The sequence below is a fragment of the Demequina sp. genome, from assembly GCF_047975725.1.
Taxonomy (GTDB): Bacteria; Actinomycetota; Actinomycetes; order Actinomycetales; family Demequinaceae; genus Demequina.
In genome coordinates this window covers 1-55,952 of sequence record NZ_JBKEED010000028.1, presented here as the reverse complement: position 1 = coordinate 55,952, position 55,952 = coordinate 1, and the positions used below count along the sequence as shown (strand labels likewise).

General features: G+C 67.9%; 52 protein-coding genes and 1 pseudogene. 30 read left to right on the top strand and 23 right to left on the bottom strand.

What is annotated here, in order from left to right:
- Positions 1–2: 2 nt before the first annotated feature.
- Positions 3–1,331: a nicotinate phosphoribosyltransferase gene (locus tag ACK5NO_RS10335; RefSeq protein ID WP_416812595.1), complete on the bottom strand. Its 1,329-nt coding sequence runs from the start codon at positions 1,329–1,331 to the stop codon at positions 3–5.
- A 100-nt stretch (positions 1,332–1,431) separates the two neighbouring features.
- Between ACK5NO_RS10335 and ACK5NO_RS10330 the strand changes: the two genes are divergently transcribed.
- Positions 1,432–2,943 carry a DUF222 domain-containing protein gene (locus ACK5NO_RS10330; RefSeq protein WP_416812594.1) on the top strand — a complete coding sequence of 504 codons (1,512 nt, stop codon included), beginning with the start codon at positions 1,432–1,434 and terminating at the stop codon, positions 2,941–2,943.
- A gap of 309 nt (positions 2,944–3,252) precedes the next feature.
- Here ACK5NO_RS10330 and ACK5NO_RS10325 read toward each other — a convergent pair whose 3' ends face one another.
- Together ACK5NO_RS10325 and ACK5NO_RS10320 are read right to left on the bottom strand one after the other, a co-directional pair.
- Positions 3,253–5,793: a glycoside hydrolase family 3 C-terminal domain-containing protein gene (locus ACK5NO_RS10325; RefSeq protein WP_416812593.1), complete on the bottom strand. Its 2,541-nt coding sequence runs from the start codon at positions 5,791–5,793 to the stop codon at positions 3,253–3,255.
- A complete protein-coding gene (locus ACK5NO_RS10320) occupies positions 5,790–7,937 on the bottom strand; it encodes a beta-galactosidase (RefSeq protein WP_416812592.1) in 2,148 nt (715 codons plus the stop codon). The genes ACK5NO_RS10325 and ACK5NO_RS10320 overlap by 4 nt, the downstream gene beginning before the upstream one ends.
- Before the next feature lie 66 nt (positions 7,938–8,003).
- Here ACK5NO_RS10320 and ACK5NO_RS10315 point away from each other — a divergent pair, with 66 nt between their 5' ends.
- Positions 8,004–10,481 carry a glycosyl hydrolase family 95 catalytic domain-containing protein gene (locus ACK5NO_RS10315; protein ID WP_416812591.1) on the top strand — a complete coding sequence of 826 codons (2,478 nt, stop codon included), beginning with the start codon at positions 8,004–8,006 and terminating at the stop codon, positions 10,479–10,481.
- 44 nt (positions 10,482–10,525) lie between these two features.
- A complete protein-coding gene (locus ACK5NO_RS10310; RefSeq protein ID WP_416812590.1) occupies positions 10,526–11,128 on the top strand; it encodes a YesL family protein in 603 nt (200 codons plus the stop codon).
- Positions 11,129–11,582: 454 nt separating this feature from the next.
- On the opposite strand, the gene ACK5NO_RS10305 is transcribed toward ACK5NO_RS10310, so the two are convergent.
- From ACK5NO_RS10305 to ACK5NO_RS10295, 3 genes are read right to left on the bottom strand one after another with little or no spacing between them, the layout of a single operon-like run.
- Entirely contained in the window at positions 11,583–13,361 is a 1,779-nt protein-coding gene (locus ACK5NO_RS10305; RefSeq protein ID WP_416812589.1) for an ABC transporter substrate-binding protein, read from the bottom strand.
- Positions 13,362–13,394: 33 nt separating this feature from the next.
- Positions 13,395–14,354, bottom strand: a complete 960-nt coding sequence (locus tag ACK5NO_RS10300) for a carbohydrate ABC transporter permease (protein WP_416812588.1) — start codon at positions 14,352–14,354, stop codon at positions 13,395–13,397.
- An 11-nt stretch (positions 14,355–14,365) separates the two neighbouring features.
- Positions 14,366–15,352 carry an ABC transporter permease gene (locus ACK5NO_RS10295; protein WP_416812587.1) on the bottom strand — a complete coding sequence of 329 codons (987 nt, stop codon included), beginning with the start codon at positions 15,350–15,352 and terminating at the stop codon, positions 14,366–14,368.
- 538 nt (positions 15,353–15,890) lie between these two features.
- On the opposite strand from ACK5NO_RS10295, the gene ACK5NO_RS10290 reads away from it, so the two are divergent.
- The 5 genes from ACK5NO_RS10290 (at position 15,891) to ACK5NO_RS10270 (ending at position 20,554) form a co-directional block, all read left to right on the top strand.
- The gene (locus ACK5NO_RS10290) at positions 15,891–17,531 is read left to right on the top strand and encodes a sodium-dependent transporter (protein ID WP_416812586.1); all 1,641 of its coding nucleotides are present in this window, start codon (positions 15,891–15,893) and stop codon (positions 17,529–17,531) included.
- Positions 17,528–17,665 (top strand): methionine/alanine import family NSS transporter small subunit, encoded by a 138-nt coding sequence (locus ACK5NO_RS10285; protein ID WP_416812585.1) that lies wholly within the window; start codon positions 17,528–17,530, stop codon positions 17,663–17,665. The genes ACK5NO_RS10290 and ACK5NO_RS10285 overlap by 4 nt, the downstream gene beginning before the upstream one ends.
- Before the next feature lie 142 nt (positions 17,666–17,807).
- Positions 17,808–18,719 carry an ABC transporter substrate-binding protein gene (locus ACK5NO_RS10280; protein ID WP_416812584.1) on the top strand — a complete coding sequence of 304 codons (912 nt, stop codon included), beginning with the start codon at positions 17,808–17,810 and terminating at the stop codon, positions 18,717–18,719.
- A gap of 81 nt (positions 18,720–18,800) precedes the next feature.
- On the top strand, positions 18,801–19,775 hold the full coding sequence (locus ACK5NO_RS10275) for an amino acid ABC transporter permease (RefSeq protein ID WP_416812583.1): 975 nt from the start codon (positions 18,801–18,803) through the stop codon (positions 19,773–19,775).
- Entirely contained in the window at positions 19,772–20,554 is a 783-nt protein-coding gene (locus ACK5NO_RS10270) for an amino acid ABC transporter ATP-binding protein (RefSeq protein WP_416812582.1), read from the top strand. Before ACK5NO_RS10275 ends, ACK5NO_RS10270 begins: the two co-directional genes overlap by 4 nt.
- A gap of 69 nt (positions 20,555–20,623) precedes the next feature.
- Here the strand turns inward: ACK5NO_RS10270 and ACK5NO_RS10265 are convergent, their stop codons facing one another.
- The 4 genes from ACK5NO_RS10265 to ACK5NO_RS10250 form a co-directional block, all read right to left on the bottom strand.
- Positions 20,624–21,679 carry a hemolysin family protein gene (locus ACK5NO_RS10265; protein ID WP_416812581.1) on the bottom strand — a complete coding sequence of 352 codons (1,056 nt, stop codon included), beginning with the start codon at positions 21,677–21,679 and terminating at the stop codon, positions 20,624–20,626.
- Entirely contained in the window at positions 21,672–23,072 is a 1,401-nt protein-coding gene (locus ACK5NO_RS10260; protein ID WP_416812580.1) for a hemolysin family protein, read from the bottom strand. Before ACK5NO_RS10260 ends, ACK5NO_RS10265 begins: the two co-directional genes overlap by 8 nt.
- Positions 23,069–23,194, bottom strand: a complete 126-nt coding sequence (locus ACK5NO_RS10255; protein ID WP_416812579.1) for a hypothetical protein — start codon at positions 23,192–23,194, stop codon at positions 23,069–23,071. The genes ACK5NO_RS10260 and ACK5NO_RS10255 overlap by 4 nt, the downstream gene beginning before the upstream one ends.
- A gap of 64 nt (positions 23,195–23,258) precedes the next feature.
- On the bottom strand, positions 23,259–23,870 hold the full coding sequence (locus ACK5NO_RS10250) for a sugar O-acetyltransferase (RefSeq protein ID WP_416812578.1): 612 nt from the start codon (positions 23,868–23,870) through the stop codon (positions 23,259–23,261).
- 155 nt (positions 23,871–24,025) lie between these two features.
- On the opposite strand from ACK5NO_RS10250, the gene ACK5NO_RS10245 reads away from it, so the two are divergent.
- Positions 24,026–25,006 (top strand): GDP-mannose 4,6-dehydratase, encoded by a 981-nt coding sequence (locus ACK5NO_RS10245; protein WP_416812577.1) that lies wholly within the window; start codon positions 24,026–24,028, stop codon positions 25,004–25,006.
- 8 nt (positions 25,007–25,014) lie between these two features.
- The gene (locus ACK5NO_RS10240; RefSeq protein ID WP_416812576.1) at positions 25,015–25,959 is read left to right on the top strand and encodes a GDP-mannose 4,6-dehydratase; all 945 of its coding nucleotides are present in this window, start codon (positions 25,015–25,017) and stop codon (positions 25,957–25,959) included.
- Positions 25,960–25,995: 36 nt separating this feature from the next.
- Here ACK5NO_RS10240 and ACK5NO_RS10235 read toward each other — a convergent pair whose 3' ends face one another.
- Complete coding sequence (locus ACK5NO_RS10235) at positions 25,996–26,328, bottom strand: ribonuclease E inhibitor RraB (RefSeq protein ID WP_416812575.1); 333 nt, start codon at positions 26,326–26,328, stop codon at positions 25,996–25,998.
- A 101-nt stretch (positions 26,329–26,429) separates the two neighbouring features.
- Here ACK5NO_RS10235 and ACK5NO_RS10230 point away from each other — a divergent pair.
- Positions 26,430–26,942: pseudogene (locus ACK5NO_RS10230) on the top strand (radical SAM protein); the annotation flags it as partial.
- A gap of 173 nt (positions 26,943–27,115) precedes the next feature.
- On the opposite strand, the gene ACK5NO_RS10225 reads toward ACK5NO_RS10230, so the two are convergent.
- Both ACK5NO_RS10225 and ACK5NO_RS10220 read right to left on the bottom strand, forming a co-directional pair.
- The gene (locus tag ACK5NO_RS10225) at positions 27,116–27,409 is read right to left on the bottom strand and encodes a hypothetical protein (protein WP_416812574.1); all 294 of its coding nucleotides are present in this window, start codon (positions 27,407–27,409) and stop codon (positions 27,116–27,118) included.
- 89 nt (positions 27,410–27,498) lie between these two features.
- Positions 27,499–28,455, bottom strand: coding sequence for a hypothetical protein (locus ACK5NO_RS10220; protein WP_416812573.1), 957 nt, complete (start codon positions 28,453–28,455; stop codon positions 27,499–27,501).
- Positions 28,456–28,527: 72 nt separating this feature from the next.
- On the opposite strand from ACK5NO_RS10220, the gene ACK5NO_RS10215 reads away from it, so the two are divergent.
- From ACK5NO_RS10215 to ACK5NO_RS10190, 6 genes are all read left to right on the top strand, one after another.
- On the top strand, positions 28,528–30,156 hold the full coding sequence (locus ACK5NO_RS10215; RefSeq protein ID WP_416812572.1) for a cation:proton antiporter: 1,629 nt from the start codon (positions 28,528–28,530) through the stop codon (positions 30,154–30,156).
- Positions 30,153–31,025, top strand: a complete 873-nt coding sequence (locus ACK5NO_RS10210) for a phosphodiester glycosidase family protein (protein ID WP_416812571.1) — start codon at positions 30,153–30,155, stop codon at positions 31,023–31,025. Before ACK5NO_RS10215 ends, ACK5NO_RS10210 begins: the two co-directional genes overlap by 4 nt.
- A 36-nt stretch (positions 31,026–31,061) precedes the next feature.
- Complete coding sequence (locus ACK5NO_RS10205; protein ID WP_416812570.1) at positions 31,062–31,568, top strand: O-acetyl-ADP-ribose deacetylase; 507 nt, start codon at positions 31,062–31,064, stop codon at positions 31,566–31,568.
- Between the two features lie 21 nt (positions 31,569–31,589).
- Positions 31,590–31,919 (top strand): YnfA family protein, encoded by a 330-nt coding sequence (locus tag ACK5NO_RS10200; RefSeq protein WP_416812569.1) that lies wholly within the window; start codon positions 31,590–31,592, stop codon positions 31,917–31,919.
- A gap of 126 nt (positions 31,920–32,045) precedes the next feature.
- A complete protein-coding gene (locus tag ACK5NO_RS10195) occupies positions 32,046–32,171 on the top strand; it encodes a hypothetical protein (protein ID WP_416812568.1) in 126 nt (41 codons plus the stop codon).
- Positions 32,172–32,469: 298 nt separating this feature from the next.
- On the top strand, positions 32,470–32,685 hold the full coding sequence (locus ACK5NO_RS10190) for a hypothetical protein (protein WP_416812567.1): 216 nt from the start codon (positions 32,470–32,472) through the stop codon (positions 32,683–32,685).
- A 22-nt stretch (positions 32,686–32,707) separates the two neighbouring features.
- Here ACK5NO_RS10190 and gnd read toward each other — a convergent pair whose 3' ends face one another.
- Together gnd and zwf are read right to left on the bottom strand one after the other, a co-directional pair.
- Positions 32,708–33,745, bottom strand: coding sequence for a phosphogluconate dehydrogenase (NAD(+)-dependent, decarboxylating) (gene gnd, locus ACK5NO_RS10185; protein ID WP_416812566.1), 1,038 nt, complete (start codon positions 33,743–33,745; stop codon positions 32,708–32,710).
- Entirely contained in the window at positions 33,742–35,205 is a 1,464-nt protein-coding gene (gene zwf, locus ACK5NO_RS10180; RefSeq protein WP_416812565.1) for a glucose-6-phosphate dehydrogenase, read from the bottom strand. The genes gnd and zwf overlap by 4 nt, the downstream gene beginning before the upstream one ends.
- Before the next feature lie 218 nt (positions 35,206–35,423).
- Here zwf and tal point away from each other — a divergent pair, with 218 nt between their 5' ends.
- Complete coding sequence (gene tal / locus ACK5NO_RS10175) at positions 35,424–36,548, top strand: transaldolase (protein ID WP_416812564.1); 1,125 nt, start codon at positions 35,424–35,426, stop codon at positions 36,546–36,548.
- 5 nt (positions 36,549–36,553) lie between these two features.
- Here tal and ACK5NO_RS10170 read toward each other — a convergent pair whose 3' ends face one another.
- The 4 genes from ACK5NO_RS10170 to ACK5NO_RS10155 form a co-directional block, all read right to left on the bottom strand.
- On the bottom strand, positions 36,554–37,555 hold the full coding sequence (locus ACK5NO_RS10170) for a zinc-binding alcohol dehydrogenase family protein (RefSeq protein ID WP_416812563.1): 1,002 nt from the start codon (positions 37,553–37,555) through the stop codon (positions 36,554–36,556).
- 49 nt (positions 37,556–37,604) lie between these two features.
- Positions 37,605–38,228: a TetR/AcrR family transcriptional regulator gene (locus ACK5NO_RS10165; protein WP_416812562.1), complete on the bottom strand. Its 624-nt coding sequence runs from the start codon at positions 38,226–38,228 to the stop codon at positions 37,605–37,607.
- Between the two features lie 78 nt (positions 38,229–38,306).
- Positions 38,307–39,047: a hypothetical protein gene (locus ACK5NO_RS10160; protein WP_416812561.1), complete on the bottom strand. Its 741-nt coding sequence runs from the start codon at positions 39,045–39,047 to the stop codon at positions 38,307–38,309.
- A gap of 102 nt (positions 39,048–39,149) precedes the next feature.
- Complete coding sequence (locus ACK5NO_RS10155) at positions 39,150–40,211, bottom strand: NAD-dependent epimerase/dehydratase family protein (protein WP_416812560.1); 1,062 nt, start codon at positions 40,209–40,211, stop codon at positions 39,150–39,152.
- 125 nt (positions 40,212–40,336) lie between these two features.
- Here ACK5NO_RS10155 and ACK5NO_RS10150 point away from each other — a divergent pair, with 125 nt between their 5' ends.
- Entirely contained in the window at positions 40,337–40,945 is a 609-nt protein-coding gene (locus ACK5NO_RS10150; protein WP_416812559.1) for a PadR family transcriptional regulator, read from the top strand.
- Complete coding sequence (locus ACK5NO_RS10145; protein WP_416812558.1) at positions 40,942–42,441, top strand: DHA2 family efflux MFS transporter permease subunit; 1,500 nt, start codon at positions 40,942–40,944, stop codon at positions 42,439–42,441. Before ACK5NO_RS10150 ends, ACK5NO_RS10145 begins: the two co-directional genes overlap by 4 nt.
- 35 nt (positions 42,442–42,476) lie before the next feature.
- On the opposite strand, the gene ACK5NO_RS10140 is transcribed toward ACK5NO_RS10145, so the two are convergent.
- Together ACK5NO_RS10140 and ACK5NO_RS10135 are read right to left on the bottom strand one after the other, a co-directional pair.
- Positions 42,477–42,980, bottom strand: a complete 504-nt coding sequence (locus ACK5NO_RS10140; RefSeq protein ID WP_416812557.1) for a GNAT family N-acetyltransferase — start codon at positions 42,978–42,980, stop codon at positions 42,477–42,479.
- A gap of 88 nt (positions 42,981–43,068) precedes the next feature.
- Complete coding sequence (locus tag ACK5NO_RS10135; protein WP_416812556.1) at positions 43,069–44,052, bottom strand: quinone oxidoreductase family protein; 984 nt, start codon at positions 44,050–44,052, stop codon at positions 43,069–43,071.
- A 65-nt stretch (positions 44,053–44,117) separates the two neighbouring features.
- Here ACK5NO_RS10135 and argC point away from each other — a divergent pair, with 65 nt between their 5' ends.
- Genes argC through argH form a run of 8 tightly spaced genes read left to right on the top strand, consistent with a single transcriptional unit; the run spans position 44,118 to position 52,598 of the window.
- Positions 44,118–45,167, top strand: a complete 1,050-nt coding sequence (argC, locus tag ACK5NO_RS10130) for an N-acetyl-gamma-glutamyl-phosphate reductase (RefSeq protein ID WP_416812555.1) — start codon at positions 44,118–44,120, stop codon at positions 45,165–45,167.
- The gene (argJ, locus tag ACK5NO_RS10125; RefSeq protein WP_416812554.1) at positions 45,164–46,339 is read left to right on the top strand and encodes a bifunctional glutamate N-acetyltransferase/amino-acid acetyltransferase ArgJ; all 1,176 of its coding nucleotides are present in this window, start codon (positions 45,164–45,166) and stop codon (positions 46,337–46,339) included. The genes argC and argJ overlap by 4 nt, the downstream gene beginning before the upstream one ends.
- Complete coding sequence (gene argB / locus ACK5NO_RS10120) at positions 46,336–47,253, top strand: acetylglutamate kinase (RefSeq protein ID WP_416812553.1); 918 nt, start codon at positions 46,336–46,338, stop codon at positions 47,251–47,253. Before argJ ends, argB begins: the two co-directional genes overlap by 4 nt.
- Positions 47,250–48,494 carry an acetylornithine transaminase gene (locus tag ACK5NO_RS10115; protein ID WP_416812552.1) on the top strand — a complete coding sequence of 415 codons (1,245 nt, stop codon included), beginning with the start codon at positions 47,250–47,252 and terminating at the stop codon, positions 48,492–48,494. Before argB ends, ACK5NO_RS10115 begins: the two co-directional genes overlap by 4 nt.
- Complete coding sequence (argF, locus tag ACK5NO_RS10110) at positions 48,491–49,420, top strand: ornithine carbamoyltransferase (RefSeq protein ID WP_416812551.1); 930 nt, start codon at positions 48,491–48,493, stop codon at positions 49,418–49,420. Before ACK5NO_RS10115 ends, argF begins: the two co-directional genes overlap by 4 nt.
- Positions 49,417–49,908 carry an arginine repressor gene (gene argR / locus ACK5NO_RS10105; protein WP_416812550.1) on the top strand — a complete coding sequence of 164 codons (492 nt, stop codon included), beginning with the start codon at positions 49,417–49,419 and terminating at the stop codon, positions 49,906–49,908. The genes argF and argR overlap by 4 nt, the downstream gene beginning before the upstream one ends.
- A gap of 36 nt (positions 49,909–49,944) precedes the next feature.
- A complete protein-coding gene (locus ACK5NO_RS10100) occupies positions 49,945–51,147 on the top strand; it encodes an argininosuccinate synthase (protein WP_416812549.1) in 1,203 nt (400 codons plus the stop codon).
- A 2-nt stretch (positions 51,148–51,149) separates the two neighbouring features.
- On the top strand, positions 51,150–52,598 hold the full coding sequence (gene argH, locus ACK5NO_RS10095) for an argininosuccinate lyase (protein ID WP_416812548.1): 1,449 nt from the start codon (positions 51,150–51,152) through the stop codon (positions 52,596–52,598).
- Between the two features lie 4 nt (positions 52,599–52,602).
- Here argH and ACK5NO_RS10090 read toward each other — a convergent pair whose 3' ends face one another.
- Positions 52,603–53,067: a YbaK/EbsC family protein gene (locus tag ACK5NO_RS10090; protein ID WP_416812547.1), complete on the bottom strand. Its 465-nt coding sequence runs from the start codon at positions 53,065–53,067 to the stop codon at positions 52,603–52,605.
- 22 nt (positions 53,068–53,089) lie between these two features.
- Between ACK5NO_RS10090 and ACK5NO_RS10085 the strand changes: the two genes are divergently transcribed.
- Complete coding sequence (locus ACK5NO_RS10085) at positions 53,090–53,665, top strand: uridine kinase (RefSeq protein WP_416812546.1); 576 nt, start codon at positions 53,090–53,092, stop codon at positions 53,663–53,665.
- A 228-nt stretch (positions 53,666–53,893) separates the two neighbouring features.
- On the top strand, positions 53,894–55,153 hold the full coding sequence (gene tyrS / locus ACK5NO_RS10080; protein ID WP_416812545.1) for a tyrosine--tRNA ligase: 1,260 nt from the start codon (positions 53,894–53,896) through the stop codon (positions 55,151–55,153).
- A gap of 596 nt (positions 55,154–55,749) precedes the next feature.
- Here tyrS and ACK5NO_RS10075 read toward each other — a convergent pair.
- Positions 55,750–55,952 (bottom strand): hypothetical protein (locus ACK5NO_RS10075; protein ID WP_416810999.1); only part of this gene is annotated, 203 nt, incomplete at its 5' end.

Sequence of the window (55,952 nt, the reverse complement as noted above, 5' to 3'; positions counted from 1 at the left end):
GCTCAGGACGCGGGCGAGGCCAGCGCCTGGAGTCCTGGAGACAGCGACACGGGAGCCTCACGGTCGCCACGCCCCAGCGCTCGCAAACGGGGAGGCAGGGTTGCCAGGGCGCGTGCGCATCGGTCACGTGCCTGCGAAAGCCCCTCCGCGCCCAACCCAGCCTGCGCGGTGGGTGCGCCGCCGTGCATGACCTGCACGAGCATCGGCCGTCCGGGAAGGTCTCCCTCGGATTCCAGGGCGACCGTGTCGCCAACGATGGCCCCGTCTGACTCGACGCGCCACACCTGCTTGCGCCGCGGAAGCGAGGCCTTACCAGGGGAGAGCTTGTGTACGGGGTGACCGTCGAACTCGACCAGTTTGTAGACGGCGCTGAGCGCGGGTGCGTCGGCGCTGACGCCCATCTGAGTGCCGACTCCGAACGCATCGATGGGCGCGCCGGCCGTGAGGAGGTCATCGATGCGGTGCTCATCGAGGTCGCTGCTCGCGATGATTCTGACGTCGCTCAGACCGCCCTCGTCGAGAATGCGCCGCACGTGCTGTGACAGCGCCGCGAGGTCGCCGGAGTCGAGCCGTACTCCCTGGATCTTGATGCCCTCAGACGCCAGTTCGTGAGCGACTTCGACCACATGGCGCGCGCCCTGCAGGGTGTCGTACGTGTCGATCAGCAGGACCGATGCGCGGGGAAAGTCGCGCGCGAACGTGCGGAACGCTTCACGTTCGTCCTCAAACGACATGACATAGGAGTGCGCCATCGTGCCGCTGAGCGGGATGCCGTAGGTCTTGCCGGCGAGGACGTTGCTGGTGGCGTCCGCGCCCGCGAGGTAGGCGGCGCGCGCGCCGTGCAGTGCGGCCTCGGGTCCGTGGGCGCGGCGGGCGGCGAAGTCCACGAAGGATCTGCCCTGGCTCGCGATCGCGACGCGCGCGGCCTTCGAAGCGATCGAGACCTGGTGGCCGATGAGTGCGAGCAGCGCCGTCTCGACAATCTGCGCCTCGATGAGCGGCGCGGTCACGCGCACGAGCGGTTCGCCGGCGAACACGATTTCACCCTCGGGGATCGCCCAGACCTCCCCGGAAAACCGGAAGCTCGCGAGGTAGGCGAGAAACTCGTCGGTGAAGATCCCGAGGGTGCGCAGGTAGCCGACCTCGTCCTCGGTGAAGCGCAGGTCGTGGAGGTGCTCGATCGCATCAGCGAGGCCAGCCATGATCAGGAACCGACGCTCGGGTGGCAGGCGGCGCACAAACAGGTCGAAGGTCGCCGTGGCGGTTCGCCCGTGAGCGAGATGGCTCGCGGCCATGGTGAGCTCGTACTGGTCCGTCGTGAGCGCGCTCATGGGCCGTCCTCGGTGGTAGGTCGCGGATTCGGGTGCCCCCCATCGTATGGCGCGCGCGGTCCCGAGCGTCGATGTCAGAGGTCTCTGATGAACTGTCGTCATGGCCGTTTCCACGCGAGACATCGAGCAACTGGTGGAGCAGTTGCGCGCGCTCGCTGAGGCTCCGGTGAGCGATCTCGATCGGCGTCAGTTACTCGACCAATTCGATGCCGTCGCGCGGCTCGAGAAGGTGGCGGGCGCGTGGTCGGCGCGGTTTGCTGGGGAGATCGCACGCAGGTCCGGCCCCGACTTCTCGGACGGTGGGCTCGCGAGGCGCGAAGGACACGGTGACGCAGGAGGCATGGTGTCGCGCCTCACAGGCTCGAGCGTGGCGCGCGCCAGGCGCGTGGTGGCCGCTGGGGAGGCCTTCGTCCCCGTGCCAGGTGCCACAGTGACGGCCGATGCGCCGGCTGGCTCCCGCGCGCACCCTCAGCAGGCGACGGCCAAGTACTCCAGGGTGGCCCAGGCGTCGCTGGCAGGTGAGCTCTCGGTCGAGGCCGCGGGAGTGGTGGTCACGGGGCTCAATACCGTCGCACCCTCGTTATCGGAGGCCGCGCTCGTGGAACTCGAGGCGCGGCTCGTGGCCAAGGCCGTCACCATGCGCGTGCACGAGGTGGGACGGATGGTGGCGCGGGCCGTCGCGCGTGTCGATATTGACCGTCACCGTGAGCAGGAGCAGCGCCTCCACGCCGAACGCTACCTGTGGTGGAAGCAGGACCACACCGGGATGGTGACGTTCCACGGGCAGTGCGACGCGGTGACGGCTGCGCCCATCATCAACGTTCTCGAGCAGATGGCGACGCTGTCGGTGCGCGCTCAGGCGCGACCGGGGGATGGTGGCGAGGCGCGCGGCGGGGTTCGTGAGCCAGGCTCCGGTGAGGCGCTTGTCGAACACCGCACGGTGGGGCAGATGCGGCTCGATGCGCTCTTCGACCTCGCGCGCCATGCTCAGGGGTGTCGAGAGACGACGCGATCAGGGGTACGGACCTCGATTGTGGTGCGCATGTCACTCGCGGACCTCATGAGCGGTCAGGGGTGGGGCTCCATCGACGGGATCAACGCTCCCGTGTCGGTGCCAGAACTGCGCCGGCTCGCGGGCGACGCGGGGTTCATCCCGGAGGTGCTCTCGGCGTCGGGCGAAGTGCTCGATTGGGGACGCGAACGTCGGTGCTTCACTGAGGCGCAGCGGCGGGCGCTCATCGAACGCGACGGTGGTTGCGCCAAGTGCCATGCGCCACCCGAGCACTGCGAGGCGCACCACATTCGGTGGTGGATGCACGGTGGCCGCACTGACCTATCGAACGGTGTGATGTTGTGCACGCGATGCCACCACGACGTCCACCGGCAGGGGTGGGAGATCGAGATCGTGGGCAACAGGGTGAGGTTCATTCCTCCACCGGGACTCGCGGGTGACGGGAGAGCGCTGCCCGGAGGCGACGCGGTGTTCGACGTCGACGTGCGGGGGCTTGATCCGGGCGGCGACCACCACTGGCCCCGCGTCACCGCCGAGGACGAAGCAATGGTGCTCGCATGGGCGCGCGAAGCATGGGCACGCGAAGATGCCGTGCGGTAGCCGGTGTGCTGCGAGTGCAGTCTGGCTTGATTCCAGCGTGCTGTGAGCCCAGTGTGCTGTGAGCCCAGCGTGCTGCGAGCCCAGTGTGCCTCGAGTCCAGTGTGCCTCGAGTCCAGCGTGCTGCGAGCTCAGCGTGCCTCGAGTCCAGGGTGCTGCGCGGCGCGGCGACCAGGACCCCATTGTCCTCGTCGCCACGCCGCGCGGCACGGGGGAGCCGGGCGATCACATCCGCTTGGCACCGCAGGTTGCCACGCAGCGTGAGTCCGCAGGAGGACCCGGCTCACCTCTAGGGCGAGTGACTCAGATCGACTACTGAACGGTCAGCACCTCACTGACGGAAAGATCACCCGCCGAGGCGCCGGCCGCGACGCGATACTCGCCCTTCTGAACGCGCAGCGCGCCCCCGTGAAGCCAGTCGTCGACGGCGCCCTCAATTCGCACGGCGTCGTCCCAGACGGACAGGCGCGGCACAGGGAAGACGACCGCGACGTCGCGGGTCTCGCCCGCTGCGAGGCGCACGCGCTCGAAGCCCACGAGGAGGCGCAGCGGCGTCGGAATCTCGAGTTCCTCATGACGAAGCACGTACACCTGCACGAGTTCATCGGCCGGACGGTCGCCCGCATTCGTGACGGTGACGGTCGCGGTGACCGTCACTTCACCCTCGCGGGGGACGAAGGCGGCGTGCGTGTGGGTCGGCTCGGGGGCATCGACAACGCTTGTCGACAGCGACACCGCCGAGTACGTGACGTCCGCGTAAGTGCACCCGTGCCCAAAGGCGAACAGGTGCTGCGACGGCTGGTGACGGTAGGTTGCCCGCTGGCGCAACGTGTCGTAGTCGAACAGGTCGCCCACCTGGTGGAGGTCCGCGGGCCAGGCCTGTGCGAGCCGGCCGTGGGGCTCGACGTCGCCCGCGAGCACGTCGACCACGCCGTGGCCCAGTTCCTGCCCACCGTGCGAGGTCCACACGACCGTGGGGGCCTCGGCGAGGTCGCCGCCCAAGATGTAGGGGAAGCTCGACACGATGGCGAGGACGGTGGTCGCGTTCGCCTCGGAGGCTGCGCGCCACACCTCGGCGGCTGACTCGGGCAACCACAGGTGGGGGCGGTCCTCGGTCTCGCGTCCGGACAGGTGCGGGTCGTTACCCACCGCCACGATCGTCACGTCGGCGGCGGCAGCCGCTGCAGCGACCGCCGCGGCGCCAGAGACGACCACGCGGGCCGTGAACTTCTCGGCCTGACTCAGTGTCACGGCATCGGCCGCGAGCAAGCCGTTGTCGCGCATCGTTCGGAGCCAGCGGCCCGAGCCCAAGTGCAGCAGCGACCACGATCCGTCGGCGTGCACGTGCTTGCGGAAGCTCTCTTGGACCACCCATCCGCCCACGCGCGTGGCGTCCGCGCGCGCAGGCCATGCGCCGCCCGTGAGCAGCTTGCCGCTCGCGTGCGAACGGAAGGTCAGCACGCCGTCGCCCCAATCCGTGACGTCCCACAACGACCCCGCGGCGGTGCCGTCAGGCGCGTCGGCCAGCACTGCCGACCCGTCCTCGTTGGAGGCAAGGTAGGCCCATGCCGAGTGGGCGCGCAGGGTCACGGTGTCGGCGCCCGTGACGACCGACACGGTGGCGTCTGGGAAGCGCTCGCCCAGCGCCGTGCCGATGCCCACCGAGTACGGCAGGGTGCCCGAGTACCAGTCGGTGAGCACCGCATCGGCCATCGGGCCGACGACGGCGACGCGCGCCGGCGATGCAAGCGGCAGCACCCCGGCATCGTTGCGCAGCACCACCACAGACTTGGCGACGGCCTCGCGCGCCAACACCCGCGACGACGGGGCATCAATGTCCTGGGCCGTGATGTCGCCGTAGGGGTCCGCGTCGCCGTCAAACTCGCCGGTACGTACTCGCATCTCGAGCAGGCGCATCGCGGCGGCATCGACCTGCTCGTCGGTGAGCGTGCCGTTCTCGAGAGCGGCGGTGACGTAGGAGATCGTCGGCGCCGCGTTCGCGTCGTTGTCGGTGAACGAGTCGAGGCCCGAACCAATGAGTGCCGCGGCGGCCGCCACGTGGTCGGGCTGGGCGCGCTGCGACGTCACCAAGAAGGTGGGCGCCGCAGCGTCGGACACGATGGCGATCGAGCCAGGCGCCCACGAGCGAGCCTCCGCCACCAGTTCCGGCTGGGTGTGCGCGGGCACGCCGTTGACCTGGTTGTAGGCGAGCATCATGCCGCCGGCCGCGCCCTCCTCGAGCGCGGGACGGAAGGCGGGCAGCTCCTCTTCGTGGAGGGTGCGCAGCGACATCTCGGAACTTGTCACCGAGCGGTCCGTCTCATTCGAGTAGCCCAAGAAGTGCTTGAGTGCAGGCACCATGCGCCACACGATCGGATCACGCCCGCGCAGACCCCACGAGAACGCCGCACCAAAGAGCCCGGTGACGTGGGGGTCCTCGGAGTAGCCCTCCTCATTGCGGCCCCACAGCGGGTGACGCAGGGTGTTGACCACTGGTGCCCACGCATTGAGGCTCACGAGGGGGTTCTCGGCACGCTTGGCACGAATCTCCGTCGCGGTCGCCGCCGCGACTCTCTCGATGAGGTCCGTGTCCCACGTCGCCGCGAGTCCCACGGGCTGCGGGAACACCGTCGCGACGCCCATCCACGAGGCCCCATGGAGCGCCTCGCAGCCGGTGCGGTACTCGCCTACGCCCAGGCGCTCCACTGCGGGCATCGCCTGGTGCAGCATCGCGATGCGCTCCTCGCGCGTGAGGCGCGCCAGCAGGTCGGCCGCGCGCTCGTGGGCGCTCAGCGAGGTATCACGGAAGGCGGCCGATGCGCTGGGGGCTTCCGTTGTCGGGTGGTGGGTCACGCGTGGTCTCCTTCGATCAGTGCGAGAACGTCGCCCGGCTTGAGGATCGCGGTGTCAGCGACCGTGGAGCCGGTGAGCAGGTCATGGTGGGGGCCGGCCAAGCGCACGCGCGCCTCGCGGTCCCCGTGGTGAAGCAAGAACAAGACATCGCCGCGGCGCACCGCCTCGAGCCCCTCCGGTAGCAGGGCCGCTCGACCCGTGTCGGTGGCATCGAGAGGCACGGCTGGCACGGCGAGGGGGTCGAGATCGCTCGCGATGGTGCTCGCGAGCGCGATGTCCGCCAACGACGGTGCGCTGATCTCGTGGTCGCCGGTGGCGCCGTCGATACGGGCCTCAGCCAGCGCATCGGCGATGAGCGCGTCGAGCACCTCGTCCGACACGACCGCGCCCACATAGGTTGCGGTGGCGCCCGACGGGGTCGTGCGCCGCGTCACGGCGGGCAGGCCTGCGAGGTCGCCCGAGGCGAAGGAGGCCAGCACCGTGGCGCCCTCGGCGCGCAGGCGTTCGCCCAGGACAGACGCAGTCAGGCCGTCATCCGGGGCCGTGTCCCACGTGCGGTCGGCCTCGAGGCGGACGCCTTCGTCGGGCAGGCCGCCCCATTCCTCGCCGCTGACACCCAGGAGATCGCGCAGGAGGACGGGGGAGCGGCCCGTGAGGATGTGGCCCCGCTCATCGGCAACGCCGCTGTAGGCGCCCACCACGAGGTGAGTGCCGTTGTGGACGGCCGCGCTCAGGTTGGCCGCCGCCTGAGGCGTGAGTATGTAGCTGTGCGGTGCGAGCACCACGTCATAGCGGGACAGGCTGGACTCGGCGGCCACCACATCGGCTGCGATGCCGCGGCGCCACAGCGAGCGATGCCAGCGGGTCAGTTCGTCGACGGTGGACAAGCGCTGGGTGGGTTTGCCGGGCTCCTCGGTGGCCCACCACGACGGCCAGTCGAACAGTAGCGCCACGCGGGCGTCAATGCGCTGCCCTACGACGGGAGCGAGCTTCGCGAGGTCGGCGCCCAGGGTGCACACCGTGCGGAACACCTCGGAGTCCTCGCCCGCGTGAGGCAGCATCGACGAGTGGTGGCGCTCGGCTCCGTAGCGCGCCTGGCGCCACTGGAAGAAGCAGACCGCGTCCGCGCCTCGCGCGACCGCCTGGAGCGAGTCGAGTCGGGCCTGCGCGGAGCTCTTGGGCAGGTTGTGCTCGCGCCACGACACTGAGGAGATCGCCTGCTCCATGAGCATCCACGGCTTACCGCCGCCAAGCGAGCGCATGAGGTCCTGCACGAGCGCGGTGGTCGACGCCGCGTGAGGCGAGCCGTGGTCGGGGTATTGGTCGTCGGCGATGACGTCGACCTGGTCCGCCCAGGTGCGGTAGTCGACGTGCGGGAAGAAGCCCATGAAGTTGGTGGTGACCGGCTGGGTCGCGCCTGCGGCGCGGATCACGTCGCGCTGTTCGGCGTAGCACGCGAGCATCTGGTCGGACGAGTAGCGCCGGAAGTCCAGCGACTGGGTGGGATTCACGAGGTAGGGCATCGCGCGCGGCGGCAGCACATCGTCGAAGTCGCGATAGCCCTGCGACCACACGGTGGTTCCCCATGCGTCGTTGAGCGCCTCGATCGACCCGTAGCGCTCGCGCAGCCACCGCCGGAACTCCCGCGCGGCCTCATCGCCGTGGTCGATCTGGCCGTACTCGTTGCCTACGTGCCACATCTCGACGGCAGGGTGGCCGACGTAACGCTCCGCGAGGTCGCGGGTGATCGCCAGCGCCGCGTCCCGATACACGCGGGACGCGGGGGAGAACTGGTTGCGCGAGCCGGCGTTCATGCGCACGCCGTTGATGTCGACGGCGAGCGTCTCCGGGTGGTCGAGACCGAGCCACGGGGGCGGAGAAGCGGACGGGGTGGCGAGGTCCACGCCAATGCCGTGGGCGTGCAGCAGGTCGAGGATCTCGTCAAGCCAGGCCCAGCGGCGCTCGCCTGGCGCGGGCTCGATGGTGGACCAACTGAACACCCCGACCGTCACGAGGTTGACGCCCGCGGCGACCATGAGGCGCATGTCCTCGTCCCACGTGTCGCGAGGCCATTGCTCGGGGTTGTAGTCGCCGCCGTAGCGCACGCGCGGTGCGTGTCGCGGCAGGTCAGGGGTGGTTTCCATGGTTCCTCGTCGGTTCCTCGTCGCCATTGTCGAAGCGCTTCAACGATTCGAGCCTATACTACTCAGGTGACCCCGTCGACGAGGCCCCAGGATCCCGCGCACACGCTGCGCTACTCCCGTCCCGCAGCGGCCTGGCTCGAGGCGCTGCCCATTGGTAACGGTATCCGTGCGGCGATGGTCGCGGGAGGGCTCAACGGCTCTGCCGCAGGCGAGCGGCTGTGGCTCAACGACGTCACGGCCTGGTCAGGGCCGGCTCCCGGTGGCCCGCTGCGTGGCCTTCCCGACGACGGCCCGGGTTTGCTCGCACGGGTGCGCAGCGCGCTCGCGGCCGGCGACCACGACACCGCCGAAGCGTTGTTGCGCACGCAACAGACTCCCTGGGCGCAGGCCTACCTTCCGCTCGCCACGTGCGACATCGAGGTAGTGGGCGCGACGTCCCCCGACGGCTACGCCCGCACGCTCGACCTCGCGACCGCGACGGCGCAGCACTCCTACCGTGCGGATGGTGCGCGCGTCACCCAGCGCACCTGGGCCGACATGGCAGCGGCGGTGATCGTGCACCACGTCACCTCTGAGGAGCCGGTATCCCTGCGCGTGCGGCTCACGAGCCTGCTGCGCGAACGCGAGCGGCCGCGGGACGGCCACGGCGGACTCCTCGCGCGCTATCTTCTGCCGGTCGACGTGGCGCCCGGCCACGCGCGCACCGACACCCCGATCGTGTACGACGAGCAGTCAGGACGCGGGGGGGCGGTGCTCGTGCGCTCCCTGGGTTCGGCGACCGTCACCGACGGCGTGCTCGAAACCGCGCCCGCGATCGAGCACCTGCTGCTGATCGCGACCGCGACCTCGCCCTCCCTCCCGGGAGTCATGGAGCACCTGGACGGCCTCGACGACGCTGAGCGCTGCGCGTTGCTCCTCGACTCCACCTCCACCTCCACCCTCCCCTCCCACGAGGCAAGTGATGCTCACGAAACGGGCCCGCTTGACCACTACGAGGCAAGTGATGCTCACAGCGAGCCCGGCATGATCGCCGAAAGGCTCCATGCGGCGCACGTCGCGGCACACGCAGCCCTGTACGACCGGTGCGAGCTGTCCCTGACCACAGCGCAAGGTGCGGCAGTGGTCGATACCAGCGAGCGCATCGGCCGGGCTGGGCATGAGCAGGATCCGGGCCTCGCCGCGCTGGCCTTCCACTACGGTCGCTACCTGCTGATTGCCGCGTCGCGGCCCGGCGGACTGCCCGCGAACCTCCAGGGAATCTGGAACGCCGAGTTACCCGGCCCGTGGTCGAGCGGCTACACCACCAACATCAACCTCGAGATGGCGTACTGGCACGCTGAGACCACCAACCTCGCCGAGTGTCACGAGCCGCTCCTCACGTTCGTCGAGCGCCTTGCACGCACCACGGGCGCCGAGGCCGCGCGGACGCTGTACGGCGCCGACGGGTGGCTCGCGCACCACAACTCGGACCCCTGGGGCCACGCCGCGCCAGTGGGTGACCACGAGGGCGACCTGTCGTGGGCGTTCTGGCCCATGGCTGGGCCCTGGCTCGCCCAGCACCTGTGGGAGCACTGGCTGTTCGGGCGCGACGTCGAGTTTCTGCGGCAGCGGGCCTGGCCGGTGCTGGAGTTGGCATGCCGGTTTGCTGTCGACTGGCTTCAAGGAGATGAGTCCCGCGCGTGGACCGCGCCCTCCACGTCTCCCGAGAACCGCTTTCTTGACGATGAGCACACTCCGCGGGCCCTCGCGACAAGTGCGGCGATGGACGTGGCGCTGCTGCGAGGGCTGTCGGCCGCGGCATCGGCCGCCTCGCGGGAACTCGCCGTCGCCTCACCGGCCGTCGCGCTCTTGGAGCAGCGCGTCGCGGCGCTGCCTGGACCCACTGTCGCGGCTGACGGGCGCGTGCTCGAGTGGGGCGAGCCGCTCATCGAGGCCGAGCCCGAGCACCGCCATCTCTCGCACCTGGTGGGGCTGTTTCCCCTGGACCAGATCACTGAGGCAACGCCGGAACTCGCGCGCGCCGCAGCGGCCTCGATCCTCGCGCGTGGCCCCGAGTCGACCGGGTGGTCGCTCGCGTGGCGTACCGCCATGTGGGCGCGCCTGGGGGACGGCGAGCGCGTGCACGGCCAGGTCGCCCTCGCGCTGCGGCCCGCCCAGTCGGAAGATGCCCACGCGGCCCATCGCGGCGGCATGTACCCCAACCTGTTCAGCGCCCACCCGCCCTTCCAGATTGACGGCAACATGGGCCTGACGGCCGGGATCGCCGAGGCTCTGGTCCAGTCCCACGAGGGCGTCATTCGCTTGCTTCCCGCGCTGCCGCCGCAGTGGCCGGACGGCGAGGTGCGCGGGCTCAGGTGTCGTGGCGGCGTGCTGGTCGACATGCGGTGGCGTACTGGCGCGCTCGTCAGCGCGCGCCTGCACGGCGGCGCGCGCGAGATGATGGTCACCGTCATCATTGCCGATGGCGTGCGCACCGACGTATTGCTCGGCCCCGGCCGCTCCGCCGCGATCGCCGCTGAGGGTGGACGCTCGCAACGCCGCTGACCGCCACCGCCGACACCCGGCACCGCTTCACAGAGAGGAATCGCATGCAGATCGACCCGGAAGGCCGCGCCGCAGGAGGTATCTCGGGGTTCCTCGAGTTCGTGGTGCTGAACCTGTTGTTCCTGGTCACCTGCCTGCCCGTCGTGACCATCGGCGCCGCGCTCAGTGCCCTGTTCGAGGTGACCATGCGCTACTCGGACGACGAGCGCGGTCGCCCGCTACCCGACTATCTGCCAGCCTTCAAGCGCAACTTCCGTCAGGCGTCGCTCGTCATGCTCGCGTTGGGCTTGCCTGCGGTTGTGCTGCTCTTCTCTGCACTGTTCTGGGTGTTCCAGGGCTCGATGGTCTCGGTGATCTGGGGCGCCTTCGCAGCGCTCGCGGCCGCGTACCTGGCGGTCGCCTTCATGTATGGCGAGGCCCTCGTCGCCCGCTACCGCAACACCACCCGCCAGACCCTCCGCAATGCTCTGCTGCTGCCGGGCGCCGAGCCTGTGCGCACGATGGCTCTTGCGCTGATTCCCGCGACGGTCGTGGCCCTCGCCGTGCTGTTCCCGCCCGTGTGGTTCCTGGTCGCCACCGTCGGATTCTCGTTCGGGTCCTACGCCGCGGCCTTCTTGCTGCGCCACATCTTCTCCCGTCACGCTTAGGCACGCCCGCCCGCATTAACGTCGTTGATACCCGTGGCGACGCGATAGCGCAGGTCGATGCGCGGCTGATACCCGTGTGAGTCGGCTCACCCGTGTGCCTCGCCGCGGGCGGCCGAGCCGCACTCAACCCAGCACCCGCATCGGCCCTGTGAACCGAACGCCCGTGGCTTGCTACAGCAGCGGGTATCAGGCGCGCACGCACTGCCCAGATCGCGTCGAGACGGGTATCAACCGGGAGGGGCGGGGACAGAAGGAGAGTACGGCACGTCCAGCACGGCCGATGCGTGGGTCACCAGGGCACACACCGCACGGCCGATGCACGGGTCACCAGGGCACACACCGCACGGCCAATGCGCGCACACCCCACCGCCCAGCACACACGCCCCAGCACACGCGAAAGGGCCCCGGGGCTTTCGCCCCGGGGCCCTCTCAGTGATGAGCGACCAGTGTCAGGTCACTCGGCGAAGGTCGCGACCACCGTCTCGCGAGCGGTGTTCTGCTCCTCGGCGTTGGCCATGTCCCACTCGAGGACCTGCGCGTAGCCCAGGCCGTCGGCCTTGGACACGAGCTCGGCCCACAGGGAGTCGAACGCCGCCTGGTCAGAGGCGAAGACGGCCTGCCACGAGTACTGCACGACCAGCGCCTTGATCTGGTTGCGCAGCGTCTCGATCTCGGAGGTGTCGGCAGGGGCCGTGTAGCTGGCACCCGGCGCGACGAGCAGCTGGTCGTTGTCCTCGAGGTAGCCGATGGTGGTGGTAGCGCCACCCATCTGCTCGGTCCAGTCCGCCTGCAGCGGGGTCTCGACCAGTTCGAGGTACGACGGCCAGGTCTTGTAGCTGAACGGGAAGCCCGTGGCAGCGTCGGTGTCGTTGGGCAGGACCACGCTCACGTTGAGCGTCGACGTGCCGTCGATGTACGAGCCGCCGCCCCAGTCCTCGGGAACGGTGCCGTCGCCGGTGAGGAACACTTCCTGGCCAAAGTCGGTGAGCACAGGCTCGCCGTCAGTGCCCATCTCCCAGGTCAGACCCTCGGGGCCAGCAGCACCCATGGTCTGGGAGTTGTTCATGTAGGTGCCCTCGGCGGAGTACAGCCAGTCGATGAAGGCTGCGATGCGCTCGGGGTCCTCGGCCTGCGAGCCGATGGCGAGCACCTGCTTGCCGCCGTAGGCCTCGGCGCCGTAGGAGAACACCTGCATGTCCTCCATGGGGGCGATCATGAAGCCCTTGCCTGCTGCGGTGTTCTCGGCGGTGTTGTAAGCCGACTGGCCAAGCCACGGCCACCAGGAGAACAGCACCTGGCCGTTCTGCATCTTCGAGAACAGGGTGTCGTAGTTCTGGGTGGTCGACTCGGGGTCGACGATGCCCAGCTGGTTGGCCTGGAAATACCACTCGAGCACGCGCTTGTACTCGCCGTCCTCGTCGAGGATGCCCTGGTAATCCGAGCCGTCCGCCTTGGCAAGGACAAAGCCGATCTCGTCGTAGCCGTAGAAGCAGATGGGCTGCTTGGCAACGTTCATCATGTTGCCGTCCCAGTCCTTGAACAGCGACAGGGCGTAGGTCTTCTGGCCGTTGTCGGCCTCGGGCTGGGCGTCCTGCATGTCCTTCAGGATGGGCAGGAGGTCCTCGAGGGTGCCGATCTCGGGGTAGCCGAGCTCCGCGTAGATGTCCCAACGCAGGAAGGGGCCGAACGTGGGGTCGATGCCCTCGGAGGGCTGGGTCGGCTTGAGCGTCGACACCTGGGTGGGCGTCGAGTAGATGCCGTCCTTGCCTTCGTTGAGGATCTGCACCGCCTGGTCGAACACCGCGGCGTGCTCCATGTTGGGGTAGTACTCGGCCATGTCGAGCAGCAGGCCGCCCTCGACGAGTTCGTCGACGCGCTCGCCCTTGTCGGTGATGATGAGGTCACCGAGGTCTCCGGCGGCCACGCGGGTGTTGTAGAGGGTGTCGCCACCGCCGGCAACGTTGGGGGCGATGATGTTCAAGTTCATGTTGAACTTGTCCTTGACGACCTTGGCAAACCAACCCTCTTGGGTGCCCATGTAGTTGGCGAGGCCATCGAACACGTCGATGGTGATCTCCTCGTCCCACGACTCGGGGAAGCCCGCGGCCTCGGCGCCGGGGGAGTTGGTGTTGGACTCCGGAGTGTCCTCCGGCTCATCCGACGAGCAGGACGACAGCAGTCCTGCGGCAAGGAGAGTGGTGGCCGCGAAGGCGACCGTACTCTTCAGCTTCATTGCTTTCCTTTCTGGTTTGACCTGCGGGTTGATTCAGCCCTTGACCGCGCCGAGCATGATGCCCTTGACGAAGTACCGCTGAAAGAGGGGGTAGATGAAGATGATCGGCAGGATGACGATCACCGACACGGTCATGCGAATGGAGGTTGGCGTCTGCTGGGAGGCGGCGTCAGCGATCGCTCCCAGGTTTCCGCCGGCGTTCTGAGCCGCGATGGCCAGGCTGTTGGCCTGGTTGATGAACATGTAGAGCAGGTACTGCAGGGTGTACAGGCTCTGGTCCGTGATGTAGATCAGGGTGTCTTGGAACGAGTTCCACTGCGTGACCGCTGCGAAGATGGCGACCGTCGCGAGGATGGGCGTCATGTTGGGCAGGTAGATCACGAAGAAGGTGCGCAGGGTTCCGGCGCCGTCGACTTCGGCGGCCTCCTGCAGTTCGCGCGGCATGCCCTCGACGTAGGTCTTGACCAGCACGATGAAGAAGGGCTGGACCACGAACGGGATCACGTAGACCCAGAAGTTGTTGGTCAATCCCAGGTTCTTCATGATGATGAACATCGGGATCAGGCCTGCGCTGAAGTACATGGTGATGACCACGAACCGGTACCAGAAGCGCCGTCCCCACATGCGGTCCTGGGTGAACATGAATCCCAGGAAGGCGGACGCGAGCACCGTCGCGAGCGTGCCCAGCACGGTGCGGGCGACAGATACGGCGGCGGCCGTCGTCAGGCCCTTGAGCTGGAACACCTGCACGAAGTTCTCGAAGTGGATGCCCTTGGGGAACAGGCGCACGTCGCCCAGCGCAGAGATGTCGTTGGCGCTGATCGAGTTGATGATCAGGTAGTAGAACGGGTAGGCACACAGGATCACGAGGATCAGGAAGACGAACCCGTTGACGAGGGAGAACACGCGGTCGCCCATGGTGCGCTCGTGCCCCTTGGGAGGGCGCACCGTGCGGTGCTCGGTGTCCTGGTTGACGACTGTGGTGGCAGACATGGCAGCTCCCCTTACACCAGCGACTGTCCGCGCAGTCGCTTGGCGAGCGCGTTGACGGTGAACAGCAGCGCCACGGAGATCAGCGACTTGAGCATGCCGATCGCGGTGGCCATGGACAGGTTGTTACCCGTCATGCCGATGTTGTAGACGTACAGGTCGAGCACCTCGATGTGCTCGCGGTTGAAGGCGTTCTGGAACACGTAGTACTGCTCCATGCCGTTGTTGAGCAGGTTGGCCACGGACAGCAGCAGCAGCACCAGGTAGGTGGGCATCAGCTGAGGCACGGTGACGTACCACATGGTCTGGAAGCGTCCGGCGCCGTCCATTTTGGCGGACTCGTACAGCGACGGGTCGATGCCCGAGATGGCCGCGAGATAGATGATCGCGCCCCAGCCAAGACCCTTCCAGATGCTCCACGCCGTCATTTGCAGCCACACGTGGTCGCCGGAGTCGAGGAAGCTGATCGGTGTGGTGATGATCCCGGAGTCCAGCAGCACGTCGTTGACCAGGCCCGTGCTGGAGAACAGCGAGAAGGCGATCATGTAGACGAGCACCCACGAGATGAAGTTGGGCAGTGTGGTGAGCGTCTGTACTGCGTTGCGGAACCACGGCACGCGCACCTCGTTGAGGAACACGGCGAAGGCCAACGGCAGCACCGAGGTCGCGATGCCAAGGAAGCTGATCGCGAGGGTGTTGGTGAGCACCTGCCCGATGGTTTCGAGCTGGGTGGGGGAGTTGACCATGAGGCGGAACCACTGGAGTCCCACGAACTCGGAGCCGCCTAGGCCCAGAGCCGGCTTGTAGTCGTACAGCGAGTAAATCCAGCCGTACAGCGGGAAGTAGGCGAAGAGGAAGGACAAGGCGACGAACGGCGAGATGAGCAGGAACATCTTGACGGACTTCTTGCGCCGCTTGTCGGGGCCGCGCTCCTTGCGCGACTTGCGATCGAGGTTCTTGACCGCGAGCTCTCGTAGGGAAAGCTGGGTTGCCGCGCTCATGCGCGTCGCTCCTCAAGGGGGGCTGAGTGGTGAGTTCCTCCGCCGTTGTCCATTTTCACTCCTTCGTGTCCTGGACGGACCGCCGGCTTCACATCGTGGTGACCCCGGCTACTTTCGAACCGCTTCGATTCAAAGTAGACAGCGCGAAACGATTCGTCAAATGTCATTGGTCACGGGAAGGTAACGATCCGACCCGAACGCTGGCGGGCGCCAGCCCGTCGCGCCGGACCTCGCGCGCGCCATCACCGCGGCGAAACCTCCATTACCAGGGCCGATGCGCATCGGCCGGGCAGGGCCCATCGCCACCCGGCCGCCGCGGTCCTGTCGGGCGCATGCGAACAGCCGATGCGCGTGTCGCCCCGCGCTCAACCCGCGGCAACCGGGTGCGACCCCCCCAAAGGCCCCGTATCGTCCGCAAAGGGCGCGCGCCCGAGGTGCGCAGCGACTACCGTGGTGCCAGTCGCGTCGGCATTGGCCCCGTTGGCATCAGGTCCCCACCCTGAACCAGACAACCCTGATCCAGACACGAGTAGGTGCGATGGCAGTAGCAGGCAGCCCCCCGACCCAGCCCGGCCCCGAGTTGGGCGCCAAGGACAAGCGCGAGCACTGGTCCGGCCAGACCGCCTTCATCCTTGCTGCAGTCGGCTCCGCTGTCGGCCTCGGGAACATTTGGCGGTTCCCCGGCGAGGCGTACGACAACGGCGGGGGAGCCTTCATGATCCCCTACTTGGTTGCGCTCCTGACCGCGGGCATCCCCATTCTGTTGCTCGAGCACGGCATCGGGCACCGCTTCCGTGGCTCGGCCCCGCTGACCTTCAGGCGCATCCACCGTCGCGCGGAAGGCGTGGGATGGTGGCACGTCGCCATCTGCTTCGTGATCGGGCTGTACTACACCGCGATCATCGCGTGGGCGCTGAGCTATTTCGTCTTCAGCTTCGACCTGTCGTATGCAGACGATCCGTCGGGCTACTTCTACGGCGACTTCCTGCACCTGACGGAGAGCGTCGGCTTCTCCCTCGACTTTGTCCCCGGCGTGCTGATCCCGCTGGCTCTCGTGTGGATCGTCGCGATCGTGGTGCTGTGGCTAGGGGTCTCAGGCGGCGTCGAGAAGCTCAACGTCATCGGCATCCCGCTGCTCGTCGTCACCTTCACCATCCTCGTGGTGCGTGCGCTATTCCTTGACGGCGCGGCCGAGGGCCTCGATGCGCTGTTCACCCCTGACTTCAGTGCCTTGAGCAACCCCGATGTGTGGATCGCCGCCTACGGCCAGATCTTCTTCTCGCTGTCGCTTGCCTACGGCGTCATGGTGACCTACGCCTCGTACCGCAGGCGCCGCTCCAACGTCACGAGCCCCGCGCTCGTCGTCGCCTTCGGCAACAGCGCCTTCGAGTTGCTCGCGGGCATCGGCGTGTTCGCGACCATCGGCTTCCTCGCCGTCCAGCAGGGCGTCGGCGTCAACGAGCTCACCAACCTCACGGGTGTGAGCCTGTCGTTCATCACCTTCCCCACCGTCATCGGCCAGATGCCAGGAGGGGAGGTCTTCGGTGCGTTGTTCTTTGGCTCGCTCGTCATCGCGGGCGTGACCTCGCTCGTGTCCGTGCTGCAGACAGTGTCCTCGGCCCTCCAGGACAAGTTCGGCTGGACGCCGCGTCAGGGTGCGCTCGCGGTAGGCCTCCCGTCCGCGGTGCTGTCGCTCGTGGGCTTCGGCACCACCACCGGGCTGTACTTGCTCGACACGGTCGACCAGTTCTCCAATCAGCTCGGCATCGTCATGGGTGCGATCCTCATGATCGGCGCCTCCCTGTGGCTTGCCCGCCGTGGTCCGGAACTGTCGCGCCACCTGAGCGCGATCTCGACGTTTGCCGTGGGCAAGGTGTGGCTCGTGGTTATCAATGTGGTCTCGTTGCTGCTGATCTACATGTTTGTCGACAAGTTGGTGTCACTCATCGTCGACGGCTACGGCACGTACCCCGCCTGGTATCTCGCGCTCTTTGGGTGGGGCACGATGGCCTTCATCACGGCGGTGGCGCTCGCCATGCCCGCCCTGAGGTGGGCCAAGGACCATGGCGAGTTCCATCCGTGGCCCACGCGCGCGCAACTTCACTTGCCGCCCGAGGGGGACCGTAGGCCCGATGCGCCCGCCGGCCCGCAGGCGCCGGTGCAGGGAGGTGCGGCATGAGCCCCGAGGCAATCACTCTGATGGTCGTGTCGATGGTGGTGATCTGGGGCGGCCTAGGCGCCTCGATCGCCTTCCTCGCACGCAAGCCCGAACGCGACGACCTTCCCGACGGCGGCGAGGACGAGCACGTCTAAGTCGCACCCGGGACTTCGGGCCGTCATCGCGGTTATGCGGTGGCCTGTATGATTATGCGTAGCACGTTCGCCGCCGGTGGTGACCACCATCCCGCGTCCCCGCGAGCGGCGTGCGTCCATCCCTATCCTGAGGAGATCCCCCATGCGTAAGTTCGCCTTTGCGGCCACCGCCGCCATCGCCGTGCTCGGCCTGAGCGCCTGCACCACCGCCTCGCTCGAGCCCAGCGGCGGCTCGGCAACCAACGGTGACACCACCGAAGCCTTCGACGTGTCGACCATCGACGTCAACGAGGAGGCGGCGGCTCTCGTCCCCGCGGACATCGCCGAGTCCGGTGTGCTGCGCGTGGGCATGGAGACTACTTACGCTCCCGCCGAGTTCCTCGACGTCGATGGCCAGACGCCCATCGGTTACGACGTCGACCTGTCGAACGCGCTCGCCGCAGCGCTGGGCCTTGAGGCGGAGGTCACCTCTGCCTCGTTCGACTCGATCATCCCGGGCATTGGCTCCAAGTACGACGCCGGTATCTCGGCGTTCACCATCACGCCCGAGCGCCTCGAAGTCGTCGACATGATCCAGTACTTCACCGCCGGTTCGGCGCTCGCCGTCAAGGAGGGCAACCCCAACGGCGTGAGCGTGGATGACCTGTGCGGCACCACTATTGCGGTCCAGGTGGGCACCATCCAGGAGATCGAGGCGGGCGACATGAGCGCGCAGTGCGAGACGGACGGCAAGGAGGCCATCGACGTGCTGGCCTACGACTCGAACGCCGACGCCGCGACCAACGTCGTGGGCGGCAAGGCCGACGCGCTGTTCGCTGACTCTCCCGTGACCGGCTACGCCGTGAGCCAGGCCGACGGCCAGCTCGAACTGCTGGGCGAGGCGCTCGACACCGCGCCCCAGGGCATCGCGACCGCCAAGGGCTCGGAGCTCACCGACGCCGTAGCGCTGGCCCTCCAGGGCCTGATGGACGACGGTACGCTCGAACTGATCCTGTCCGGCTGGGGCACCGAGTCCGGTGGCCTGACCACGGCAGAGGTCAACCCGGCGTCCTAACGCCGCTGAATCCCTCGTGAGGGGCCGATGCGCGGGTCAGGACCCGCGCATCGGCCCACCCTCGAGGGCGAGGAGTACTGCATGAGCACCACACCCGGCACACACGGGGGTTCTGACCCCGTGCCCAACCGCATCCACGCGCGCCCCGTGCCGCGCCCGGGCCGCTGGATCGCCGCCGCGCTGCTCGCGGTGCTCGCGGCGATGGCCGTCCACGGCCTCATCACCAACCCCAACTATCGGTGGGACGTGGTGTGGCTGTACCTACGCGACGTGTCCGTGATCCGCGGGGTGGGCTGGACGCTCGTGCTGACGTTCGGCTCGATGGTGATCGGCATCGTGCTGGCCGTCATCCTGGCGATCATGCGCCGGTCCGACAACCCCGTGCTGCGCTCGGCGAGCTGGTTCTACATCTGGCTGTTCCGCGGCACTCCGATTTACACCCAGCTCGTCTTCTGGGGCCTGATCTCGGTGTTGTATCCCACCTTGAGCATCGGCATCCCGTTCGGGCCGGAGTTTTACACGTTCCAGACCTCGATGGTCATCACCGCCTTCTGGGCCGCGCTGCTGGGCCTCGGACTCAACGAGGCCGCCTATCTCGCGGAGATCGTGCGCGCCGGCCTCGGCTCGGTCGACAAGGGCCAGGAAGAGGCGGCCCGCGCCCTCGGCATGAAGGAGTCGACCATCCTTCGCCGCATCGTCATTCCGCAGGCCATGCGGGTGATCGTGCCTCCCACGGGCAACGAGACCATCTCGATGCTCAAGACCACGTCGCTCGTGCTCGCGGTGCCGTTCACCCTCGATCTGACGTTCGCGACCAACGCGATCGGCAACCGCCTGTTCCTGCCCATCCCGCTGCTCATCGTGTCCGCGTTCTGGTACCTGCTCATCACGTCGATCCTCATGGTCGGTCAGCACTATCTGGAGCGCTACTACGGCAAGGGCACCGGTGAGCACGCGGGCGGAGGCAAGCGCAAGAAGCGCCGCTTTGGCCGGCAGAGCGCCATTCAGGCCGCTGGCACCGCGAAGGACGATCCCTTCTTGGAGGTGACCCCGTGACCGACACCGAGCCCATGGTCAAGGTGCGCGACGCGCACAAGATGTTCGGCGACCTGCACGTGCTGCGGGGCGTCGACCTGACGGTCGACAGGGGAGAGGTGTGCGTGGTTCTCGGCCCCTCGGGATCGGGTAAGTCCACGCTGCTGCGGTGCATCAACGAGCTCGAGGAACTGACGGGCGGCTCTGTGCGGCTCGACGGCGAACTGCTGGGCTACCGCGAGGTCACCAAGGGCGACGCCACGACCCTGCACCGCTTGCACCCCAAGCGCATCGCCCAGCAGCGCTCGCGCATCGGCATGGTGTTCCAGCGCTTCCACCTGTTCCCGCACATGACCGCGCTCGAGAACGTGGTCGAGGCTCAGGTACAGGTCCTGGGCCGCTCCAAGCGTGAGGCGCGCGCCCGCGCCCTCGAACTGCTCACGACCGTAGGGCTGTCCGACCGTACCGAGCACTACCCGGCGCAGTTGTCCGGCGGTCAGCAGCAGCGCGTCGCGATCGCTCGCGCCCTCGCGATGGACCCCGAGATCATGCTGTTTGACGAGCCCACCTCGGCGCTCGACCCCGAGCTGGTGGGCGAGGTGCTCGCCGTCATGAAGGACCTCGCCGGCCGAGGCATGACGATGATCGTCGTCACCCACGAGATCGGGTTTGCCCGCGAGGTGGGCGACCACGTGGTCTTCATGGACGAGGGCGTCGTGGTCGAGGAGGGCCCGCCAGCCGCGGTCCTCGACGCACCCAGCGAGCAGCGCACCAAGGACTTCCTGTCTCACGTGCTCTAGGCACCAGACGGCCGATGCGCCCGGCAGCCCCGTAGGGCTACCGGGCGCTCGTGCGTCGTAGGGACCGGGTTAGCTTTCGCTCGACGCGAGCTGACCGGCGTCGACGACCTCGCCCACCAGCCGTTCGATGACGTCCTCGAGCATCGCCGCGCCTCGCACCTGACCGGTGGCGGCGTCCTTGACGAGCGCGATGTGCGTGCCGCGCGCCTGCATTGAGGTCAGCGCCGACTCAAGCGAGGCGTCGGCAGAGATCACCGTCAGGGGACGCACCGCAGTGGGCGGCACCGGCTTGGTTGCTCCGCCGCGGGGCACCTCGACAAAGTCCTTGAGGTGCAGGTAGCCCACGTACTCTCCGGCCTCGTCGACCAGCGGGAAGCGGGAGAACCCGGTGCGCAGCGACACCTTCTGAGCCTGCTGCGGCGTGACGTCGACGGGGAGCGTCTCGAGGTCATCGACGGATGTCAGCACCGTCTCGACGGTCTCGAAGGCGAGCGTCAGCGACCCGGAGAGCACCTGGTGCTCCTCGTCGCCCAGCAGGCCCTCGTCGCGAGACTCCGCGACAAAGGCCGCCACCTGATCCGCGTCGAAGGCGCTCGCCACCTCGTCTGCAGGCTCGACCTTGAGACCCTTGAGCACGCAGTTCGCGAGCCAGTTGAGCGCCGCGATGATGGGGCGCAGGATCCATACGACGCCGTACAGCGCGGGTCCGAGGATCATCGCGGAACGCTCCGGCCCGGCGAGGGCGATGTTCTTGGGGACCATCTCGCCCAGGACCATGTGCAAGAACACGACGATGGCCAAGGCGATGGCGAACGCGATGCCGTGGAGCCACGCGCCCTCGATGCCGATCGCGGCGAGGGGCTTCTCGAGCTGGTGGGCCACGGCAGGTTCGCCGATGGCACCAAGGCCGAGCGAGCACATCGTGATACCGAGTTGTGCGCCGGCCATCATGAGCGACACGCGCTCCATGGCGCGCACCGTGATGCGTGCGGCCCATGAGCCCTCAGCAGCCCGCGGCTCGATCTGCGTGCGGCGAGCGGAGACGAGGGCGAACTCGGCACCCACGAAGAAGGCGTTGCCCACCAACAGTGCGATGGCGAGTGTGATCGCGACCCAGTCAGCCACGGCTAGCCTCCTGTCGTGCGTGGGAGTCGTCGTCGGCGCCGGGCACCTCACGTGGCATGGTTTCGACCAGTACGCGGTCCACCCGGTGGCCATCAAGCCTGGTCACGGTGATGCGTACGTCGACGGGTACGGGGATGTCGTCCTCGTCGCGGTGGCGCTCGTCCCGAGCCTCGATCGTGAGCTGGTCGCCCAACACGGGGAAGCGCTCGAGATGCTCAGTGAGCAGGCCGCCGATGGTGTCGGACTCGCGGGCCTCGGGCAGGTCAAGGCCCATGATCTCGCCAGCCTCGTCGGGGCGCAGCAGCCCGGACAGCGACCACTTGCCCTCGCCCACCTCACGGTGGCGGGAGACGGGGCGGTCCTGTTCGTCCTCGATCTCGCCGACGATCTCCTCGACCAAGTCCTCGAGGGTGACGACGCCATCGGTGCCGCCGTACTCGTCGACCACGACCGCGAGTTGTGACCCGCGGCGCAACGCCTCGAGCACCGAACTGAGCGGCATGGTGGACGGCACGGACTCGACCGGCAGGCAGATCTCGCGCACGGTGGTGGTGCGGCGTTGCCGCGCGGGGACCGCGAGCGCGCGCTTAAAGTGCGCGATGCCCACAATGTCGTCGACGTCGTCGCCCATGACGGGGAAGCGGGCGTGACCCGAGCGGGAGGCGAGGGTCAACACCTCGGACACGGGCGCATCGGCCTCAACAAAGGTCACGCGAGTGCGCGGCGTCATCGCGTCCGAAGCCGTCCGTTCGCGCAGTTCAGCGGCGCGAGCCAGGCGGGTCGCGACGCGCGGGTCGAGGGTGCCACGCGCCGCCGAGTGCAGCGCGAGCGACTCGAACTCCTGGGCCGAGCGTGCGGACGCGAGTTCCTCGACCGGTTCGACGCCCAAGCGGCGGACGATCCAGTTGGCGGAGCCATTGAGAAAGCGGATAAGCGGGCCCATGAACCACGTGAAGCCGCGCTGGGTGCCCACGACGGCGCGTCCCACGCGTAGCGGCTCGGCGATGGCCCAGTTCTTGGGCACCAGTTCGCCGAACACCATCTGGGTCGCGGTGGCGATGATGAACGCGGCGGTGAGAGACACGGCGAGCGCGGTGCCCTCCGGCATGCCCCACGCGTCAAGCGGCTGGCGCAACAGCGTCGCAATGGACGGCTCGGCGATGAAGCCCACGAGCAGGCTCGTGAGGGTGATGCCCAGCTGCGCGCTGGATAGTTCGGTCGACAGGTGGGTGAGCCCCGTGCGCAACGAGGCGGCGCGCTTGTCGCCGGCCTTGGCGGCCTTGTCGACCGTGGGGCGGTCGACCGTGACGAACGCGAACTCGGCCGCCACGAAGATCGCGTTGGCGCCGATCAGTACGAAGGTGAGAACCAGCAGCAGCCAGGCTTGCGTCATGAGAGGCGGCCGATGCGCTCGGGGCCAACCGCGTCGGCGGTGGTGGCGAGAAAGATCAGGGATGGCGCCGGCTTGCGTATCGAGACGCTCAGCGGGCGCTTGGGACTATGTCCGTCGGGCATGGGAAGAGGGTACGCGATCGCGGGCGCGCGCACGAGGCGACGGCCCTGTGCCGTGGGCGATCGTCTACAGCGAGCGGATGACCTTCGCGGGGTTGCCCGCCACCAGGACGCCGGGCGGCACGTCGCGGGTGACCACCGATCCGGCGGCCACCACCGAGCCCGCGCCGATGGTGACGCCGGGACACACCACGACGGATCCGCCCAGCCACACGTCGTTTTCGAGGGTGATGGGGAAGGCCCGCTCCCACCCCTCGCGCCTGGTCTCGATGTCGAAGGCGTGGTTGACCGTGTAGAAGCGCGCCTGAGGCCCAATGAGCGCGTGGTCGCCAATGTGCACGCGGCCCGAGCCAAGGATCATCAGGTCCGCGTTGATGAACACGTGCGCGCCGAAGGTGACGCGTTCGCGATACTCGAGGTAGAGCGGCGGCCGGAAGTCGAGGCCGGGGCCGCACTCGCTCACCAGCTCACTCACGCCCCGGCTGGCGCCGTCGGGGTCCGTGTAGAACAACTCGCCCAGTTCGCGCAGGCGAGCGATGGTGGCGCGCTGCATGTCCGCCAATTCCGGGCCCGCGCGGTAACGGAACCACTCGTCTGCCACGAGCTTGTCGTACTCGCTGCGACTGGGGTCCTCGACGGGCCGCTCGGTCATCGCGGCACGCATCTTGGCAGGGTCCACAGCTCCTCCTCGGTCGTTCACGCCACTGTAAGGCGGGCGTACGCGAGCGTGGCGGGACCTTGGTGCATCGGCGCTGTAGCCTCGCGACCTCCCCGGTGGCGGTAACGTACGGTAGCGGGGCGGCCAACCGGCCATGAGCGAATTGAGGACCAAGCGTGAAGCGTGCGCTGATCACCGGAATCTCTGGCCAGGACGGCCTGTACCTGGGGGAATTCCTGCTAGAGCAGGGCTACGAGGTGTACGGCCTGATCCGGGGGCAGAACAACCCGCGCCGCGCCATTGTCGAGGAGATCTTGCCGCAGGCCACGCTCATCACGGGCGACCTGATGGACTTCTCGAGCCTGCTGCGCGCACTCGAGATCAGTCGCCCCACCGAGATCTATAACCTCGCGGCGATCAGCTACGTCGCGTACTCGTGGGACAACGCCCAGCTCACCAGTGAAGTGACGGGCAAGGGTGTGCTCAACATGCTCGAGGCGATCCGCCTGTGGGCCAAGGGCAGTCTCGATCAGGTGCGGTTTTACCAGGCCTCGAGCTCGGAAATGTTCGGCAAGGTCCAAGAGGTGCCCCAGCGTGAGTCGACGCTGCTGTGGCCCCGCTCGCCTTACGGAGTGGCCAAGGTCTTTGGCCACTACATGACCATCAACTACCGCGAGTCGTACGGCATGCACGCCTCGAGCGGCATCCTGTTTAACCACGAGTCACCGCGCCGCGGGCCGGAGTTTGTGACGCGCAAGGTCTCGCGCGCCGTCGCCGCGATCGCGCGCGGTGACCAGGACTCGCTCGTCATGGGCAACCTCGACGCCAAGCGCGACTGGGGTTACGCGGGCGACTACGTGCGCGCCATGTGGATGATGCTTCAGCAGGACCAGCCTGACGACTACGTGATCGCCACGGGCCAGACCCAGTCGGTGCGCGACCTGCTTGACGTGGCCTTCGCCGCGGCCGGAATCGATGACTGGCAGCCGCTCGTCCAGCAGGACGAGCGCTTCATGCGCCCCGCCGAGGTCGACCTGCTCATCGGTGACGCCTCCAAGGCTCACGACGTGCTCGGCTGGCAGCCTGAGGTCAGCTTCGAGGAACTGGTCCGGATGATGGTGAAGTCCGACCAGGACAACCCCGGACGTACCTGGTAGGCGGCGCCATGCGCGTGCTCATCACCGGGCTGACCGGTCAGGACGGGCATTACCTGCTCGAGCGACTGGGCGCCCAGGACGCCGAGATTCATGGCCTGGTGCGTCCCGGTCCCGGCGAGGAGAGCGCGCGGGCAGAGGCGGCGCAGCGGGCGACCCTGCACGAGGCCGACCTGGGTGACCTCAGCCGAGTCGAGGCGGTCGTGAAGGACATCGTTCCTCACCTGGTGTTCAACCTCGCCGGGCTCAGCTCTGTGGGCCAGTCCTGGGCTGCGCCGGCGCGCACCGGCCTGGTGACGGGCGTAGGAGCCGTGGCGCTGTTGGAGGCGACCATGGCAGCCAACGCCGATGCACGGTTCGTGCAGTGCTCCAGTGCAGAGATCTTTGGTGACGCCCCGGAAAGCCCGCAAACGGAGCAGACTCCGCTGGCGCCCGTGTCGCCGTATGGAGCGGCCAAAGCCTTCGCCCACACCGTCGTCCAGGGGTATCGCGCGCGTGGGGCCTTCGCGAGTTCGTGCATTCTCTACAGCCACGAGTCGCCCCGGCGCGCCCGCACCTTCGTGACGCGCAAGATCACCTCGACCGTCGCGGCGATCGCCAGGGGAGAGGCCGACGAACTCGTGATGGGCAACGTCGACGCCCGCCGCGACTGGGGCTGGGCGCCCGACTACGTCGACGCGATGGTGCGAGCAGCCGCACACCACACGGCCAACGACTACGTGATCGCCACGGGCGTCGCGCATAGCGTGCAGGACTTCATCGATGCCGCCTTCGACGCGGCGGGTGTTCCTGCTGAGCGGCGCCGCGTGCGCACCGATACCTCCGAGCTGCGACCGCATGATCCGAGCGAGCAGCGCGGCGACGCGACCCGTGCGCGCACCGAACTTGGGTGGCAGCCCACGATGTCCTTCGAAGACATCGTGGGGGCGATGGTCGAGCACGACCTGCGCGGCTAGCGAGCGGCGCCTCCGCGCGCACGACGTGGAGGGCCGTCAGGCCGTCATTGCGCCCCAGCCGTCGTACGAGCCCCGTGCGTGCTCGACGACGCCGATCACCTCGGCGAGAAAAGCGGCAACCTCCTCGTCGCTGAGGCTCTGCGGGCGTGTCGCCTGGAGGGCAACCTTGAAGCCCTGGCGTGCGGTCTCGACCTCGAAACCCGCGGCGCGAAGGGCCGCCTCCGCCTCCTTGGCATGAGCCTTCCGGCCAAAGTAGGCGAAGTGCTCGACGGGCCGCGCGGCGGCGAGGTTGTCGCCCAACTCGATTCGCTGCTCGCGCAGCGGTGCCCAGCCGGCGTATTCCTGGTTGAACCGCTCGGTGTTCGACATGGCCTGATCATGGCAAAGGGGTCCGGTCGAGAGTCGCGACACGCCGAGCCGTTCAGTTCGGAGGCTTGACCGCTCAGTCGAACAAATGTTCGCATGGGCACATGTGGTGGGAGGCCCAGGCGCTGCGTGCCAGCACAGCCGATGCGCTGCCAGCGCTCGCCAAGATGTCCCACCTGGTCAGAACGGTGACGACCCCGGAGTTTGCGGGCGTGACCTTCCACGAGGTGCTCGCCAAGAGCGCACTGAGCCGAGTCGGTCCGGGCAGCGCGGTGCCGTTCACCTGGACCATCAACCCCTATCGCGGCTGCTCACATGCTTGCGTGTATTGCTTTGCACGGCCCAGCCATCGCTACCTCGAGCTCGGCTCGGGCGCCGACTTCGACAGCCAGGTGATCGTCAAGATCAACGTTGTCGAGGCGCTCAAGGCCGACCTGGCCAAGCGCTCGTGGGCACGCGAGCATGTCGCTCTCGGCACCAACACGGACCCCTACCAGCGGGCCGAAGGGCGCTACCGACTCATGCCGGGCATCTCGACCAGGCGCTCGCGCGCATCAAGGCCCTCATCCGCGCCCACGGGCTCGAACGCGCCCCGAGGACTCCAATACCGGCGCGATGGGCAGCACGGGTGGCGCGTCGGCGCCGCAGATGCCGCGTGCCAGGGCGCGTGACGACAACGGCGATTGGCGCCGGACGAGCGCGACCCGGCGCCCGCATCGTCCGCCCGCGCAGGGATCAAGGCCAGGCCAGGCAACCCTGTTCTGACGGCACGCCCGTCAGGTCGCCGACGTCACCACGGCGCGATGTTGAGCTCGGTGCCCGCGATGACGGCGGTACCGTCCTCGTGCAGGTCGAGGGCACTGATGCCTAGGTGCAGCGCCTGCTCGACGGCATGGCGCGAACGCTCGTCGATGATCCACACCGCGGCGCCCTCGCCGTCGCTGACCATCATGCCGCGCTGCGTGAGCCCCGTGACCCACATTCGCAGGGGTGCACGCTCGCGTCCCATGGCCGACTGGAACGTCGGGACGGGGGCGCGCACACTCGTGCGAGTACGCGCGGCGGGCTGCTGCACGGCGGTCATGGTGCCTCCTTCTGGCTCGCCGAAAATACCAGCCGATGCGCTCGCGGCACCAGCGGCAAAGGTCCCGCCGCCGGGCGCGGAGGGCTCCGTCACCAGGGCCAGGTGAAGGTCACCTCATGCGCGAGTTGTGTCACCACAACGGCGATGATGGGGCCGCCCACGATCGCCCAGCCGAGCGCGGCGTTGGCGGCGCGCGTGACGTGTATGCCCACGAACCCGTCGACGTCTCCGTCCTCATCGTCGGCCTTCGCCTTGGTGGCAAGCGGCTCAATGCGCTGTGCGAGCTGTGCGCGAGAGATCCCAGCCACACGTGCCACCTGGTCGAGGTGCGCCTCGAGTCGCTCCGGCGGGTAGTGGGCTGCGGGAAAGGCGGGGTTGACGAACGCGGCGGCGCCCATCACTTCGCTGGTGTCCCGGCGGCGCTTGACGTCGGCCGACGATCGGGTCGTGAGGTCGAGTGCAGCGTAGTCGCCGGGGGTCAGCGGCACCATGACGGGGCTCGCGTCGAAGTCGGAACTGAGCAGCAGCGTGGTTGCGAGCGTCGCGGTGGCGATCAGCGTCACCTGCGAGCCGTCAACGTCTCGCAACTGCACTTCGTGCAGACCGTCGTCAACGGAGCGCTCTCGCAACACCTCAAGCGGCAGCACCTGGCGCCGGTCGAGGCCGGACGTCGCGCGCAAGAGGATGCCGGGCAGGAGCATCGTGGCGAGCAGCGCGCCCAAGGCTAGCGTGAGCCACGTGACCTTGTCGGACGGTGCGGTGAGGCCGATCGGCACCGCCACCACAGTCCAGAAGATGCCCCAGCCCCTCAGGGAGTTGCCCGCGAACCGCCGCGAGCGCCGCCGTAGCGGCCTCAGCGCCAGCACTCTGACCGCAGGAAGATCGCCGTCCTCGTCTTCGGTGAGCACAGCGCCCGCGGGCGCGCGGTGACCCGACGTGCCGTCCCAGTCGAGCGTCCACAGCCGGCCATGGCCCCACGCGAGCGGGGCATCAGCGTGCTTGGTGAGGTAGGCGCGCTCGCGTCCGGTCATTCCCCCTGGTTCCATGCCGCGATGCTAACGCCTCAGTGAGGCGTGGTCTCGATACGATGGCACTGATACCGGCAGCCAGGAGGGCCAGTGGAGTACCTGATTATCGGTGTGGTCGCCCTGCTGGCCATCGCCTTTGCCACGGTCGTGTCGCCCAGGCTCGGTGTGGCGTCGCCGCTGATTCTGGTCGCACTTGGTGTGGGCGCGAGCGCGCTGCCCTTTGTTGAGCCCATCGAGGTCGACCCCGAGGTGATTCTCGCCGGTGTGCTCCCGCCTCTGCTGTACGCCGCAGGGGTGTCAATTCCGGCTACCGACTTCCGCCGTGAGTTCAAGTCGATCGGCGCTCTGTCAGTGCTGCTGACGATCATCTCGACGGTGTTGCTGGGCGTCCTGTTCCACGCGATCCTGCCCGACTTGTCGTGGCCGTGGGCGTTCGCGATCGGCGCCATCGTCAGCCCCTCGGATCCCGTGGCGACGGCGATCATCAAGCGCTCGGGCGTGGCTCCACGCATGGTGTCGCTGCTCGAAGGTGAGGCGCTGCTCAATGACGCCACCGCGTTGGTGCTGTTGCGTGGAGCGGTCGCCGCTGCCGCATCGGCCGTGACCGTGTGGGGTGTGGCAGGCGAGTTCGTCATGGCGATGACCGTCGCAGTGATCATCGGTTGGGCCGTCGGCCACCTCAACCTGTGGATCAGCGCCCGGATCCCCGACACCACTGCAAACACCGTCTTCACTTTTGCCGTGCCCTTCCTCGCCTCGGTCCCCGCGGAACTCATGGGTGCCTCTGGCCTGGTCGCGGCCGTTGTCGCGGGCCTCGTCACGGGCAACGGCGCCGCGCGCGTGCTGTCCCCGCAGGTGCGGGCCTCGGACCATCAGACGTGGCGTGCCATCGAGTTGATGCTCGAGGGAGTGGTCTACCTGATCCTGGGCCTCGAACTCATCGGCACCATCCAGGACGTGCAGCGAGACCATGAGGGTGTCGCCTTTGCCGCGGGCGTGGCGGCGCTCACGCTCCTGGCGGCACTCGTCGTGCGCGCGGCCTTCATCGCGCCCTTGCTGTGGGTGCAGGGTCGCAGGGCCGCGCGGGCACTCGCGGCCAAGCCAAAGATCGCCGATGCGCGACGAGCCCTGGCGAGCGATGGCTCGGCTACCAGCGCCATCAGGCTGGTCACACGGCGTCGGTGGGGCGGCTCGCAGCAGTCCGCAGAGATGCTTGAGCGCCACCTGATTCGTACCGAGGCGGATATCTCCTATCTCGAGAAGGCGCCGCTGGGCAGGCGGGAGGGCGCCTTGATGGTGTGGGCGGGGATGCGCGGCGTCGTGACGGTAGCCGCCGCCCAGACCCTCCCGATCGACACCCCGGACCGTTCGTTGCTGGTGCTGATCGCGTACATCGTCGCGATCTCGTCGCTGGTGATCCAGGGAGGCACCGTCGCGTGGGCCGTGAGGTTGCTGAGGCCCGCCGGCGGTGCGAGCGAGGAGGAAGTGCTCGCCGAGCGCGTACGGCTGCAGGACTTTCTCGAGCGAGTCGGAGCCCAGACGCGGGAGGACTTCCAGCGCGACGAGCGCGACGGCCACCATCACGCGCAGCACCTCGCGATCATCAAGGCCAAGCGCGATGCGCTCTTGGACGTGCGCTCGCTCGGTACCTTCAGCTCGCCTGCGCTGTCTGCCATGCTCGCCGAACTTGATGCGGAGCAGATCCGGTTGGAACTGTGATCTGCTCCCCGACGCGGCCCACCCTCACAGGGGTCCTCACCGCGCTTGGCCTCGCCGCGCTTAGCCTCACCGTGCTCAGCGCCTGCAGCGCTGAGGCGCCCGTGGCGCCCACGGTGACCGTGACGGCGACCCCGGGCGTGAGCACTACGGCAGGCAACGGGGACACGGCAGGCGAGGGTACATCGGACGTATCCGAGGACGTCATCCCCGTCGACACTATGCGGGTCGAGCATGGCGGCGGAGCCTACGGCGTGGTCACCCTGGACATGGCTGAGTGGGATGTGCGGGTGGAGTGGGACCCGCAGTCTGAGGGGGTGTTGCTGTCGGAGGTGATCGAGGCGGATCCTTCCATTGCGGTAGCCACCAACGCCGGCATCTTCACCACCGAGATGCGCCCGGGAGGCTTGCTCGTCGCGGATGGCGAGGAACTCGTGGGCCTCAACCTCGCCGACGGTGGCGGCAACTTCCACCTCAAGCCCAATGCGGTATTCGCTGTGCTCGACGACGGCACCGCGACGGTCGTGAACAGCGAGGAGTACGACCCCGCGGGGGTGGTGCAGGCGACCCAGTCCGGACCCGCACTGCTGCTCGACGGCGAGGTGCACCCCGAGTTCCGCGAAGGCTCGACCAACCTTGCGCTGCGCAGCGGGGTGGGCGTCAGCCCTGACGGAACGACCGTCTATCTTGCGATCTCGTCGGGCCTGACCAACCTGTGGGACTTCGCCACGATGTTCCGCGATGAACTGGGCGTCGAGGACGCGTTGTACCTTGACGGGCAGATCTCCGACCTGTGGGTGAGCGGGATGTCCGAGCCCGGCGTGCTGTCGGGACCATACGCGGGCGTCATTACCGCCAGGCCGCGTTCGTAACCTGCGCGAGCGTGGCGTCTGGGTCACACTGGGGCCATGGCCACCCTCACCGCGATCCGAGACGACATCACGACGCTGGCAGTGGATGCCATCGTCAACGCCGCCAATGAGACGTTGTTGGGAGGCGCTGGAGTCGACGGCGCCATCCACGCCGCTGCGGGACGCGGCTTGGTCGAGGAGTGTCGCGAACTCGGCGGCTGCGAGCCTGGTGAGGCCAAAATGACTGGCGGCTACCGGTTGCCTGCCACCCATGTGATCCACACGGTCGGGCCTTTTTGGCGTGGCGGCGGGCACGGCGAAGAAGAGGTGCTCGCCACGTGCTACCGCAACTCGATCGCGCTCGCGGCCGGTCATGGCCTGTCGACGCTCGCGTTCCCGTGCATTGCCACAGGTACCTACGGCTATCCCCAGGACTATGCGGCCGATGTTGCGGTGCAGGCGGTGAAGGGGGCCCTCGAGGAGTATCCGAGCCTGCAGGAGATCACGTTCTGCTGTTACTCCGAATACGACCTTGAGTTGTATGAGGAGCGACTGGCCCGCTGACTCATCTCTAGGCTTGCCTCCATGACGGCTGTCCGGATACTGACCATTTTCGCTGTCGCTGCGTTGGCCGAGATTGGTGGGGCGTGGCTTGTGTGGCAGGGGCTGCGTGAGCACCGCGGTGCGCTGTTCGTCGGCCTGGGGGTGGTGTGCCTTGGCCTTTACGGAGTGATCGCGACGCTCCAACCCGACCCACATTTCGGCAGGGTGCTCGCGGCGTATGGAGGCATCTTTGTCGCGGGCTCGCTGGCGTGGGGGATCGTCGTGGATCGGTTCCGGCCCGATGCGTGGGACTGGACCGGTGCCGCACTGTGCTTGGTGGGAGCCGGTGTCATCATGCTCGCTCCGCGCTAGAGCGCCGGAATGTCACGATTGGGCAAAGCAGGGTTCCCTACCAGGCGCGAGGGGAGTAGGTTCACTCGGGTGAGCCCGAATGGGCCTTCACGCCGCAGGTTCCGCCACGAGGAGAGGGGGCTCATCATGATGAGCATTGACGTTCAGAACGCCACCGGCATTGTCGCCGCGTCGCGCGTCGGCGTCCCCTCGAAGTCACGAGGTTACTCGTGGCTGACGCAGGCGGGCACCTTCACCGTCGCGACCGCGTAAGCAGAAGAACTCTGCCCGCGCCCGGGTCATCACCGCGTCATTTCATGGGCTGACCCACGCCGGTTCCCGCGAGCTCCCAGGTTTGACCTGGCACCTTGCGTTGTGAGCCACCCACCCTCGGCATGAGGGCATCTGGCTGACCTTTGCCGTCCCTCGGCAGGGGTGTCACCGGTCCGATTCGCCCTCGCGCCCCGCAGGGTTCGATGTCATCACGCCTGTCGCTGTCACCTTGTGCTGTGCGGCCACCGGCTTTCCACGCTCCCGCGAGCCCACACGCGGAGAGGAGGTGAAATCCACCATGAGCGATCCTCAAATGCTGACCATCCTGGTCCAGCAGTACGCGGCTAACCCCGAGCGACTCCTTGGCGAGCGCGAGGGCTACGCCCGCCCGACGCGTGACCTCGGTCTGCGTCGCGCCCGTCGCCACGTGCGACTGGCTCGTCTGCGCGCTCGGCGTCGGCTCCGTGCCGCTGCCGCTGCCGCCACCGCCATGCCTGGTCGCGTCGCCCCGTGAGGGGCGGCGCGGCCCGGCGCCGCTACTCGCCCGTGGGCTTCTCCTCGTGCCCGCCAAAGCCCTTCCGCATCGCTGAGAGCACCTTCTCTGCGTAGACGTCGAGGTCCCGCGACGCGAAGCGCGAATACAGTGCCGTCGTGAGCACGGGCGTGGGAACGCCCTCCTCGATGGCCGCGATCGACGTCCACCTGCCCTCGCCCGAGTCAGACACCTGGCCAGAGAACTGGGTGAGCTCGGGATCGTCGTGGAGTGCCTGCGCGGTGAGGTCCAAGAGCCATGAACCGATCACGGAGCCGCGCCGCCACACTTCTGCGACCGCGGCGGTGTCGATGTCGTACTGGTAGAACTCGGGGTGAGCCATGGGGGCCGTCTCGGCATCAGCGTCCCGCGAGGCTGCCCCCGCGTTCGCGTGCTTGAGGATGCTGAGGCCCTCGGCGTAGGCCGCCATGAGGCCATACTCGATGCCGTTGTGCACCATCTTGACAAAGTGCCCGGCTCCGTTGGGGCCGCAGTGCAGCCAGCCGTTCTCTGCTTGGGCAGGCGCGCCCTCGCGCCCCGGTGTGCGCGGCGCCGAGTCCACACCAGGGGCAATGCTGTTCCACAGGGGGCTCAGCCGCTCGACGACCTCCGTCTCACCGCCGATCATCAAGCAAAACCCGCGATCGAGCCCGTGGACTCCGCCCGACGTGCCGCAGTCCACCAGGTGCACGCCGCGCTCGGCCAACATGGCGGCATGCGCGAGGTCGTCGCGGTAGTAGCTGTTGCCGCCGTCGATGATGGTGTCGCCGGGCTCGAGGACGGCGGCAAGGGCTTCGATCACCGACTGGGTGATGGCGCCCGCAGGCACCATGACCCACACCGCGCGCGGGGCTTCGAGAACGGTCAGGAAGTCGGCGAGGTCGCCCGCGGGCACGGCGCCCTCCGCCACGAGAGCGTCGATCGCTGTGGGGGACACGTCATGGACGGCCACCGTGTGACCGTCGCGCATCAGGCGGCGGGTGAGGCCCGCACCCATGCGCCCTAGTCCCACCATGCCCAACTGTGGTGTCGAGGTGGTCATGCGTGTCCTCCTTGTGCGTGGCCTGAAGGCGCGGTGGTGCCCACAGGGGCGGGGTGGTCAGCCTCATGCGGATCGTGCCAAGGCCCGTGATGGCCAATGAGGGCGTCGGCCTGGGCTTCGGGTCCCCACGTGCCCGGCTCGTAGGGGATGGCAGGCGCATGGTCGGTCAGCACCGCCTCGACTACCCGCCATGCTGCCTCGACGGAGTCCTCATGCGTGAACAGTGCGCTGTCGCCGCGAAGGGCGTCTGACAGCAGCCGCTCGTAGGGTTCTCGCTCGAGCGGACTCTCCGTGTCCAGCACGAGTTCGCGCTCGTGGCCGACGAACTCCTCTCCAGGCCGCTTGACTCGGACGTTGAGGCCGATGGCACCTTCGGGTTGCAAGCGAAATCGCAGCCGGTTGGGCCGCTGATGCGGGTCAACGGCATCGTCAAAGAGCGCCTGTGGGGGCCGCTTGAACTCCACCACCACCTCGCCTACCGACGTGGCAAGGCACTTGCCGGTGCGCAAGTAGAACGGCACGCCTGCCCACCTCCACGAGTCGATGTGCAGGCGCACGGCCGCGAAGGTCTCCACATCGGAGTCCGAGGCGACGCCCTCCTCGTCCCGATAGCCCACAAACTGGCCGCGCACGTAGTCATCCCTGGTGAGCGGGCGCATGGCGTTGAAGACGTTCGCCTTGGCAGCCTGGACCGCCCCGTAGCCCTGGTAGGTGGGCGCCTCCATGGTCAGGAGCGCGACAATCTGGAACAGGTGGTTTTCGACGACGTCGCGCAGCGCGCCCGCAGACTCGTAGAACGAGCCGCGTCCTCGTACCCCGAAACTCTCGGCGAAGGTGACCTGCACCGAAGCGATGTAGTTGCGGTTCCAGATGGGCTCGAACATCGCGTTGGCGAACCGGAAGTACAGCAGGTTCATGATCTCTTCCTTGCCGAGGAAGTGGTCGATACGAAAGATGGCGTGTTCATCGAAGGCGGCCGTGATGGCGGCATTCAGGCTCTTCGCGCTGCCAAGGTCGCGGCCGAAGGGCTTCTCGACGACGACTCGGGCACCCTCGTTGAGGCCCACAGCGGCGAGCCCCTGCACCACTGTGCCGAACAGCGCTGGAGGGATCGCGAGGTAGTGCGTGGGCTGGCTGCACTCGCCGAGTTCCTTGCGCAGGTGAGTGAAGGTGGCAGGGTCCTGATAGTCGCCGTCGACGTAGCGCAGGAGGGACACCAGCGTCTCCAACGCCGCCGGATCGTCAACCCCGTCGGGATGGTCGCTGACCGACTGGCGGGCCCGCTCGCGGAGGTCAGCGACCGTCCAGTTCGAGAACGCGACTCCCACGACGGGCACCGTCAGCGTGCCCGCCTTCACCATGCGGTACAGCGACGGGAAGATCGACTTGCGGGCAAGGTCGCCGGTGGCCCCAAAGAACACCAGCGAGTCGGAGGGGGTGTCGGGCAGTGCGCCAGGCATGGGACTCCTCGTGTAAGCAGGGACGATTCGCCATTCCCACCCTAGGGCGGGATTGCCGATCTCGCGCGGCAAGAAGGTGGGGCGAGGGTGCGAGCCAAGTAAACGTCCGGCGAACGCCGTAGCGGCCACCTCGCGGCGCATCGGCCGGGATGGAATGCTCGGGTGAGCGGCCCCGTTGGCGCTGACGACCCCCAAGAATGCAAGCGAAGGAGCATCGCATGACTGCGCAGACATCGCCCGGATCACTTCAGGCTCTGAGCGAGGCGGGGGTGTCGATTTGGCTCGACGACCTGTCACGCGAACGCCTGCGCAGTGGGTCGTTGGCCAGAGATCTCGAGTCGCGTGCCATCGTCGGCGTGACGACCAACCCGTCGATCTTCGCGGCAGCGGTCTCGGGCTCCGACCAGTACGACTCCCAAATCGCCGACCTGGCCGCGAGGGGCGTCGACGTCGAGGAGGCCGTGCGCATGATCACGACGGCCGATGTGCGCGAGGCGTGCGACGTTCTCAGGCCCCTGTACGACGCTACCGATGGTGTAGACGGCAGGGTGTCGATCGAGGTGGACCCGCGCTTCGCACGCGACACCGAGGCCACCAACGCGGAGGCGCGGCAGTTGTGGTGGCTTGTCGACCGGCCCAACGTGATGATCAAGATCCCGGCGACCGTGGAGGGGCTACCGGCGATCACCCAGGCCATCGCGCAAGGGATCTCCGTGAATGTGACGCTGATCTTCTCGCTGGAACGCTACGCCCAGGTGGTGGACGCCTTCCTTGCGGGCCTCGAGGCGGCGCACGCGGCTGGCCACGACCTGTCGCGCATCGGCTCGGTCGCGTCGTTCTTTGTGTCGCGAGTCGACAGCGAAGTGGACGCGCGCCTGGCCACGGGCGGCGCAGCGGAGCAGCTGCGGGGAACGGCAGCAATCGCGAATGCGCGCCTCGCCTTCGAGCACCACGAGCAGGTGCTCGCCTCGGACCGCTGGAACCGCCTCGCTCAGGCTGGGGCCAGGCCGCAGCGCCCGCTGTGGGCCTCCACGTCAGTGAAGGACCCCGCGTACCCCGACACCATGTACGTGGACGAGCTGGTCGCGCCCGGCACTGTGAACACCATGCCTGAGGCGACCATCGAGGCTTTCGCCGACCACGGACAGGCGCCGGCAGAGCCCGACGGCTGGAACACCGTGAGCGGTACCTACGATGAGGCTCGCCGCACGTTCGAGGCGCTTGCGGCGGCGGGTGTGGACATCGCTGATGTCACGACGGTGCTTGAAGAGCAGGGCATCGACAAGTTCGCGGACGCGTGGGAGGAACTGTTGGCCCGGGTCGAGGACCAGATGGGCCGCTGAGTGCGTCAGCGGTGCACGACGACCTTGCCGATCATCGACTTCGATTCGACGAGCCGGTGAGCCTCCCGTAGGCCCGCGGCACTGAAGTCGCCGATGCGTTCGGTGGCCGTGGTGACGATCTCACCTCGGTCGACCAGGTCGGCGAGTTCGTCGAGGATCCGGCCCTGCTCGGCAATGTCCCATGCGCCGTAGCGGGAGCGGGCGAACATGTACTCCCAGTGCATCGAGGCCGACTTGGAAAACAGCGGCAGCAGCGACTCGTCGGTGCCATCGATCGACACGACCGAGCCAAAGGGCTTGATCAGCTTCGCGTAGGTGCCGATGTTGCCCGGGGTGTACGACGAGAAGATGTACTCGACCCCCTGCGGAGCGAGGGCGCCTGCTGATGCTGCGAGCTCACGGTGGTCGGCCACCGCATCGGCTCCCATGCGCAGGCACCATGCCTGGGTCTCCTCGCGGCCCGCCGTGGCGATCACGCGCAGGGCAGTGAGGCGCTTGGCGAGCTGCGTCAGGATCGAGCCGACCCCGCCCGCTCCGCCCACCATCAACACGGTGCCCGAGTCCTCGCGGCTCATGCGGAAGTGGTCGAACATGCCCTCCCACGCCGTCAGCGCCGTCAGGGGCAGGGCGGCCGCGTCCGCGAAACTCAGCGACGAGGGCTTGGTCGCCACAATGCGGTGGTCCACCACCTGCAGGTCAGCGTTGGCGCCTTGACGTCCGGCGTCGCCGGCCCACCACACCTCGTCGCCGACCGTGAAATCCGTGACCTCGTCGCCAAGCCCCACGACGGTGCCGGCGCCGTCGTAGCCGAGGATGCGGGGCTCGTTGCCCACGGCGCCACGGCCGTAGCCGCCCGTGCGCTTCTTGACGTCGACGGGATTGACCGAGACTGCCTCGACCCTGATGAGCAGGTCGAGAGGCCCGGGGGCTGGATCAGGGGTGTCGATGTCGCGAAGCGAAGCGGCGTCCGTGATGGGTAGCGGCTCGAAGGCGGCGATGGCGTGCATGGTGCTCCTTTGCGACGTCGCGCCTGCGGGGCGCGGGTGAGGCCTGTGGTTAGTGACGATCGAGTCTGGCTTCGACGGATTCAGTGACGGCAAGCGCACTGTCCCAGGCCAGGCCAGCGCTGGTGAGGGCATAGGTGAGGGCGAGCCTGCGGCCGTCGCGGGGGTCCACGGAGCCGTCTGCGACTCCGGACAAGCAGGTGAGGACAGCGTGTTCGACGAGCCATGCGACGGTGCTCTCGGGCAGATCCGCGCGCATGGCTCCGGCCCCTGCGCCACGCGAGATGGCGTCCCCGAGCAGGACCCGAACCGGGTCGAGAATCTGCTCGACCTCACTGCGCAGTTCTGAACGCATCCACAGGGGGGTGAAGTTCGCCACCGGAGCCTGGTCATCCCAGATCCGAGCGAGCAACAACGCCACCTGTTCCGCGGGCGTACCGTCCTCCATCACGGCGGCCGCAGCAATGCGTTGCGCTCCGCGAATCACCGCGGCGGTGACCAGGGCATCGCGCGTGGGAAATCGGGACTTGACATCGCGCGGGTCGGCCCCGGCGCGGGAGGCGACGCGCTCGAGGGGCGCGAGGCGATCGTGGCCCAGGACTTGGACAGCGGCATCGAGGATGTCGTCGTCAGAGGCCGCGGTGCCGGCGGCACATCCCGAACGCCAGCGGATCATGCGATTCCTCCGAAGAGCCACGTGCGCACAGCGCCTCCTGAGAGTGAGGGGTGGGGCCTTCCCCAAGGTTACGCCCGCCTACAGCCCGCACAGTTCTCCCGAGGTCCCGCCCTCGAGCGAGACGCCCCAGGTGATCTCGACCACATACCCGTCCGCGACATCGAACACGTAGTAGTGGTCGGCCGCTTCTTCGACCACCCACTGGATCCGTGGCCCGCGTGAAGGATCGTCCTGCCTGACCTGGGTCGCGGCGGGGAAGACGGCAGGGACATCGTCCGCAAGGGAGCCGATCGAGATTCCTTCTGCGGTTGCGGGCATCTCGTGAGGCGGCGCCTTCGCGGGGTCGCCCTCGTAGATCATGCGGAAAAAACGAATGGGGGAGTCAGGGTCGCTCGGGTCGGTGATGGCTTGGATGAAGAGCCCGTCGGACTCGACCAGCGTGGCCACCCACGGACACTGGCGTTCTCCCACCACCGCCGTTCCAGGTTCGGCGGCTGCGGCTTGCGTGAAGGTCATCCCCACGCAGATCGCGCCAAAGCGGTGACTGTCGACGGCGACAAAGTCCCAGTCGGTCAGGGCGTCGGAATCGGGGCATTCGAGCCCTGCCGGAGATGCCTCCGCGTCGACCGACGGGCCCAAGACGCCGGTCGTCGGCAAGGAGGTGTGCCCAGGAGTGGCGGGAGGTGACGGCTCGGCCGGAGTTCGCGGAGGCAAGGGGTTGTCGGTTTCCGAGGGGCCCGTGGGAATGCACGCGGTAGCACTGAGCACGATCGCGGTCGCGATCCCTGCCCGCGTGATTGCGCTGCCCCTTCGGGCCATCGCCACCCCCGGCCTGCCATGGGCGCCGCCCCCACGGAGCCCTGACCCCACGCTAGTGCAGCGGGCGCGGTTCGTCCTGTTTGCCCGGCCGTGGCGCGCTGGTCAGGCCCGGGGTGCGCTTGCCGCTGACTTCGCCAATGCGTCGCGGTAGATCCCCGCGATGCGGTCAAGCACGGCGTTGGCCTCGTGGTCGACCGTTTGGCGCGCAGGGTCCGCCTCGAACCAGGCGATCGCCTCCTCGATTCCCTCAGCGAAGGGGATGCGTGCGCGCCAGCCTGGGACGAGGGTCTTGATGAGTGTGGTGTCGTATGCCGCGGGGTGCATCTTGTCGCCGTAGATCGATCCTGACTGTGAGGGGGCGGCTGCCACGAGCGCATCGGACGGCACACAGAGGCGCTGGCGCTCGTATTGGGCGGCGCTGATGCCTGCCGCGTGAGCGAGCGTGGCGTAAATCGCGTTCCATGTCAGCGCCTCGTCGGAGGTGATGTGGACCGCGACCCCGAACGCTGCCGTGAGGCCGAGCAGTTCGGCAAGAGCGCCCGCGACGTCCCGGGCATGGGTGACGGTCCACAGGGACGTGCCGTCGCCAGGGACGACGATGTCCTTGCCACTGCGCATCCGGTCGATGATGGTCCACGGGTGGCGCGAGTTGCCCGTGTAGGCGGGGATCTTCGACGGCCCGTAGGTGTGGGCCGGCCGCACGATGGTGAAGGGAAGTCCCACCCGGGCCGCTGCCGTGCGCAGCGCCTGCTCTGCCGCCTGCTTGAGACGCGCGTACTCCCAATGCGGGTTGTCTTGCGCCGTGGACTCGGTGAGGAGCTCCAGCCGGTCGGGAGTGCGGTAAGAGGCGCCCGTCGCGATGAGGACGTAGTGGTCGGTGAGTGCTGCGAAGGTCTCGACATCGTGCTCGACGTGCTCGGGGCCGAAGGCCACGAACTGCACCACCGCATCGAAGCGGGTGCCCGTATCGAGCGCATCTGCCAGAGCGGCGCGCAACGCCGAGGGGTCGGTCGCATCGGCGTGGATCACCTGCGCAGTCGCCGGTGGTGGAATCGCGCCCGAGCGCCCTCGGTTCACCATCGTGACCTGGTCGCCGCGTGCGGTGGCGATGCTCGCAAGTTCCGAGGAGATAAGTCCGGTGCCGCCGATCAAGAGGATGCGCATGGGCTCAGGGTAGCCACGCGGTGACGCGGCCGTCGGCGCGGCCACGACCTTCCATGGTCCATCTCGAATACTCCATGTGGAATACTGGCGACTGTCTCACCGCTGGCCGATCCCAAGGAGCCACCATGTCACGAACCCTGACGCCGCTCGAGCTGAGCGCCCTCGCGTTGCTGACGGAACGGCCTATGCACCCCTACGAGATGATCCAGCTCCTCCGGCAACGCGGCCAGGACGAACTCGTCAAGGTCCGTACCGCGAGCCTGTACCACGCGGTCGAGCGCCTGCTCAAGGCTCGGCTCGTGGCGGACCTCGGAGTTGACCGTGAGGGCAAGCGCCCCGAACGCACCGTCTACCGCATCACGAGCGCAGGCCGCAGCGCCGTTGAGGTGCAAGTGGTTTCATGGCTGCGGGAGCCTCCGCGCGAGTTTCCGGTGCTGCCGCTGGCCGTCGGCGAGGCACACTTCCTGAGCCGCGAACAGATCGCCGATGCGCTGGCTGAGCGCCGTACGGCCGTCCAGGACGAGCGGGACCGCCACGAGCGCCACCGTCGCGCGGCCGTCGCCAAGGGTGTGCCGCGACGGATGCTGCTGGGCAAGGAGTTCGTGGCCCAGTGCCTCGACGCGGAACTCGCCTGGATCGATTCCGTCGTTGCCGATCTGCACTCGGGCGAGCTCGATTGGGACCAGCCCTACCTTCACCCCACCCCCAACGTCTCCGAGAAGGGACAACTGTGACCGCCGCCCCCGCGCGCACCATCGACGCGCCTGCCGACCTCAACCCATGGCCCGCGCTGTGGGCGTTGATGATCGGCTTCTTCATGGTCCTCATCGACGTCAACATCGTGTCGGTCGCCAACCCCTCGATTCAGGCCGCCACAGGGTCGGGGACCACTGAGGTGTTGTGGGTGACGAGCGCGTACCTCCTGGGTGCCGCGGTGCCGCTGCTCATCACCGGGCGGCTGGGTGACCGGTACGGACCCCGGCGCTTGTACCTGGTGGGGCTGGTGGTGTTCACCGCCGCGTCGCTGCTGTGTGGTCTCGCTGAGGCGCTGCCGGGTTCGGCCATCGCCAACCTCATCGCCGCGCGGGCAGTGCAGGGGCTCGGTGCGGCCATGATGGGCCCGCAGACGATGGCCATCATCACGCGGATCTTTCCTGCGGCCCGGCGCGGCAGCGCCATGGCGCTGTGGGGTGCGACGGCCGGAGTGGCATCGCTGCTAGGCCCCCTTATGGGCGGCGTCCTTGTCGACGGTCCGGGCTGGGAGTGGATCTTCTTTGTCAACGTCCCGATCGGGGTGGTGGCCTTCGTCGCCGTCAGGCGCCTGGTGCCGACCCTGCCCACCCACTCCCACGAGTTCGACTGGTGGGGTGTCGTCCTGTCGGCGCTCGGCATGACCCTGCTGGTGTTTGGCATTCAGGAGGGCGACACCTTGGGGTGGAGTCCACTCGTGTGGGCCTGTATCGGAGCCGGTGCGCTCGTCCTCGCGGTCTTCATCTGGATGCAGTCGCGTCACCGCGGCGAGCCGTTGCTGCCGCTCGGGCTATTCCGGGACCGCAACTTTTCGCTGGCCAACGTTGCCATTGCCCTCGTGGGCTTCGCGATCACCGCCCAGTTCATCCCCATCGTGTACTTCTTGCAGACCGCTCGTGGACTGAGCCCGACACAGTCGGCGCTCATGACCATGCCGATGGCCATCGCGTCCATCGTGCTGTCGCCCGTGGCCGGCCGGCTCGTCGATCGCATGCACCCGCGCCTGCTGGCGGTTCCCGGCATGGCCCTCAGCGGCGCGGGACTACTCACGTACGTGGCCATGATGTCCTCCGAGCTGCCCGTCCCGTGGCTGCTCGTGCCTGCGGCGCTCGTTGGCATCGGCAATTCGTTCATGTGGGGACCGATCTCCTCGACGGCGACGCGCAACTTGCCCATGCGTGACGCGGGCGCGGGATCGGGGGTCTACAACACCATGCGGCAGGTGGGCTCGGCGCTCGGCTCTGCTGCCATCGCCACGCTCATGGCATCCCGGCTGTCGGCGACCATGCCAGCCGACGCATCGGCCGTCGTGACCGGTGACAGCGGCACCCTGGATCTGCCCACGGCACTCCACGAACCCTTCGGGCAAGCGATGGCGCAATCCTTGCTCCTGCCTGCGGCGGTGCTGCTCGTCGGGGCCGTGGTGGTCGCGTTCTTCCAGTTGCCGGCCTACCTCGCCCAGGCGCGCCAGGCATCGTAGCCAGACAGCCGCCCTGTGTGCGCTTGCGTCGCCGGTTAGGGCCCCACGGGGCGCGTGAGGAGTGCGACTCGCACGGTGCCGTCCTTCGTGTCCTGCTCCGCGACCTTGCGGAAGCCCAGGTGCTCGTGAAAGGCGATGGACCGTTCGTTGAGGGGGCGCAGGTTGACTTCTGCCGTGACCTCGGTGGCGCCGCGCTCGCGGGCGCGCTCGTAGACGGACTCGTACATGGCGCGACCCACGCCAGTGCCGCGCGCGCTCGCGCCGACGACGATCCGGTCGATGTACTGGTGGCGCGTTCCGCGTTCCTCGAACCAGCGGTAGTTCTCGGACTCGTAGGGCCGGCCGCCGCCCAAGCTGAGCAGGAAGGCGATGACGCTGCCGTCTCGGCCCAAGGCCACGAGGGCGACGTCGCACCATCCCACGAGCGTGCGCATCTGATCCTCCGTGAGGGTGTTCACGGCCGGGTGGGCGTCGGTGTTGAGCGCGAGTACCTGGGCCAGGTCTGACTCGCGCATCACGCGCATGCGCAGGTTCTGCATGCGCTTATTGTGCCGCGCCCAGATGTCAGGTGGGTATCGCTTTCGCGTCGCGAACGTGTCAGCCCGCATGCGCAAGGGCGGGAGGGCGTCAGGGAAGGAGCAATACCTTGCCCGAAGTGCCACGGCTCTCGAGAGCCCGATGCGCATCGGCCGCCTGGTCGAGGGGGTACGTCGCGCCCACCCGCACGTTCAGCTCGCCGGAGGCGACAGCTGAGAACACCTCACCCGCGCGCCACGCCCGTTCCTGCTCCGTGCGCAGGTAGTGCCCCATCGACGGTCGCGTCACGAAGAGGGAACCGCCGGCGTTGAGGCGCTGAAGGTTGAAGTCCGGTACCTGTCCCGACGCGCCTCCAAACAGCACCAGCATGCCGCGCACGGCGAGCGAGCCAAGGGAGGCGTCGAACGTCGCCGCGCCCACCCCGTCGTAGACCACATCGACACCGTCGCCGTTCGTGAGTTCCCTCACCGCGGCGGGTAGATCGGCGCTCAGATCCGGCATCTGGTCGTATCGCAGCACGGCCGATGCGCCCGCGGCTCGCGATAACGCCTCCTTCTCCTCGGTAGAGACAGTCGTGATGACGCGCGCGCCACGCGCGCACGCGAGTTGCGTCAGGAGTAGCCCCACGCCGCCAGCCCCGGCGTGCACGAGCGCAGTGTGCTCGGGACCCAGGCGAAAGGTCGACGATGACAGGAAGTGCGCGGTCAAGCCCTGCAGGGTGACGGCCGCCGCAGTGCGCAGGTCCACAGAGTCCGGCACGGCGTAGAGCGCGTGCGCGGGGACGGTCACGCGCTCGGCGTAGGAACCGAGCGACGAGCACCACGCGACGCGGTCGCCCGGTGCGAATCCCGTCACGGCGCCGCCCACCTCCGCGACGACGCCAGAGCCCTCGAGTCCTGGGGTGAACGGAAAACTCACGGGGTACACGCCGGAACGCTGGTAGGTGTCGATGAAGTTGACGCCCACGGCCGCGACGTCGACGAGCACCTCGCCGGCCAGCGGCCGCGGCTCGGGGGCGTCGGCGATCTGCAGGACCGAGGCGTCCCCGGGGTGGCTGGCGACGATGGCACGCATGAGGGCTATCGTGGCATGACGCGCCGATGCGATGTGTGCCTGATCATTCAGAAGTCTGTATAGTTATGCACATGGCACTCAAGGTCGCAGTCTCTGGAGCCTCCGGATATGTGGGCGGCGAGGTCTTGCGTGTGTTCAGCGAGCATCCGGACGTCGAGTTCGGCGCGCTGACGGCGCATTCCTCCGCCGGTGACGCATTGGGGGTGCACCAGCCGCACTTGCGCAGACTTGCCGAACGGCAGATCGTCGGCACGGACGCCGAGACGCTCGCGGGGCACGACGTGGTGGTGCTCGCCCTGCCACACGGGGCCAGCGCCGAGATTGCCGCGCAGTTGCCGCCCGAGACGCTCGTGATCGATTGTGGCGCGGACCACCGGCTCACCTCCTCTGAGGCGTGGGCGGAGTACTACGGGGGAGTCCACGCGGGCACCTGGCCGTACGGCATGCCCGAGCTCATCACGGGCGAAGGGCGCCAGCGCGCCGCGCTCGAGGGCGCCCGCCGCGTGGCGGTTCCCGGCTGCAACGTCACCGCCGTCACCCTGGGCCTGCAGCCCGGTGTGGCCGCAGGCGTCATCGAGCCTTCAGACCTCACCGCTGTGCTCGCCGTCGGCTACTCCGGCGCGGGAAAGAAGCTTGCGACGCACTTGCTGGCCTCCGAGGGGCTGGGCGCGGCGAGTCCGTACGCGGTCGGTGGCACCCACCGCCACATCCCCGAGATCATCCAGAACCTCGAAGCAGCGGGAGCTCAGGACGTGCGCCTGAGCTTTACCCCCACCCTGGTGCCGATGGCGAGGGGCATCCTCGCGACCATGACCGCTCCTGTGGCCGCGGGTGTCGACGAGGACCAGGTGCGCGCGGCGTGGGTCAGTGCCTACGCCGACGAGCCGTTCGTCCACGTGCTGCCCGAGGGGCAGTGGCCCACCACCGCAGCGACACTCGGCGCGAACACGTGCCTGGTGCAGGTGGCGGTGGACCGCAAGGCAGGCAAGGTCGTCGTGGTTTCCGCACTCGACAACCTCGTCAAGGGCACCGCGGGAGCCGCACTTCAGTCCATGAACATCGCGCTGGGGCTCGACGAGACCGCCGGCCTGCAGATCCAGGGAGTCGCACCGTGAGCGTCACCGCAGCACAGGGATTCGTCGCCTCGGGCGTCGCGGCGGGCTTGAAGTCCACCGGCGCCAAGGACGTCACGGTGGTCGTCAACGACGGTCCGCTCAAAGTCGCCGCGGGGGTCTTCACCACCAACCGCATCGAGGCCGCGCCCGTGACGTGGTCGCGCCAGGTCGCCTCCGACGGCCGCGTGGACGCGGTGGTGCTCAACTCCGGTGGCGCCAACGCCTGCACCGGACCAGAGGGCTTCGCCGACACTCACCACACCGCAGAACACCTCGCCACCCAGCTTCAGGCCACCGGTCGCGACGTGGGCCCCGGCGACGTGGTGGTCTGCTCGACCGGCCTCATCGGCGTGCGGCTACCCATGGACTCCTTGCTCGCAGGCGTCGATAGCGCCGTCGCGTCGCTCGACGCGGAAGGCGGCCAGGCGGCGGCCGAGGGCATCATGACCACCGACTCCGTGCCCAAGCAGGCGGCCTTCCACGGCGACGGCTGGACCGCAGGCGGAATGGCCAAGGGCGCTGGCATGCTCGCGCCCGGCATGGCGACCATGCTGTGCGTGGTGACGACCGATGCGGTGGTGGACCCCGCGACTGCCAAGGCAGCTCTCGCATCGGCCGTAAGCCGCACGTTGAACCGCGTGGACTCCGATGGCTGCATGTCGACCAACGACACCGTCGTGTTGATGGCATCGGGTGCCAGCGCCGTCTCGCCGGAGGCGAGCGCCTTCGAGGCGCGCCTCACCGAGGTGCTCGCGAGCCTGTCTCGCCAGCTCGTGGCAGACGCTGAGGGCGCAAGCCACGACATCGCGGTCACCATCGTCAACGCGACCACGGAGGCCGCCGCCGAGGCGGTGGCGCGTGCCATCACGCGGTCCAATCTGTTCAAGGCCGCCATCTTTGGCAACGACCCCAACTGGGGTCGCATTATCGCCGCAGCAGGCACCGTGCCTGAGTCCGTGGCGCCGTTTGATCCGCGCACCATCGACGTGAGTGTCAACGGCGTTCAGGTGTGCCGAAACGCAGGCGTGGGCGATGACCGCGACCTTGTCGATCTCACGGGCCGCGAGGTGCTGGTGGAGGTCGACCTCAAGGCCGGCCACGCGAGCGCCACCATCTGGACCAACGACCTCACCCACGACTACGTCCACGAGAACAGCGCATACTCCTCATGAGCCACGACATCGACTATCCCGATCTGACCCCCGCCCAGAAGGTGGGCGTCCTCATCGACGCCATGCCCTGGATCGAGTCCTTCAAGGGCGCGATTGTCGTCGTGAAGTACGGCGGCAACGCCATGATCGACGACACCCTCAAGGCTGCCTTCGCGCAGGACATCGTGCACCTGCGACTGCTGGGTCTTAAGCCCGTGGTCGTCCACGGTGGTGGCCCTCAGATCTCGGACATGCTCGGCAAGCTTGGCATCGAGTCCGAGTTCAAGGGAGGCTTGCGCGTGACCACCCCCGAGGCGATGGACGTGGTGCGCATGGTGCTCACGGGCTCCGTCTCGCGCGAGATCGTGGGCCTGATCAACGACCACGGCCCGCTCGCCGTGGGCTTGTCGGGGGAGGACGCCGGCCTGCTCCAGGCCAAGCGTCGCCACGCAGACATTGACGGCCAGCCCGTCGACGTGGGCCAGGTGGGCGACGTCGTCAAGGTCAACCCCGCAGCCGTCGAGGACATCGTGGCGGCCGGGCGCATTCCCGTGGTCAGCACCGTGGCCCCGGACATCGACGACCCCACGACCGTGCTCAACGTCAACGCCGACACGGCCGCGGCGGCCATCGCCGTCGCCCTGCGCGCGCGCAAGCTCATCATGCTCACCGATGTCGAGGGCCTGTACGCGAACTGGCCCGACCGTGACTCGCTGGTGCGCCGCATCCACGCGACCGATGTGGAGAAGTTGCTGCCCAGCTTGGCCTCCGGCATGGTGCCCAAGATGGAGGCCTGCCTGCGTGCGGTGCGGGGCGGCGTGCCCCAGGCGCACATCATCGACGGCCGGGAACCGCACTCGATCCTGACCGAGATCTTCACCTCCTCCGGCATCGGCACGATGGTGCGGCCCGACGATGTGGACCTCTGGGCATGAGCGACCTCACGACGCACGGCGAGGCGGGCCTCGCGAAGGGCGCAGTCGACCTCCAGCGCTACGGCCACGCGCTCATGGGCACCTTTGGAGTGCCGATGCGCGTGCTGGCCAGGGGAGAAGGCTCCTACGTGTGGGACGCCGACGGCAATCGCTACCTTGACCTGCTCGGCGGCATTGCAGTCAACGCCCTCGGCCACGGCCACCCCGCGTGGGTTGAGGCGATCGCGACGCAGGCCGCCACCCTGGCACACGCGTCGAACTTCTTTGCGACCGAGCCGCAGATCGCGCTAGCCGAGCGGTTGCTCGACCTCGCGCAGGCTCCGACCGGATCGCGAGTGTTCTTTGCCAACTCGGGCACGGAGGCCAACGAGGCCGCCCTCAAGATGGCTCGCAAGACCGGCAAGGGCACGATCATCGCGCTCGAGGGCGCCTTCCACGGGCGCTCCACCGGCGCCCTTGCGATCACACACAAGGAGGCGTATCGGGCGCCCTTCGCGCCGCTGATCGGCACGGTCGTGTTCGTGCCCGCGAACGACGAGGATGCCCTGCGCGCCGCCGTCGCTGAGCACGCGAGTGACTTGTCCGCGATCTTCCTCGAGCCCATCCAGGGCGAGGCCGGCGTCAAGCCGCTCACCCACGCCTACCTTGCGCTCGCACGCGAGCTGACGCTGCGCCACCAGGCGCTGCTGGTGCTCGACGAGGTCCAGACGGGCGTGGCGCGCACCGGCGCGTGGTTCGCCTACCAGCTCCACGGGATCCAGCCCGACGTCATGACCCTCGCGAAGGGTCTGGGCGGAGGGTTCCCTGTCGGCGCCGTCATCGCCTTTGGTGCACACGCGGGCGCGTTGCTGGGCAAGGGAGACCACGGCTCGACCTTTGGTGGCAACCCGCTCGCCGCGGCCGCCGCGCTCGCGACGTTGCGCGTGATCGAGGACGAGCAGCTCATCGCCCACGTCAAGGCCGTGAGCGCGCACCTGCGTGAGCGGCTCGAGGCCATCCCTGGTGTGGTCGAGGTGCGTGGCGAGGGCCTGTTGCTCGGCATCGGCCTGGCGACCCCCGCATCGGCCGAGATTGCTCAGGCCGCCGTGGCGGCCGGCTTCATCGTCAACCCGCCCAGCCCGGACACGCTCCGGCTGGTGCCCGCGCTCACGCTCACGACAGCGGAGGCGGACACGTTCGTGGCGTGGCTGGAGAGCCACGCTGCCCATCACCCCTTCACCGGCGAAGGAGAGACCACATGACCCGCCACTTTCTGCGCGACGACGACCTGAGCCCCGCCGAGCAGCGCGAGGTGCTTGAGCTCGCGCTCGCGCTGCGCAAGGACCGCTACAAGGTTCAGCCGTTCGTGGGCCCCAAGGCGGTCGCAATCCTGTTCGACAAGCACTCGACGCGCACCCGCGTGTCCTTTGCGACGGGCGTCGCGGAGCTCGGCGGCTTTCCCCTCGTGCTTGACGCTGCCCAGTCGCAGATGGGGCGCGGCGAGACCGTCGCCGACACCGCACGGGTGCTCGAGCGCCAAGTGAGCGCGATCGTGTGGCGCACCTACGGCCAGGAGCGCATCGACGAGATGGCGGCGCATTCCTCCGTGCCCGTCGTCAACGCCCTGACCGACGAGTTTCACCCGTGCCAGATCCTGGCCGACCTCGCTGCCGTGGCCGATGCTCGCGGCTCGGTGTCCGCGCTCGCAGGGCTCGACTTCGCCTATGTGGGCGATGGCGCCAACAACATGGCGCAGTCGTACTTGCTGGGCGGGGCGACGGCAGGCATGCACGTGCGCATCGGCACCCCCGAGGGGTACCTGCCCGATGCCGAGGTGGTTGCCAAGGCCGAGCAGATTGCCGAGTCGACTGGCGGCTCCATCACGGTCACGCACAGCCACGATGAGGCCGTCACCGGCGCAGACGTGATCGCGACCGACACCTGGGTGTCCATGGGCGACGAACTGCAGGCGGCCGACCGCGAGCAGGTGTTCGTGCCGTTCCAGGTCAACGCCCGCTCGCTCGAACTGGCGGCCCCCGGAGCCCATGTCCTGCACTGCCTGCCCGCGTATCGCGGCAAGGAGATCACCGCATCGGTCATCGATGGCGAGCAGTCGCTCGTGTGGCTTGAGGCGGAGTACCGCTTGCACGCCCAGAAAGCCATCCTGAGTTGGCTGGTGGAGCGATGACGCATACCATCCCCGCGACCAAGGCCGCCCGCCAGGCGCTCATCAAGCGTCTCATCGAGGCCGAGCCCATTCACTCGCAGGGTGAACTCGCGGTGCGGCTCGAGGCCCAGGGCATTACCGTCACGCAGGCGACGCTGTCGCGCGACCTCGTGGATATTGGCGCCGTCAAGGTGCGCGCCCCGCACGGTGGGCACGTCTACGCCACCTCCGACACCATGTCGGTGGGGGAGGACACGGAGCAGCGGCTCACGCGCCTGTGCGGAGAGCTGCTCTTCAGTGCCGACGGTTCCGCCAATCTCACCGTGATCCGCACGCCTTCGGGAGCGGCGCAGTACTTCGCGAGCGCGATCGACCTCAACGACGACCCCGACATCCTCGGCACCGTCGCGGGCGACGACACTCTCATGATCATCACCCGCGACCCCCACGGGGGTCAGAAGCTAGCCCAGAAGTTCCTGGAACGGGCCGCGCGCCCCGCCCAGCAGTAACGCATCTCACCACCATTACCGAAAGAAGCACTCGACATGACTGACAGGGTTGTACTCGCATACTCAGGCGGACTGGACACCTCCGTCGCGATCGGCTGGATCGCCGACGCGACCGGTGCGGAGGTCATCGCGGTGGCCGTTGACGTGGGCCAGGGCGGCGAGGACCTCGACGTCATCCGTCAGCGCGCGCTCGACTGCGGTGCGGTGGAGGCCTACGTGGCCGACGCCCGCGACGAGTTCGCCGAGGAGTACTGCATGCCTGCGCTCAAGGCCAACGGCCTGTACCAGGACAAGTACCCGCTGGTGTCGAGCCTGTCGCGTCCCGTCATCGTCAAGCACCTGGTCGCCGCCGCGCGCGAGTTCGGCGCCACCACGGTCGCTCACGGGTGCACGGGCAAGGGCAACGACCAGGTGCGCTTCGAGGTGGGCATCACCTCCAACGCCCCCGAACTCAAGTGCATCGCGCCGGTGCGTGACCTCGCGCTGACCCGTGACAAGGCCATCGAGTACGCGGGCCGCCACCAGCTGCCCATCGAGACCACCAAGTCCAACCCGTTCTCGATTGACCAGAACGTGTGGGGCCGCGCCATCGAAACCGGCTTCCTCGAGGACATCTGGAACGCGCCCACCAAGGACGTCTACAACTACACCGACGACCCGGCCTTCCCGCCGGTGCCCGACGAGCTCGTCATCGCCTTCGAGCGTGGCATTCCCGTCGCGATCGACGGCCAGGCGGTCACCCCGCTCCAGGCCATCGAACAGCTCAACAAGCGCGCAGGCGCCCAGGGAATTGGACGCATCGACATCGTCGAGGACCGCCTGGTGGGCATCAAGTCCCGTGAGGTCTACGAGGCTCCCGGCGCCATCGCGCTCATCGAGGCACACCGTGAGCTCGAGAACGTCACCCTCGAGCGCGAGCAGGCCCGCTTCAAGCGCGGCGTCGAGCAGAAGTGGGGCGAGCTGGTTTACGACGGCATGTGGTCCTCGCCCCTGAAGAAGTCGCTCGACACCTTCATCGACGACACCCAGGAGTACGTGTCGGGCGAGGTGCGCCTGGTGCTGCACGGTGGCCGGGCCACTGTGACGGGCCGTCGCTCCGACACCGGCCTGTATGACTTCAGCCTCGCGACCTACGATGAGGGCGACGCGTTCGACCAGTCGGCCGCACGTGGCTTCATCGAGATCTATGGCCTCGCCGCCAAGCAGGCCGCCGCGCGCGAGGCGCGCCTGAAGGGATAAGGATGTCCGAGCAGCAGTCCGGCGCCCACGGGGGCGCCACCGTGGAAGGTGCGCTGTGGGGTGGCCGGTTCGCCGGCGGCCCGGCCGATGCGCTGGCGGCGTTGAGCAAGTCGACCCAGTTCGACTGGCGTTACGCCGACGACGACCTTCGCGGTTCGATCGCGCACGCGCACGCCCTTCAGCGTGCCGGACTGCTGTCTGACTCCGAGACGGCCGCCATGGTGGACGCGCTCGAGGTCATGCGCCAGGACAACGCGGCTGGCAAGCTCGCCCCCGCGGAGTCAGACGAGGACGTCCACGGTGCGCTTGAGCGCATCCTCATCGAGCGCATCGGCCCTGAGGTGGGTGGAAAGTTGCGTGCGGGGCGCTCGCGCAACGACCAGATCGCGACGCTGTCGCGCATGTATCTGCGCCGTCACGCACGGGTCATCGCCTCCGGCGCTCTCGACGTGGTCGATGCCCTGCTGTCGCAGGCGGACCGTCACCTCGACGACCCGATGCCGGGGCGCACACACTTCCAGCACGCGCAGCCCGTGACCGTGGGCCACCACCTGCTGGCGCACGTGTGGCCCCTGTTGCGAGACGTCGAGCGCCTCACGGACTGGGACGCCCGTGCGGCCTTCTCTCCGTACGGTTCAGGTGCGCTGGCCGGTTCGACGCTCGGTCTCGACCCTCAGGGCGTCGCAGACGAACTCGGCTTTGTCGGTGCGTGCGAGAACTCCATCGACGCGACCGCGTCGCGTGACGTGGTCGCGGAGTTCCTGTGGGTCTCGGCGATGCTTGGCGTCGACCTTTCCCGCATTGCGGAGGAGGTCATCGCGTGGGCGACCGTCGAGTTTGGATTCGCGGGCCTCGACGACGCGTACTCCACCGGGTCGAGCATCATGCCCCAGAAGAAGAATCCGGATATCGCGGAACTCGCTCGCGGCAAGGCCGGTCGCCTCATCGGCGACCTCACCGGCCTGCTCGCGACTCTCAAGGGCTTGCCGCTGGCGTACAACCGCGACCTCCAGGAGGCCCACGAGCCCGCCTTCGACGCCGTCGAGACGCTTGAGGTGCTACTCCCGGCCTTCGCGGGCATGATGCGCACGCTGGTGCTGCACACCGACCGCATGGCGGCGCTCGCTCCGGCGGGTTTCTCGTTGGCGACCGACATCGCCGAGTGGCTCGTCAAGGAGGGCGTGCCCTTCCGCGAGGCACACGAGGTCGCAGGCGCTTGCGTCCGCCTGTGCGAGAAGCGCGGCAAGGAACTCCACGAACTCACCCCGGACGAGCTCACCGCGGTGCACCCGCGCCTTCACGAGCGCGTGCTGACCGTGCTTACGGTGCCGGGGTCACTCGCCGCCAGGGACGGCGTGGGCGGAACCGCACCCGCTCGAGTGCTCGAGCAGGGCAAGGCCGCACGCGCACGGGTCAAGCACTTCCGCCCGTGGGCTTCGGCAGCGTCCTGACGCCCTAGACGACGGCGACCTCGGTCGCCCCTGTGAGGTCGCGCAAGTCCTCATAGGAGATCTCGAACACCGATGCGGGGATCCCTGCGGCCGCCCACAACTCGCCGTGCTCGGCGAGCTCGGTATCGAGGTACGTCGGTAGCGGTGCGGGGTGGCCGACGGGCGCGACACCGCCGATGGGCTGACCCGTAGCCGCGCGGACTTCCTCGGGAGTGGCGCGCCCGACGGCTTCGACGCCGATTCGCCTGGCAAGCGCGTCGGTGTCGACGCGGTGCGCGCCTGAGGTGAGCACCAGAATCGGGCCCCGCTCGGTCATGAAGACGAGCGAGCTGGCGATCGCCCCCACCTCACACCCGAGAAATGCCGCGGCTTCGGCCGCGGTGTGGGTGCCCGTGGTGAGTTCGCGGACGCGGCCGTGGAGCCCCGCAGCCTCGAGCGCATCGGTCACCTTGCGAACGTTCGCGTGCATCTGGCTACCGTAGCCTTGCGGCGTGCCCCATGCCTCGGTGACATCGATCCTCGACGTGGCACGTGCATCGGCCCCACGCCTGGGCGGCACGCGCCTGATCCTTGTCGACGGGCCCGCCGGTGCCGGCAAGACGACGCTCGCAGGCAGGATTGCGCGGGCAATCCCAACGCTCGACACACCTGTACAAGTGCTGCACGCCGACGATATGTACGAGGGATGGACTGGCCTGGACACCTTGTCGGACGTGCTGGTTGTTCAGGTGTTGCGGCCGCTGTCCCGTGGCGTCGACGGGCGGTTTCGCGTGTGGGACTGGGCGACGTCCTCGCGCGCAGGCGAGGTGGTGGTGCCCCCAGGTGAGTTCCTCGTGGTCGAGGGGGTCGGGGTGGCCATGCGTGCGGCGCGCCCCTTCGCCGCGTGCGTGGTGTGGGTGGACGCGCCCGCGGACCTGCGCCTCGAGCGCGGTATCGCGAGGGACGGCGAGGCACTGCGCCAGGAGTGGGTGCGGTGGCAGCGGGGAGAGGCCGAGCACTTCGAACGCGACGGCACTCAAGCGGCCGCACACCTCCTCGTCGACGGCACTGCGAGCCTTCTGGACTGACACTGCCAGGCATGTCGCTGTGAGGCTTCTGAGAGGACTCTCAGATGGAGGCGCATAGCGTCGTAACTGTCGCTGAGCATGCGACACCTCGAGTCGGTTGGACCCCTCGCAAGACGTCCACCCCTCAGCGCCGATTCGTGATTCGGTCCGCATGCTCAGCGACATTTCTGTGTCCTGCGCGCAGCGATGACAGGGCAAGGCTCGGAGACTGGCACAATGGCAGGCACCATGACAGAGCACATCCTCGACGAGCTCGCCTGGCGCGGGCTGATCTCTCAGACCACTGGTGAAGATGCGCTGCGCACGCACCTCGACGAGGGACCGATCACGCTCTATTGCGGGTTCGACCCGACCGCCCCCAGCCTTCACCACGGACACCTGGTGCAGTTGGTGCTCCTTCGTCACCTTCAACTCGCCGGTCACCACGTCCTGCCGCTCGTCGGCGGAGCTACCGGCATGATCGGCGACCCGCGTATGTCGGGCGAGCGGGTGCTGAACACCAAGGAGACGGTCGCTGAGTGGGTGGAGCGCCTGCGCGCCCAGATCTCTCGATTCCTGGACTTCGAAGGGGACAACCCTGCAGTCATGGTCAACAACCTTGACTGGACCGGAGAGCTCAGCGCGATCGACCTCCTGCGTGAGGTGGGCAAGCACTTCCGCCTGGGCACCATGATCGCGAAGGACACGGTCGCGCGACGCTTGAGCTCCGACGAGGGCATCAGCTACACCGAGTTCTCGTACCAGGTGCTCCAAGGCAACGACTTCCTTGAACTGCACCGTCGTCACGGCTGCTCGCTGCAGACCGGTGGCAACGACCAATGGGGAAACCTGCTCAGCGGCGTCGAACTCGTGCGCAAGGCCGAGGGCACCACGGTGCACGCGATGACCACGCCTCTCATCACGAAGGCAGACGGCACCAAGTTCGGCAAGACCGAGGGTGGGGCAGTGTGGCTCGCGCCTGACCTGATGTCGCCCTACGCCTTCTACCAGTTCTGGGTCAACACGGACGATGCCGACGTCGTGCGGTTCCTCAAGATCTTCACGTTCCTTGATCGCGACGCCATTGCCGCGCTCGAGGAGTCGGTAGCGAGTGAGCCCTTCGCTCGCAAGGCCCAGCGCACCTTGGCGTGGGAAGTCACCGCCTTGGTACACGGCAAGCAAGCGGCCGATGCGGTGGTCGTGGCATCGCAGGCATTGTTCGGCAGGGGAGAGTTGGCTTCGCTCGACGCCGCGACCCTTGACGGTTGCGCTTCCGAGTTGGGCGGTGTGGAAGTGCCCGCCGGCACCACCGTGGTCGATGCGCTCGTGTTGGCGGGGATCGTGGCCTCGAAGTCTGACGCGCGTCGCGCAGTGCAGGACGGCGGCGCATACGTCAACAACGTCAAGGTGGACTCCATCGACGCCACTGTCGACGGGAGCTCAGCCCTCGCAGGCGGTTGGTACGTACTCCGCAGAGGAAAGAAGTCCGTGGGATTGGTGAGGGTCTAGAACCTCACGGGAGGCCCCTGGGGACAGTCGACAGGCTGTTACCAGGGGCTTTTCTTGTTCCTGGGCCGCGACACGCCCGGGTGTCACGCGATTTGACGTGAGGTGCGCGTGACCGTAATCTCTTCCTCGCTGCCAACGAAGGAAGCGCTCCACGGAGGACTGAACAAGGCCACGTGGAGCCCCAGAAGACAGCTCCTCACCCAAGCCACATTCACGGTCGCCAGCGTGCGTCCGGTGGCGTAGGATAGGGAGTCCTGCGGATCTAGCCCGGGAAGGACACGCCGAACAGGCGGGTTTGACCTGGACTGCGAAACAGGGTAAGTTAGACGGGTTGCCCTGGACAGGGTCGACAGAAATGCGAATCGCCAAGAATGGCGATTTGACAAGTCGAAAATGGCCAGGTAACTTCTACTGGTTCCCAACGCCGGGATCGAAATTCAGAAATGCAAATCAATGCTAGACTGAATGACGAGAACAGCGGTCAGATCGCAAAACAAGCCGATTTGACATGGTGGAAATCAGGCAGTAGATTTAAATGGTTGCCCCACACGAGGCCCGGAAGGGTTGAGTGAGGTGCGCGTCCGAACCTTGAGAACTCAACAGTGTGCCACATAGTCGATGCCAAAAATCTCCGGCGTCACAGCGATGAATGTCGTTGGGATGCAGGATTCCTTTGGTTGACAACGAAATGTCAGTGACATTTTGTTCGAAGCTGGAGATTGAACGGCCTCTTTGGAGGCTACTTCGTAGTGTATGTGAAACGGCCTTTCGGGGCTGGTTTGCTGATAATCATTTATGG

Bases quoted from the DNA above. Each gene is read 5' to 3' on its own strand.
- argB (WP_416812553.1), top strand. From the start codon at position 46,336: ATGAGCCACGACATCGACTATCCCGATCTGACCCCCGCCCAGAAGGTG.
- ACK5NO_RS10330 (WP_416812594.1), top strand. From the start codon at position 1,432: ATGGCCGTTTCCACGCGAGACATCGAGCAACTGGTGGAGCAGTTGCGC.
- ACK5NO_RS10235 (WP_416812575.1), bottom strand. From the start codon at position 26,328: ATGTCGAACACCGAGCGGTTCAACCAGGAATACGCCGGCTGGGCACCG.
- ACK5NO_RS10115 (WP_416812552.1), top strand. From the start codon at position 47,250: ATGAGCGACCTCACGACGCACGGCGAGGCGGGCCTCGCGAAGGGCGCA.
- tyrS (WP_416812545.1), top strand. From the start codon at position 53,894: ATGACAGAGCACATCCTCGACGAGCTCGCCTGGCGCGGGCTGATCTCT.
- ACK5NO_RS10305 (WP_416812589.1), bottom strand. From the start codon at position 13,361: ATGAAGCTGAAGAGTACGGTCGCCTTCGCGGCCACCACTCTCCTTGCC.
- ACK5NO_RS10135 (WP_416812556.1), bottom strand. From the start codon at position 44,052: ATGCGTGCCATCGTCGCCAGCCACCCCGGGGACGCCTCGGTCCTGCAG.
- ACK5NO_RS10160 (WP_416812561.1), bottom strand. From the start codon at position 39,047: ATGGCCCGAAGGGGCAGCGCAATCACGCGGGCAGGGATCGCGACCGCG.
- argR (WP_416812550.1), top strand. From the start codon at position 49,417: ATGACGCATACCATCCCCGCGACCAAGGCCGCCCGCCAGGCGCTCATC.
- ACK5NO_RS10220 (WP_416812573.1), bottom strand. From the start codon at position 28,455: ATGGAACCAGGGGGAATGACCGGACGCGAGCGCGCCTACCTCACCAAG.
- ACK5NO_RS10200 (WP_416812569.1), top strand. From the start codon at position 31,590: ATGACGGCTGTCCGGATACTGACCATTTTCGCTGTCGCTGCGTTGGCC.
- ACK5NO_RS10285 (WP_416812585.1), top strand. From the start codon at position 17,528: ATGAGCCCCGAGGCAATCACTCTGATGGTCGTGTCGATGGTGGTGATC.
- ACK5NO_RS10290 (WP_416812586.1), top strand. From the start codon at position 15,891: ATGGCAGTAGCAGGCAGCCCCCCGACCCAGCCCGGCCCCGAGTTGGGC.
- gnd (WP_416812566.1), bottom strand. From the start codon at position 33,745: ATGACCACCTCGACACCACAGTTGGGCATGGTGGGACTAGGGCGCATG.
- ACK5NO_RS10300 (WP_416812588.1), bottom strand. From the start codon at position 14,354: ATGTCTGCCACCACAGTCGTCAACCAGGACACCGAGCACCGCACGGTG.
- ACK5NO_RS10155 (WP_416812560.1), bottom strand. From the start codon at position 40,211: ATGCGCATCCTCTTGATCGGCGGCACCGGACTTATCTCCTCGGAACTT.
- ACK5NO_RS10280 (WP_416812584.1), top strand. From the start codon at position 17,808: ATGCGTAAGTTCGCCTTTGCGGCCACCGCCGCCATCGCCGTGCTCGGC.
- ACK5NO_RS10240 (WP_416812576.1), top strand. From the start codon at position 25,015: ATGCGCGTGCTCATCACCGGGCTGACCGGTCAGGACGGGCATTACCTG.
- argC (WP_416812555.1), top strand. From the start codon at position 44,118: ATGCACATGGCACTCAAGGTCGCAGTCTCTGGAGCCTCCGGATATGTG.
- ACK5NO_RS10205 (WP_416812570.1), top strand. From the start codon at position 31,062: ATGGCCACCCTCACCGCGATCCGAGACGACATCACGACGCTGGCAGTG.
- tal (WP_416812564.1), top strand. From the start codon at position 35,424: ATGACTGCGCAGACATCGCCCGGATCACTTCAGGCTCTGAGCGAGGCG.
- ACK5NO_RS10335 (WP_416812595.1), bottom strand. From the start codon at position 1,331: ATGAGCGCGCTCACGACGGACCAGTACGAGCTCACCATGGCCGCGAGC.
- ACK5NO_RS10140 (WP_416812557.1), bottom strand. From the start codon at position 42,980: ATGCAGAACCTGCGCATGCGCGTGATGCGCGAGTCAGACCTGGCCCAG.
- ACK5NO_RS10255 (WP_416812579.1), bottom strand. From the start codon at position 23,194: ATGCCCGACGGACATAGTCCCAAGCGCCCGCTGAGCGTCTCGATACGC.
- argF (WP_416812551.1), top strand. From the start codon at position 48,491: ATGACCCGCCACTTTCTGCGCGACGACGACCTGAGCCCCGCCGAGCAG.
- ACK5NO_RS10190 (WP_416812567.1), top strand. From the start codon at position 32,470: ATGAGCGATCCTCAAATGCTGACCATCCTGGTCCAGCAGTACGCGGCT.
- ACK5NO_RS10195 (WP_416812568.1), top strand. From the start codon at position 32,046: ATGATGAGCATTGACGTTCAGAACGCCACCGGCATTGTCGCCGCGTCG.
- ACK5NO_RS10150 (WP_416812559.1), top strand. From the start codon at position 40,337: ATGTCACGAACCCTGACGCCGCTCGAGCTGAGCGCCCTCGCGTTGCTG.
- ACK5NO_RS10170 (WP_416812563.1), bottom strand. From the start codon at position 37,555: ATGCACGCCATCGCCGCCTTCGAGCCGCTACCCATCACGGACGCCGCT.
- ACK5NO_RS10320 (WP_416812592.1), bottom strand. From the start codon at position 7,937: ATGGAAACCACCCCTGACCTGCCGCGACACGCACCGCGCGTGCGCTAC.
- ACK5NO_RS10090 (WP_416812547.1), bottom strand. From the start codon at position 53,067: ATGCACGCGAACGTTCGCAAGGTGACCGATGCGCTCGAGGCTGCGGGG.
- zwf (WP_416812565.1), bottom strand. From the start codon at position 35,205: ATGCCTGGCGCACTGCCCGACACCCCCTCCGACTCGCTGGTGTTCTTT.
- argH (WP_416812548.1), top strand. From the start codon at position 51,150: ATGTCCGAGCAGCAGTCCGGCGCCCACGGGGGCGCCACCGTGGAAGGT.
- ACK5NO_RS10165 (WP_416812562.1), bottom strand. From the start codon at position 38,228: ATGATCCGCTGGCGTTCGGGATGTGCCGCCGGCACCGCGGCCTCTGAC.
- ACK5NO_RS10225 (WP_416812574.1), bottom strand. From the start codon at position 27,409: ATGACCGCCGTGCAGCAGCCCGCCGCGCGTACTCGCACGAGTGTGCGC.
- ACK5NO_RS10275 (WP_416812583.1), top strand. From the start codon at position 18,801: ATGAGCACCACACCCGGCACACACGGGGGTTCTGACCCCGTGCCCAAC.
- ACK5NO_RS10260 (WP_416812580.1), bottom strand. From the start codon at position 23,072: ATGACGCAAGCCTGGCTGCTGCTGGTTCTCACCTTCGTACTGATCGGC.
- ACK5NO_RS10100 (WP_416812549.1), top strand. From the start codon at position 49,945: ATGACTGACAGGGTTGTACTCGCATACTCAGGCGGACTGGACACCTCC.
- ACK5NO_RS10310 (WP_416812590.1), top strand. From the start codon at position 10,526: ATGCAGATCGACCCGGAAGGCCGCGCCGCAGGAGGTATCTCGGGGTTC.
- ACK5NO_RS10295 (WP_416812587.1), bottom strand. From the start codon at position 15,352: ATGAGCGCGGCAACCCAGCTTTCCCTACGAGAGCTCGCGGTCAAGAAC.